The 46,095-nt window shown below is 62.1% G+C and carries 35 protein-coding genes, 1 tRNA gene and 3 pseudogenes (1 of these 39 cut by a window edge); 20 read left to right on the top strand and 19 right to left on the bottom strand.

Annotated elements, in window-relative coordinates; translation table 11 throughout:
* The first annotated feature begins 23 nt into the window (after positions 1–23).
* Positions 24–100, top strand: a tRNA-Met gene (locus OMP43_RS19520).
* 161 nt (positions 101–261) lie between these two features.
* Positions 262–908, top strand: a pseudogene (locus OMP43_RS19515) (efflux RND transporter permease subunit); the annotation flags it as partial.
* Positions 909–942: 34 nt separating this feature from the next.
* Here the strand turns inward: OMP43_RS19515 and OMP43_RS19510 are convergent.
* The 4 genes from OMP43_RS19510 to OMP43_RS19495 form a co-directional block, all read right to left on the bottom strand.
* Complete coding sequence (locus OMP43_RS19510) at positions 943–1,071, bottom strand: hypothetical protein (RefSeq protein WP_280281218.1); 129 nt, start codon at positions 1,069–1,071, stop codon at positions 943–945.
* On the bottom strand, positions 1,068–1,280 hold the full coding sequence (locus OMP43_RS19505; protein WP_280281217.1) for a hypothetical protein: 213 nt from the start codon (positions 1,278–1,280) through the stop codon (positions 1,068–1,070). Before OMP43_RS19505 ends, OMP43_RS19510 begins: the two co-directional genes overlap by 4 nt.
* A 388-nt stretch (positions 1,281–1,668) precedes the next feature.
* Positions 1,669–1,791 (bottom strand): hypothetical protein, encoded by a 123-nt coding sequence (locus tag OMP43_RS19500; RefSeq protein ID WP_280281216.1) that lies wholly within the window; start codon positions 1,789–1,791, stop codon positions 1,669–1,671.
* A gap of 109 nt (positions 1,792–1,900) precedes the next feature.
* Complete coding sequence (locus OMP43_RS19495; protein ID WP_280281215.1) at positions 1,901–2,329, bottom strand: hypothetical protein; 429 nt, start codon at positions 2,327–2,329, stop codon at positions 1,901–1,903.
* A 123-nt stretch (positions 2,330–2,452) separates the two neighbouring features.
* On the opposite strand from OMP43_RS19495, the gene OMP43_RS19490 reads away from it, so the two are divergent.
* The 5 genes from OMP43_RS19490 to OMP43_RS19470 all read left to right on the top strand — a co-directional run bounded on the left by OMP43_RS19490 (position 2,453) and on the right by OMP43_RS19470 (position 6,912).
* The gene (locus OMP43_RS19490) at positions 2,453–3,085 is read left to right on the top strand and encodes a tyrosine-type recombinase/integrase (RefSeq protein WP_280281214.1); all 633 of its coding nucleotides are present in this window, start codon (positions 2,453–2,455) and stop codon (positions 3,083–3,085) included.
* A 186-nt stretch (positions 3,086–3,271) separates the two neighbouring features.
* Positions 3,272–3,433: an excisionase family DNA-binding protein gene (locus OMP43_RS19485; RefSeq protein ID WP_280281213.1), complete on the top strand. Its 162-nt coding sequence runs from the start codon at positions 3,272–3,274 to the stop codon at positions 3,431–3,433.
* Between the two features lie 149 nt (positions 3,434–3,582).
* Positions 3,583–4,590 (top strand): ABC-three component system protein, encoded by a 1,008-nt coding sequence (locus OMP43_RS19480; protein WP_280281212.1) that lies wholly within the window; start codon positions 3,583–3,585, stop codon positions 4,588–4,590.
* On the top strand, positions 4,587–5,075 hold the full coding sequence (locus OMP43_RS19475) for an ABC-three component system middle component 2 (protein WP_280281211.1): 489 nt from the start codon (positions 4,587–4,589) through the stop codon (positions 5,073–5,075). Before OMP43_RS19480 ends, OMP43_RS19475 begins: the two co-directional genes overlap by 4 nt.
* Positions 5,076–5,079: 4 nt before the next feature.
* Complete coding sequence (locus OMP43_RS19470) at positions 5,080–6,912, top strand: hypothetical protein (protein WP_280281210.1); 1,833 nt, start codon at positions 5,080–5,082, stop codon at positions 6,910–6,912.
* A gap of 9 nt (positions 6,913–6,921) precedes the next feature.
* Here the strand turns inward: OMP43_RS19470 and OMP43_RS19465 are convergent, their stop codons facing one another.
* The 3 genes and pseudogenes from OMP43_RS19465 to OMP43_RS19455 form a co-directional block, all read right to left on the bottom strand.
* Positions 6,922–8,184: a hypothetical protein gene (locus tag OMP43_RS19465; RefSeq protein ID WP_280281209.1), complete on the bottom strand. Its 1,263-nt coding sequence runs from the start codon at positions 8,182–8,184 to the stop codon at positions 6,922–6,924.
* A 12-nt stretch (positions 8,185–8,196) separates the two neighbouring features.
* Positions 8,197–8,487, bottom strand: coding sequence for a hypothetical protein (locus OMP43_RS19460; RefSeq protein ID WP_280281208.1), 291 nt, complete (start codon positions 8,485–8,487; stop codon positions 8,197–8,199).
* Positions 8,488–8,718: 231 nt separating this feature from the next.
* Positions 8,719–9,099: pseudogene (locus OMP43_RS19455) on the bottom strand (P-type conjugative transfer ATPase TrbB); the annotation flags it as partial.
* Between the two features lie 704 nt (positions 9,100–9,803).
* On the opposite strand from OMP43_RS19455, the gene OMP43_RS22835 reads away from it, so the two are divergent.
* Both OMP43_RS22835 and OMP43_RS19450 read left to right on the top strand, forming a co-directional pair.
* Positions 9,804–10,445 carry an RHS repeat domain-containing protein gene (locus OMP43_RS22835; RefSeq protein ID WP_348538615.1) on the top strand — a complete coding sequence of 214 codons (642 nt, stop codon included), beginning with the start codon at positions 9,804–9,806 and terminating at the stop codon, positions 10,443–10,445.
* Between the two features lie 199 nt (positions 10,446–10,644).
* Positions 10,645–14,814 carry an RHS repeat-associated core domain-containing protein gene (locus OMP43_RS19450; protein ID WP_280281207.1) on the top strand — a complete coding sequence of 1,390 codons (4,170 nt, stop codon included), beginning with the start codon at positions 10,645–10,647 and terminating at the stop codon, positions 14,812–14,814.
* 992 nt (positions 14,815–15,806) lie between these two features.
* On the opposite strand, the gene OMP43_RS19445 is transcribed toward OMP43_RS19450, so the two are convergent.
* The 3 genes and pseudogenes from OMP43_RS19445 to OMP43_RS19435 all read right to left on the bottom strand — a co-directional run bounded on the left by OMP43_RS19445 (position 15,807) and on the right by OMP43_RS19435 (position 19,968).
* A complete protein-coding gene (locus OMP43_RS19445) occupies positions 15,807–17,006 on the bottom strand; it encodes a site-specific integrase (RefSeq protein WP_280281206.1) in 1,200 nt (399 codons plus the stop codon).
* Between the two features lie 546 nt (positions 17,007–17,552).
* Positions 17,553–17,876: pseudogene (locus tag OMP43_RS19440) on the bottom strand (2-dehydro-3-deoxy-6-phosphogalactonate aldolase); the annotation flags it as partial.
* A 7-nt stretch (positions 17,877–17,883) separates the two neighbouring features.
* Positions 17,884–19,968, bottom strand: coding sequence for a TonB-dependent receptor (locus OMP43_RS19435; RefSeq protein WP_280281205.1), 2,085 nt, complete (start codon positions 19,966–19,968; stop codon positions 17,884–17,886).
* A gap of 247 nt (positions 19,969–20,215) precedes the next feature.
* Between OMP43_RS19435 and OMP43_RS19430 the strand changes: the two genes are divergently transcribed.
* Positions 20,216–21,022 (top strand): AraC family transcriptional regulator, encoded by an 807-nt coding sequence (locus OMP43_RS19430; RefSeq protein WP_280281221.1) that lies wholly within the window; start codon positions 20,216–20,218, stop codon positions 21,020–21,022.
* Positions 21,023–21,144: 122 nt separating this feature from the next.
* Here OMP43_RS19430 and OMP43_RS19425 read toward each other — a convergent pair whose 3' ends face one another.
* Positions 21,145–22,233, bottom strand: coding sequence for an ABC transporter substrate-binding protein (locus OMP43_RS19425; RefSeq protein ID WP_280281204.1), 1,089 nt, complete (start codon positions 22,231–22,233; stop codon positions 21,145–21,147).
* Positions 22,234–22,286: 53 nt separating this feature from the next.
* Between OMP43_RS19425 and OMP43_RS19420 the strand changes: the two genes are divergently transcribed.
* The 9 genes from OMP43_RS19420 to OMP43_RS19380 all read left to right on the top strand — a co-directional run bounded on the left by OMP43_RS19420 (position 22,287) and on the right by OMP43_RS19380 (position 34,348).
* Complete coding sequence (locus tag OMP43_RS19420; RefSeq protein ID WP_280281203.1) at positions 22,287–22,955, top strand: response regulator transcription factor; 669 nt, start codon at positions 22,287–22,289, stop codon at positions 22,953–22,955.
* Positions 22,952–24,331: a sensor histidine kinase gene (locus OMP43_RS19415; protein WP_280281202.1), complete on the top strand. Its 1,380-nt coding sequence runs from the start codon at positions 22,952–22,954 to the stop codon at positions 24,329–24,331. The genes OMP43_RS19420 and OMP43_RS19415 overlap by 4 nt, the downstream gene beginning before the upstream one ends.
* A gap of 133 nt (positions 24,332–24,464) precedes the next feature.
* Entirely contained in the window at positions 24,465–25,805 is a 1,341-nt protein-coding gene (locus tag OMP43_RS19410) for a citrate:proton symporter (protein ID WP_280281201.1), read from the top strand.
* Positions 25,806–25,824: 19 nt separating this feature from the next.
* Positions 25,825–26,877, top strand: a complete 1,053-nt coding sequence (locus OMP43_RS19405; RefSeq protein WP_280281200.1) for an AbrB family transcriptional regulator — start codon at positions 25,825–25,827, stop codon at positions 26,875–26,877.
* A 107-nt stretch (positions 26,878–26,984) separates the two neighbouring features.
* Positions 26,985–30,062: a TonB-dependent receptor gene (locus tag OMP43_RS19400; RefSeq protein WP_280281199.1), complete on the top strand. Its 3,078-nt coding sequence runs from the start codon at positions 26,985–26,987 to the stop codon at positions 30,060–30,062.
* Between the two features lie 46 nt (positions 30,063–30,108).
* Entirely contained in the window at positions 30,109–31,173 is a 1,065-nt protein-coding gene (locus OMP43_RS19395) for an isocitrate/isopropylmalate family dehydrogenase (RefSeq protein WP_280281198.1), read from the top strand.
* A 389-nt stretch (positions 31,174–31,562) separates the two neighbouring features.
* Positions 31,563–32,309 (top strand): hypothetical protein, encoded by a 747-nt coding sequence (locus tag OMP43_RS19390; protein ID WP_280281197.1) that lies wholly within the window; start codon positions 31,563–31,565, stop codon positions 32,307–32,309.
* Positions 32,310–32,374: 65 nt separating this feature from the next.
* Complete coding sequence (locus OMP43_RS19385; protein WP_280281196.1) at positions 32,375–34,048, top strand: hypothetical protein; 1,674 nt, start codon at positions 32,375–32,377, stop codon at positions 34,046–34,048.
* A gap of 135 nt (positions 34,049–34,183) precedes the next feature.
* A complete protein-coding gene (locus OMP43_RS19380; RefSeq protein WP_179188076.1) occupies positions 34,184–34,348 on the top strand; it encodes a hypothetical protein in 165 nt (54 codons plus the stop codon).
* A gap of 9 nt (positions 34,349–34,357) precedes the next feature.
* On the opposite strand, the gene OMP43_RS19375 is transcribed toward OMP43_RS19380, so the two are convergent.
* The 8 genes from OMP43_RS19375 to OMP43_RS19340 all read right to left on the bottom strand — a co-directional run bounded on the left by OMP43_RS19375 (position 34,358) and on the right by OMP43_RS19340 (position 44,794).
* On the bottom strand, positions 34,358–36,304 hold the full coding sequence (locus OMP43_RS19375; RefSeq protein WP_280281194.1) for a hypothetical protein: 1,947 nt from the start codon (positions 36,302–36,304) through the stop codon (positions 34,358–34,360).
* 447 nt (positions 36,305–36,751) lie between these two features.
* The gene (locus tag OMP43_RS19370; RefSeq protein WP_280281193.1) at positions 36,752–37,729 is read right to left on the bottom strand and encodes an alpha/beta fold hydrolase; all 978 of its coding nucleotides are present in this window, start codon (positions 37,727–37,729) and stop codon (positions 36,752–36,754) included.
* A gap of 63 nt (positions 37,730–37,792) precedes the next feature.
* Positions 37,793–38,380, bottom strand: a complete 588-nt coding sequence (locus OMP43_RS19365) for a hypothetical protein (RefSeq protein ID WP_280281192.1) — start codon at positions 38,378–38,380, stop codon at positions 37,793–37,795.
* 205 nt (positions 38,381–38,585) lie between these two features.
* On the bottom strand, positions 38,586–38,780 hold the full coding sequence (locus OMP43_RS19360; RefSeq protein ID WP_280281191.1) for a hypothetical protein: 195 nt from the start codon (positions 38,778–38,780) through the stop codon (positions 38,586–38,588).
* A 72-nt stretch (positions 38,781–38,852) separates the two neighbouring features.
* Positions 38,853–40,745, bottom strand: a complete 1,893-nt coding sequence (locus tag OMP43_RS19355; protein WP_280281190.1) for a hypothetical protein — start codon at positions 40,743–40,745, stop codon at positions 38,853–38,855.
* A gap of 17 nt (positions 40,746–40,762) precedes the next feature.
* Entirely contained in the window at positions 40,763–41,302 is a 540-nt protein-coding gene (locus OMP43_RS19350) for a hypothetical protein (RefSeq protein WP_280281188.1), read from the bottom strand.
* Positions 41,303–41,507: 205 nt separating this feature from the next.
* Positions 41,508–43,655 carry a peptidase domain-containing ABC transporter gene (locus OMP43_RS19345; RefSeq protein ID WP_280281187.1) on the bottom strand — a complete coding sequence of 716 codons (2,148 nt, stop codon included), beginning with the start codon at positions 43,653–43,655 and terminating at the stop codon, positions 41,508–41,510.
* A complete protein-coding gene (locus OMP43_RS19340) occupies positions 43,652–44,794 on the bottom strand; it encodes an HlyD family efflux transporter periplasmic adaptor subunit (protein WP_280281186.1) in 1,143 nt (380 codons plus the stop codon). The genes OMP43_RS19345 and OMP43_RS19340 overlap by 4 nt, the downstream gene beginning before the upstream one ends.
* A 609-nt stretch (positions 44,795–45,403) precedes the next feature.
* Between OMP43_RS19340 and OMP43_RS19335 the strand changes: the two genes are divergently transcribed.
* Positions 45,404–46,095: the 5' portion of a Fic family protein gene (locus OMP43_RS19335; RefSeq protein WP_280281185.1), read on the top strand. The gene runs 220 nt beyond the window's last position; 692 of the gene's 912 nt are visible here — the first part of the coding sequence; its start codon is at positions 45,404–45,406; the stop codon falls past the right edge of the window.

The raw sequence follows: 46,095 nt of genomic DNA, 5'->3' as shown, positions 1-46,095 counted from the left end.
CCTGACCCACAAACCCTAGGTGGCGCGGGATGGAGCAGCCCGGTAGCTCGTCAGGCTCATAACCTGAAGGTCGTAGGTTCAAATCCTACTCCCGCAACCAAGAATTCTCCCGTCAAGTCAACGACTTGGCGGGATTTTGCGTTTCTGGGCCACGCCGCTCCGGAATCGCTCCGGAAGCATATCGGAATCAATCGGGCGGGTATTCCCGCGCGGAATCTCGCGGAATCGCCGGTCGCATTTCCGGGCCGATCCCAGACCGGAGATGTCGGTTCGTTCGTCGACGAGGCGATGGCCAAGGTGGGGCAGGTCAAGCTGCCGTCCGGCTATTATCCGGAGTGGAGTGGACAGTTCCGTAACCTCCAGGCTGCCTTGCGGCGACTGTCCTTCGTCGCGCCAAGCTACTTCGCGATCATCTTCGGGCTGCTCTACATGGCGCTGAGCGCACGGGGCCGCGCGGCTGCGGTATTCCTCGCCGTGCCGCTCGGCCTCGCAGGCGGCGTTTTCACCCTGGCGCTGACGGGCATCGCTGTTTCGGTCTCGGCCGCGGCGGGCTTCATCTGCCTGGCCGGCGTGGTGGTGCTCAACGGCCTCATCGTGATGACGGCGATCCGCGAGCGGCTAGAGGCCGGCTTGGCGCGCACCGAGGCGATCCGCGAAGGCGTGGCCGAAAAAGATGCGGGCGGTGATCATGACGGATTTCGTCCCCGCGATCGGCTTCGTGCCGATGGTACTCGCCACAGGCACCGGCGCCGAGGTCCAGAAGCCGCTCGCCACCATCGTCATCGGCGGCCGATCGTCGCAACCATCCTCAAGCTGGCGGAGTTCCTGGTCATCGCCAAGGTTGTCTTGGCATGACCGAGGGGCGCAAGCCGAAGCGCGAGGAAGGGCATCAGAGTTATCAGACGTGAAGTTGCTCCGTATCCACACGGACGAGGCGGCCTATCACGGTGACCGCAAGGTCTTCGAGGAGACAGCCAGCTGGGCGCGTGACGCCCGGTTGGCCGGCGCCACCATGCGGCAGACGCCGATCAGCTTGAGATTCTGGGCGGTGGTCGCAAGAAACAGCTTCACATTGGTTTGGACGAATCCGCACTCCGGGCTTTCTTTTCGGATTCTAGATATTCCCGTGCGGCTTTCCTTGCGAGCAAGCGCACAAGTTCGACGAGGCGAGGATCGGGATTCCCACGGGATGTAAGAGTTAGTTCTGGCTGTGGATATTTTTCGCGAAACTCTTCCAAATATTTTTCGAAGAGTAGGCGCTCCTTTTCGTAGTCGGTCATTTCAATTCCTTCCAGACAATATTTGGATATGGAACAAAATACAGATTCGCCCGTCAGTAGGTGCCTGAGGCCGTTCGGTGATAAGCTGAAGAAGGTCTACGGGTAGTTAGGCAACCCTTCGGTTCCTGGGTTCTACGCTACGCATATTTCGAGCAACGATCCGGATCGACGATCGACGAGCGTTTCTGCCTGAGAGAAGGCGCCTCCTCTCGGTGCTCGTCTGCCTTCTGAGTGAGATACCAGTTCGGCGCGCGAAACGCGATGTTGCAACCGTAGGTTCAAATCCTACTCCTGCAACCAATTCCCACGCTATGCCGCGCTACGCTGGTAGAAAATACGATCCTCTACGCTTCGGCACTACGCCAGGTGGGGCAGACACGAGGCAGTATCAGGGCGAGACCAGTATACGCGCAGCCGTGAGCAATTGCTGGGTTGGAACGGGCGCGCGGCGATAGAGGATGTCGCCGAACTCGGGGCAGCGCCCGACTTCGGAAGCGATCAGCCGGTGCAACGGCAGCCCGTCGGTCGATGAGATCCTGACGATGAAGCTCGGCTCGTCTGCGCGAAGATCGGCCGCTCCGATGACGGGCGGCTATGCGCCTTAGTCGTCGCCGTTCGGCCTAGCCGTTGCGCGCCCCGAAATCAGCTTGCTCCAGCACGAAAGCGGAGAAACGGCGGTCAGGAAATTCGCGGTTCAGCTTAGTCGCGAGCATGTCAGCCATGATGGTAGCAAGACGGGTGAGTTGAACGCTCTTCAGGCTCGCTTCGGTTTCATCGTCCGGGAACATGTGGTCAAAAAGGAAAGCGTTCATGGCTGTCTCAACCTGCTGCCGCGAATGCGCGGCTCGCTCCCAATCTCTCAGCCGTTCCAAATCGAGCGGAGCGCGTAGAACGTAGCCGTCGAACTCGATGAACTCCGGCCAAAACAGCGAGCAGAACCCGAGGGCGTGATCGGCTCGCCCTTCGATGTAAATCCAGTCGTTCGGCGAGATACCAGCTCCCGCATTCCATTTCTGGAGGTCGGGCAGGACGTCAGTGACTTCGGCCATGAGGCGACCTTAGCGCTCTGGCGAATGACTGCAAATGGGGCGCAAGCTGCCGCATCGTGCTGCGAGGCCAATTTCGGTCAGCGCGTTCACTCAACGGCCAATTTGCGGCCGTGGAGACGAACAATGGGACACTCACATTATGATCCAGCCTCGCAGTGCCGGCCTGCGTGGAACGCGGGCAAGACCGTCGGCACCAAGCGACCGCTGACGCAGAAGCAAATCTGGGCCGTTCGCTTCTTCCTGGATCGCGAAGGCCGCGTTCGCGACAGGGCGCTGTTCGACTTGGCGATCGACAGCAAGCTGCGCGGCTGCGACTTGGTGAAAATCAAGATTGGCGATCTCGTATCTGGAGCCGACATCAAGACCAGGGCGATCGTCATCCAGCAGAAGACCGGAAAACTCGTGCAGTTCGAGCTAACAGCTGATGTCAGAGCGAGCTTGCTCGCTTGGTTGGAACGCCGCGGCGGCACGGTCCACGACTACGCTTTTCCGAGCCGTGTCGACCATACCGGCCACCTCAGCGCGCGCCAATACGCTCGACTTGTCGATGAGTGGGTTGAGGCAGTCGGACTTCGCCGTGCCGAGTATGGCACGCACTCACTACGGCGCACGAAGGCATCGATGATCTACAAGGCCACCGGCAACCTTCGCGCAATCCAGATTCTGCTGGGACACACTAAGATCGAGAACACGGTCCGATATCTCGGCGTCGACATTGAAGATGCTCTGACCCTTGCTGAACGAACGGAGATCTGAGGCTGGCGCGGTCCATCCGCGCGCCGGATGGACCGCGCCGATGCCGGACGGCTATGCGCCCCACAATCAGCCATTCCCGGCGGGCGCTTTGAATCCTGAAAGCAGCCAGTCGGTTTCAAGCGCCTAACATCGGCTCGGGGACGAAAAGCGAGCGATACGGTTAGAAGTGTAAGTCGCAGCGCCGTCATGTGCGTCACGGTCGACGAAGCAGCCGAGCTGCTGTTGATCGGTCGCTCGAAGATGTGCGCGCTGATAGCGGATGGCAGTGTCGAGACGATCAAGCTCGGCAAGTCGACCCGGGTGGTGGTCTTAAGCCTCGACCTTCTGCTCGCCAGAAATTCCGGCTAGGGCTTCGAACTGTAATCGACGGCCTTGATGGCGTCGCATATTACCAAAGTGGTTATTAATGGCTGGCCCGTGCCGTTGCGCCTACTTCACCAGCGCGATAGCATTCCCGTGCCAGGGGGAGGGGAACGGCTCATGCGTCCGATCGCTGCTTGAAGGTCAAGCTGGATCGTCTGATCCTGCAAATGGACGATACCGAGCTTGAGCAATTCTGCCGGCAATGGGTCGAGCACCGCTCGGCGGACTATGTCGAGGTCAAGCGGTTCGGGGGAGCGGGCGACAAGGGGCGCGACGTTGTCGGCTTCTGTACGGACCAGCGCCATGATGACAACTGGGACAATTACCAGTGCAAGCAATACCGCTCCAAGCTGGGCAAGGCCGAAGGCCTTCTGGCTGTCGGCAAGATCCTTTACTGGGCGTCGCAAGGCGAGTTCACGTCGCCACGCCGCTTCGTTTTTGTCGCACCCAAAGGCTTGAACTCGGCCCTTCTGAAGCTCATCAACAAGCCGGCGAGCTTCAAGGTCGAACTGATTGCGGGTTGGGATACCGCCTGCGCCACGAAGATTGTCCAGAACAAGACGATAGCGCTTGAGAAGGAGGTTCTGGCCGCCGTCGAGGCGTTCGACTATTCCACGATCTCGTTTGTTGATGTCGATGAAATGATCGCCGACCCGGCCGCCAAACCGCTCCTGTTCGCGCTATTCGGCAATGATCCCGGGGACTATCCCAAGGGTACGGTGCCACTCGACGTGCAGGCGCACGAGATGGTCTATATGGATGCGCTGCTCGGCGCATATAATGATCGTGAGAAGGGCAAGTTCGGCACCCACCAGGATGTCTTCGACGATGCCGGGCATGGCGAAGACCTGAAGATCCACCGGCTGCGCTTTTACGAAGCCGAGGGCTTCCAGAAATTTTATCGCGACAACACTTCGCCGGAGACGATCGCCCAGTTTCGGCTCGGTATTCGCCTCGGCATCCACGATACCCTGAAACAGGCCGCCGCGGATGAACTCGCGCGCGTGGAAGCGACCATGTCGCGCGCCGGCGGGTTGGAGCCGGCGGGGCCGCTTGCCAGCTATGCCTATATCCCGGTCAAGCAGGGCATCTGCCATCATCTGGTCAACGACGGCGAAATCAGCTGGAAGGCGCCGAAATGACCACGGCTGTACCGGAACAGTTGTTCAACAGCCCGCTCGAAACGGGCGTGCGCAGCGTCCTGCTGCTCGGCGTCGCGCAACCGCGTGCGTTCGACCTGACCCATCTCACCTGGCTCGATCATCTCGTTGTGCACACCGCCGACATCGGCGGACCTGAGAGCCTCCATCCCGATATCCCGCAGCGTGATGGCGAGCTGGTCGTGCGCCGACGCAACGTGGAGGATGGTTTGAGGCTCATGCGCCGACTGCATCTCGTGGCCACGAGCTACACGACATCCGGCATTATGTTCTGCGTGACCGAGGAGGGCGCCCAGTTCGCGCAGCTCGTGCGGTCCGATTATGGCCGGCGGTTGAAGGAGAGGGCGGTCTGGCTCATCGATTACGTCGGCCGGGTCGACACGACCGAGTTCGTGCAATTGATCAGCGACAAGATCGGGCGCTGGAGCATCGAGTTCCAGGCTGAAGGTGGACGGGCGCATGGGTGAGCCATTGATCCTGCTGAACCGGCTCATATTCACCAATGCGACCGGCGACACGCGCGCCGAACTGAAATTCTCGGACAGTTTCTCGTTCGTGTTCGGCGCGTCGAACACGGGCAAGTCGTTTGCCGTCAAATCGCTCGACTTCATGCTGGGTGGCAATCGCGAACTTCCCGATATCCAGGAACGACGACCCTATGACCGGGTGCAGCTGGAGCTGACACTGCAGCCCGATCAAAGGCTGGTTCTTGAACGTGCCCTCGCCGGTGGCGAATTCCTGGTGTCCGTCAACGGTGCGGAACCTGTGGTGTGGGGCGCACGGCACAACAGAAACAACGACGACAATCTGTCGAACAATCTGCTCGGCCGCCTAGGTATGGCCGGCAAGGAGATCGCGCAGGACAAGTCGGCGACCAAAAAGCCACTCAGCTTTCGCGACATCGTTCGTTTGTGCATCGTCGATGAAACATCGATCCAGTCGGAGACGTCGCCCGCGCAGACCGGCGAGGTCCAGTTCGCGGCGCTCGAGCGCAACATCTTCAAATACATGCTGACCGGCGAAGACGATTCAGCGCTCATCACCCAATTGAAACCCAAGGAATATAGCGCCGGGCGGTCGGCCCAGGTGAGCCTGCTCGAACAGATGCTGATCGAGGTCGACGCCGAAATCGCGGACAGCTTCCCCGATCTCGATAATTTGACCGATGAGCTGGAAAAAGTGCGCGGCGAGCTGGCCAATCTCGAGCGGCAGATCGCGTTCGCGCGCGAGTCGGCGCGCACAAAGCTCGAAAACAAGGCGAATCTCGTCAAGCTCATCAATCGCGATCAGCAGCGGGTCACCGACATCGTCCTCGCGCTTGAAAATTTCTCGCAGCTGAAGCGGGTCTACGACAGCGACGTTGCCCGGCTAGAATCGATCGAGGAAGCGGGATTTCTTCTGGGCCTCACGGCCGACGACAGCTGTCCGGTCTGCGGTGCCCCACCCGAAGCGCAAAAGCACAAGCACGCGCTTGCAGAGATCGAGGCGGCGCGCGCCGCCGCCGAAATCGAAATCGCCAAGGTCAAGGCCCATGGCGTCGAACTGACCGCGACGGTCGGCGATACATCCGCCGAGCTTCAACGCACTGGCGGCCGCCTCCTCGACAATCAGAAAAGCCTGGCATCCATCGAAGCCGAGATCGCCGCCGGACTTCCCACCGCCGACGATAATTTGCGCCGCCTGTCGGAGATCATCCCGCGCCGCGACCGCATCAATCGCGGCCTGGAGCTCTCGAAGCGAAAGCTCGAACTCGAAAAGCAGATCGCTGAGCTCAAGAAGAGACGGCAAAAGCGACTGCCGTCAAATGCCCAGGCCGGACTGTCCGTGCACACGGCCAACCAGTTTGCGATGGAAGTCGGTTCAATCCTGAAAGAGTGGGGCTTCCCCGGCGAATGCCGGACTTTCTTCGAGATCGAAAAAAACTTCGACCTCATCATTGATGGCAAGCAGCGGAAGGACAACGGCAAGGGCGTGCGGGCCATTACCCATGCGGCATTCAAGGTCGGGCTAATGACCTATTGCCGGAAGCGCGACTTGCCGCATCCGGGCTTCGTCGTGCTCGACAGCCCGCTCATCACCTATCGCGATCCGATCCGGTCACGGGACGGCGCGCTCTCGGCCGAGGAAGTGGCTATCAAGAGTTCCGATCTCGCAGAGCGGATGCTCGCGCATCTGGGATCGCTAGGCGCGCTGGGGCAGGTTATCATCTTCGACAACATCGATCCGCCGGCCAACGCTGCGACCTATGCCGACATCGAGATCTTCACCAACAACCCGGCGGAAGGCCGACAGGGCCTGCTCTAGCCGACGCGGCTAGAAGAGGTCGCCTGGCAAAAGATCGGGTTTGAAGCCAGGCCTCCACTCCAGACGGGCATCGACACGAACCCATGTACCGAGGAGACGTTCGGGCTTCTCATTCCCCAATGTGATGATGCTGAACTGTCCGTCTTCGCTCACGGACACGGTTTCCCAACGCTGGAGATGAGAATCTTCCATCGCGAGCCTGGCGTGTTCCTGAGCCGCTTCATCGTCCGCGAAGTTCCTCATGTCGCCTGCGCTGCACCCACCGCGACCGAAGATGCCCTGTCGGAAGTCGAGCCGATACCGAATGCTTTCATTCGGATCGCCCAGTTCAAACCGCGACTTGAACAGATAGGGCGAGTCCTGATCCTGAAGGCAGACTAGGCACTGGCCCTCAAATATCACGTCGGCAGGGCACTTCGTGTTCGCACATTGCAGACGTTGCACGAGGCTGGTCTGGTCGCAGACAATGCAATGAAGTTCGGTCGCTGCCTTCGAGCGGGGAGGAAATTGGGCGAGCGCAGGCACGCCGTCGTGCCATTCCCGGTCGGACTCGGCGCAACACGACGGACAGCGATAGGCACGTGCATCCTTGTCGAACCGAAGAAACAGCTTGGCTTCCTTGGGGGCCAGATAGCCAATCGCGTTTGCGATCTGACGCATCACCACGTTGCGCGTGCTGTCACCAGCACCATAGTAGTCGTACCTGCCGTTGACCTCCATCTCCAGGAGCCGGTGGTGCCAGGGGATGTCGGCAAACAGGGCTTTGCCGGCCCTCAATATGGTTCGGATCAATACCGCCGGCTCGAACGACCTGAACGTGACGGAATGCATGATCTTGTTCCGCTCGCGCCGAACATCGTCCCAAAACTCCTGGAACGTGTCATCAAACGGTACCGTGGCGACGCTGTTGTGCACCCTGATCAGATCGGCGGCGTCCAGCGTTCTGAACTCGCTGAACGGCGTCGGTTTGGTATCAACTGCCTTAGGCCAGTCCTTGGGATCGCGCGCGACAAGCAGGTAGGGCGATACTGCCGCGATGCGCCCTTTGAGCGCCATTTCAATTGCCTGCTGGATAAGGCCGTAGGCATTGGCCAGGGCCGGCTGGGTTCTCTGCCAGTAATCATTGGTTGCATCAGCATAATCGTCGTCGTCGACATGGGCGGTCACGGCCCTGTAATCATCAACCGCCCGCATGCATAAATGCCAGGCGAGGTGCAGCTGGTTGATGCCAGCGGTGTAGAAGTCCTCGGCAGTCGGAATTTCGGTGATCATGCAATACCGAAGCTATGCCATCGCGGCTCTGTGGCCAACCTTAGGCTCAGCTGGCTGTTGCGCTGGTGAATGTTCCAGGAAGCTGGCCCGTTCGTCCATGACCAGCCTGCGTTTCATGAAAAAGTCGGTGCGCTGATACGCCGCCTCGACGCGATCGGGAATCTTGTGTGCCAGCGCCTTGTCGGCAACCTCCTTCGGGAAATTGGTCTTTTTCGCTGCCCGGTCGGTGGAGTGCTGGGAAAGCCATGCACGGTGCATTTTCCCGGGTTCATCCGCCGTGGCGTCTTGCTCAGCGTCATGCACCACAGGGGCTTCGCGACCGGTATCGAGAACACTTGTCGGCCATGAAAGACCTACTGGCTTGAACGGCAGCTATCTCGTCTTGGATGTCCGAAAACCGCCCGTCGGCAACCGGCCCATCTGCCGCCATTTGCAGCTATCGCGGAAATGTAGCGCGCAATTCGGTCAGCCAGGTGCCAACTGACTGCGTCGTCTCCGGTGTAAGGCTGAGATAGAACCGGCGGCGCCCCCGACGCGCAGCGCCTCGGCCTGACTGGCCGACATGATGCCGGAGGCGACATAGTCGTCGAGGGTGAAGACCGCGACGGCGGGCTTGCGGATCGCGAAAGCGAGCGCGGTGACTACGGGCGGCAGCAACCCCTCGAACCGCTCTCCCGTTTCGGGCAGTTGGGCCGAGACGCGCGGGCCCCCGGCATGAACCTCCGCGCCGACATGGTGGGCGACCGGGCGGACGATGCGCTCGCCGTCCGCAGGGGAGAGGGTTTCGTCCGTCTCGGCGAGGCCGCCCGACAGCCGGTCGATCCAGAGCCGCCCGTCGGGATTGAGCATGACTTCGACGATCGCGGGATCTTCGAGAAAACCGGCGATGGCGGGGCCGAGCGCGGCGCGTAGCATGCGCGCGCCGCGAAGGGTCGCCTCAGATGCCCATGTCTTGATCCCCGTTCTGCTGCGGGGCCGCGATTGGCGGCGCCGCGTCGGGGATGATTAGAAGAGGCAGGAATCAGGGCATTTCAACAACCGAAATACGTTATCGTACTCTAGCGTGAAATGGCAGGAAAAGGGTGGAGTTGCGCCTTACCTCGCGTGTTTGCTGAATGCGCTGGAGAGCGCTTGCCGTCGCCGGAACAAGGTCGGATCAACCGCGTCACGGTTGCTACCAACCTCCTGTAGAATTTGATCCAAAACGGGGCGAACATTCGTGGAGTGCCATCGCTTTGTAAACAAGGCCCGATAGTTTCGTTGGCGAAACAGAATTTTCTGGCAAGTGCGGGGGCTTGATCCTGCCGCATGCGTGGCGGGGTAACCGGAAGGTGTTTGGTGATCGGGGATGTGATGCGAATTCGATTGCTCGCTTGCCCAATGGCACTGAATTTCATTCTGGCATCGCGTGTATAGACTGAAAGTCTATCGATATTGCGGGGAATAATACTATTACTGCAAGCAAGTTGTATTTAAATTAACTGTTGCTCCGAAATTTCGTCATATTACGAGAAATTGAGTATATGGCGAACCGCCTCGACTGCCTTCCGTAATTTTTGGAAATTCCGTGAAGGTTGCGGACTCTCGGCTTGATACATCTGCGGGTCTAGAAATGTTCGATGCGTTCGTGGTGGGACTGTAAGCCTGATTGCGCAAGTACTCTGTTTGGGGCGTACGCAACGCGGCGTGACGCCGCCTTCAGGCTGCGGCGAATATCTGGAGATGATATGCAAAAAAAGGTTTTCGCGGTCGCTTTTGCCTCCGCCATGTTGTGCGCTCCGAGCTTGGCAAAGGCCCAGGAAACAACGGCGTACACCTATGATGCCCTGGGTCGGCTTACCAACATAGCGGTGTCGGGCGGCGCTGCTTCAGGCGTAACGCAGTCCTATACATTTGATGCGGCCGGTAACAGGACCAATGTCACTGTTGTGGGTGCTCCCAACGGCGGGGGGCAGTCAAGTTGCTCGTTCCGTATCCACGATGCCGCAGGTAACGACGAATTCACTCTGCAAATTTCCATTGAGAAAGTGGGAGTCTGCTCAGGTGCTGTACAAATATCGTACACGACAAATCACCATCGGAATCCATCGGGTATTGTCACCTTCTCGGCAAATCAAGTATGGGGATCGATAGATATCCCGCCAGAGTGTTGCAGATCTGATGGTCTCACCATTCCATATACTGCTAATATTAGCATATATAGTGGCAACGCCAGCATAACCAGGTCTCAGGCCAGATTTACCATTGCCGGAAACGGCTAAGGTGATCGCTCTACGAAATGGAAGTTGGGCAAGGCGGGCGTGCACGGCTACACCGCGATGCGTGCGGCGCAAACGGCAATGGGCTGCCCGAATGTTCAGGTCATAGGGGCTCCAGCGATCTGCGACAGAAGGCTGGGTCCATGGCGGCTTCGCTGTAGCGCTTCCGAAATTCATGAATTCTATATCGGGATTTATTTGTATGAAGAAGATTCTTCTTGCAACTACTGCGCTTGTCGCCCTTGGGGTGACGAGCGCGAAGGCGCAGATTGCCGTGGAGGGCACGCTTCCTAACGTAACCTTCTCGGATGAGAACGCGGTCGATCTGCGATCCGGGCAGCTGACAAAATCGAGTACCAGGCTCACCATTGGTCCCGCCGACGCGCCCCTATTGTCGTACGATGTCTTCAATACGTTCATGGATGCGCTCAATGCGGCGCCGCCGCTGAGTGTCCGCTTGAAGATTACGCAGTGCGCAAATGGTGTAACCTCTGTCCCAGCCGGGTGTTATGTCCAGATAATTGCCGAAGTTGGGGCGAAAGCGCATGATTTTGGCTGGAGCGGCGGCTTCCCGCGCACGAGCCCGGATGGGTCAAGGCTCGAGGAAACATCCTCGGGCTATGTGTTAACCGACGGGGGCGGCGCGAAGTATATTTTTGATAGGCGCTCCTTCACGACGGCAGGTTCCGCCTATGACTTGATGGGGACGCTTCGTGACGTCGTTCAACCCAATGGCGACCGCCTCACATATGCCTTCGGCGGAAGCGGACCGAATGGTCTTCGTTCGATAACCTCGAACGCCGGATATCAGCTCCGCTTCGAGGGAAGCGGCGACGATCAAACGGTACGACTCATCAATCTCGCGGTGGATTACTGCGATCCGGCAGCGGCCTCCTGCTCGACCACCCGAAACTGGCCCAAGGTTCGTATCACCCACTCGATTTCGGGAGGGGTCGATCAGTGGTCTGCGGTGGATCAGTCTTCGCGATCCTATGGCGCTACGACTATTATCCCGGATGGGACCACGACGGTCACCAGCCCTAATGGCGGCCTGAACTACAAGTTCAAACGCGAGTCATTTGGCCAACGAGGGGTAGCGGGTAACCCTGCTCCACGGAACATCATCGCCACGGCTTGGTACGAGGATGCGGATGGGCGGACCAGTTACTCGTATGACGTCGATCGCTTCGCACGCGTAAACAGCGCGGTCGCGACGAGTCCGGATCAGGCCACGCGGCGGTTCTATATCGATCGCGACACGCCCTATCGGGAGGGGGATGTTTCGCCGGGTACGTACAGGTTCGGCCTCACGGATGAGAATGGCCGGACCACCAAGGTCGATGTCAAGAAGGCGGTCAGCCCCACGGGCAGCTATTGGCCGCAGGAGTTCGATGTATCCCTGGTCTCGTATCCCGAGGGAAACTCGGTCTCGATCGGCCGCGAAGCAGTACGCAATCGTCTCTTGTCGGTCACGGGCAATCCGAAGCCCGGCAATTCCGGATCCATAAGCTCAACGGCGAGCTACACCGATTGCGCCGACTGGAGCCTGTGCCTGCGGCCGGACTATACGCTGGACGCGAAGGGCAATCGAACCGATTACGGCTACGACCCGCAGACGGGCCTCGTGACCGTGAAGACGCTTCCCGCCGACAATAGCGGCGTTCGTCCGCGGACCCGATATTATTATCGCCAGGTGCAGGCAGTCTACAAGAATGCCGCTGGGCTGCTCGTGGGTTCCGGCAGCCCGGTCTGGAAGCTCGACTACACCACCACCTGTCGAATAGCCACCGAGTGTCCGGGATCTTCCGGCGAGCTGCGCGTAACCTATGGTTACGACGGCAATCTCCTGCCGACTATCGAGGCGACCAGCACCGGGGATGGCGGGCTGGCCAGCATCGTCACCCGTGCCTATGACGCCGTTGGCAATGTGATCTCCGTCGACGGTCCCCGGCCAGGCCCGGATGACACGACATTCTTTTTCTATGATGATGCCCGCCAGCTGGTTGGCGAAATCGGCCCGGATCCGGATGGCGCCGGACCCTTGCCGCGCGCGGCTTCCCGATATGGCTATGATGCGGATGGGTTTCGCACGTCGGTAGAGTTGGGAACCGCGTCCGGGGCCTCGGCCTCCGATCTGCAGGGCATGGCTGTCCGCGAGCGTATGGTTTCCCTGTACGACCAGGGTCGAAAGGTCGGAGAGCGGCGATATGTTGGCGGCGGCATCGAGGCCGCGACCGACTTCTCCTACGACTCCCGTGGCCGGCTTCTCTGTACCGCGGTTCGAATGAACAAGGCTGCCTTCACCCCGAACAGGGCCGACGCCTGCAGTCTCGGCGCCGAGGGCGCGCAGGGTCCGGACCGCGTGACCCGAAACTATTACGACGCCGCGGGGCAGCTCCTTCAGGTGCGCAAGGCGATCGGCACATCATTTGAGCAGCCATACGTCACCTATTCCTACACGCCGAACGGCAAACAGGGGGACGTCATCGATGCGAACGGAAACCGGGCCTCCTACGCCTATGATGGGCACGACCGCCTTTCGCGCTGGATGTTCCCCTCTGCCGCACGGTCCGTGAGCTTCAATCCGCAGAGCTTTTCCACGGTCCTGAGTTCGGCCGGCGCCGCCAATTCCTGGGATTATGAGGAATATCAGTACGATAACAACTGGAATCGGACCCAGTTGCGCAAGCGTGACGGGCAGGTTTTGACATATGGCTATGATGCGCTGAACCGCGTTACCTCCAAGAGGGGCGCGACCACTCCGGGCGTCGATTTTACCTATGACCTGCTTGGGCTGCAGCTTGCCGCGAAATTCAGCGCAACGGGGCGTGGCATCACGAATGGCTATGATGGGCTGGGACGGCAGACCTTCACCGTCAACGACATGGATGGAACGGCGCGGACGCTCGGCTTCCAGTATGACGTTGCCGGCAACCGGACCCGGATCACGTTCCCCGATGGGCAGTATTTCAGCTATGACTATGACACGCTGAATCGCGCGGTCGCAATTCGCGAGAACGGCGGCCTGGGCGTCGCGGCGATGGCCTGGGATGCCCAGGGACGCCGGGCCGGCGAAACCCGTGGGGTCGTGAACTCCACCTATCAGTATGACGGGGTGTCGCGTCTCGCCCAGCTTGCGGACGATCTGGCCGGAACCGCGCAGGATGTGGTCACGACCTTTGGATATAATCCTGCGGGCCAGATAATCAGCCGCGCGCGTTCGACTGACGCGTATCGCTTCACCAGATATGAGAACGTCAATCGTACCTACATCGCCAATGGCCTGAATCAGTATAGCGGCTTCCAGTATGGCGGCGTCCCGGGCCCGACCTATGGCTATGACGGCAATGGGAATCTGACCAGCGATGGCGAGAAGACCTATGCCTATGACTCCGAGAACCGCTTGACTTCGACCTCGGCCGGCGTCGGCTTGGTCTATGATCCGCTTGGGCGTCTCTATCAGGTCTCGAGCGCAAGCGGGGCGGTGACGCGCTTTCTCCACGACGGCGACCAGCTTGTCGCGGAATATGGAAGCGACGGCATGCTTCTGAACCGCTATGTTCACGGCACCGGCGAGGACGATCCGCTCCTCTGGTACAAGGGCGCCTGGCTCGGCAGCCGCCATAGCCTGCAAATCGATCATCAGGGTTCCATCGTGTCCGTCGCGGATGCAAGCGGCACAGGGAAGATCTATAGCTATGATGACTATGGAATCCCTGGCGCCGGTCAGGATGGGCGCTTCCAATATACCGGCCAGGCGTGGATCCCTGAGCTGGGAATGTACTATTACAAGGCGCGTATCTACTCGCCGACGCTGGGCCGGTTCATGCAGACCGATCCGATTGGGTACAAGGACCAGGTCAACCTGTACGCCTATGTGGGCAATGATCCGGTCAACGCTAGAGACCCCTCGGGAGAAGCCGCGTGCTGCTCCGAGAATCCAGATCCGAAGAAGGACCAGGTTACTCGCATGGGCGACGCTCATCGTGAGTTCTCGGAAAAGCACCCGACGGCAGCCGCGGTAATTGGAGTAGCGGCGGCCACCGTTGCAACAGCTGGGACGGCCGTCGTGGCTGCTCCCGAGGTCACGGCTGCCGTAGTCGTAACCGGCGTTAGAAGTGCGCCCAGGGTCGCTGCCAAGCCGATTGTGAGAACGGCTCCACGTGTTATCAGGGAAGTACCGAAACCCATCACAGGGGTCGCGCGAACTGTTCAGGCGGAGCGTATACCTGCAGAATATCGCGCGGCTGACATGGCAAGAAGGGCAGCGGAGCGAGGAAGCATAGATACCATGGCGAAGAAAACTACCGGCGCTTCGGGAGATTTTCTCGGAGCACTTTGGGATGGATTTAAGATGCTGATTGGAAATTAAATGAAGAGCTTTGCGTGCCCTTTCATTTTATCGTTTGCATTTAAAGCATACAGGGATGGGGATATCGCTCGATCAAGAGCGCTCCTCGATAAGTATTATCGATGGGGCGGTAAGAGAAATGCCCTGGCTGTGGCGTTCTCGGCGACACTATATATACTTGAAAATAAGACGCAGTCTGCGGTGAGTGAATTCAAAGAGGCGCTATTATCTGGGTATAATAATGAGAATGATGCAAGTTATATTTATGGATACTGCAACTATTATTTATGCTTAATTAATAAAGATGATAATTGCGAATTAATTAGATTGGCATGCCTAAGTAGTATCTCATCGGGAGATGTAAAGAGGTGGCTGCCTATTCCACAAGGTGCCGTCGATTAGATGGGTTTATATTTGTGGGTACATCAGGAAAATATAAGAATTATTGCAGAACAAATAAATATAAGCACAATAGTTAGAATAATTTTAATTCTGTGCTGACGTGTCCCTCCTTCGGAAATGGGAAGGCCCATCAATGCTCCGATTCCTTCTAATATAGTTCTCATTTTGACGGTGCCCGGTGAGAGTGATTGTTGATTGATGCTTGCTCAAGGTGCGTTGGTTTTTGAATAATCCGTCGCAAGTTTCGATTCAGTCTCCCATTCGTTTGAATGGCTCAACAGGATGGTGCAATCGAACGCCGTCGTCTGCAATACTGAAAGTATGAAATCTACCTGGCGATGAGCGATAAGTTCGCGCGTATCAGTCGCCCGTTCTAGCCGGCGAAGCACCAGTCATGCGCTTTGCTCCTGGGCGGGAAAGCGCACCGAGTGGGAATGCGCCCTAATACTAGCCGTTCAGCCGGCCCTGGTAATCTCCGGGCCGGGCCAGCTCGTACAGGATAGCGGTGGCTGCCCCTGACGAGCAGATTCAGATTATGAGCCGGAGATCTAGCGTGCGAAGCTGGACCCGATCTCCGACCTCTGTCCGGCGTGAGCAATTGGGCAGCTTTATCAGGCTGCGATACCCAGATCGTCTAGTTCGTGTTCTTCCGCCTTCGCCTGAACGGGAAGGGTGAGGGCGAGCGCGATCGCCTCTGACACCTTGTTGGCGGCGGCCTTGATAGGATCGGTCTTAAGGTGGGCGTAGCGCGCGGTAGTTTGGACCTGAGTATGGCCAAGCAGCTTGCCGATCATAGGCAGATCCTCACCGAGGAAAAGGGCGTCCGAGGCGAAGGAGTGGCGGAGGTCATGGATACGAAGATCGTCCAGTCCCGCCCGCTTGCGAAGCCGCTGCCAGGGCTTCTGCATGTCGGTTAGGTGCCGGCCTTCCACCAAACCGGTGATGACATAGGGGTTCTTCTTGACCTTGGGGATGGTCTTGAAGACTTCTACAGCCGCGTGACCAATTGCCACGAGCTTCGCGCCACTTTTGGAGTCTGGGAGTCGTAGGAGACCGGCGTCAAGATCGACGTATTCCCACTTGAGTTTCTGGATTTCGCTTAGGCGGCAGCCAGTGAGAAGGAGAAGCTGGATGCAGGACGCCGCCTCGTGTTCGGAATTGGTTTCGCGCAGGACCTTGCCGAGACGGGCAAGCTCGTCAGGTGTAAGATAGCGCTCGCGCTTGGTCTCCTTGTAGCGTTTGACTTTCCAGCAGGGGTTTATGCCATCGGTGCGCACGCCCCAGGTGTGGGCGACGGTGAACATGATCGAGAGGACGCCCAGCGTTCGGTTGGCCTGATAGGGGGTCTCTTTCATGGATTGGTGCAGCTCGACGACATCTGTGCGGGTGATGTCGATGATGCGGTGCGAGCCCAGCTTCGGGTTGATGAAGAGCTCGATCGACCTCCTGTATTCCGCCTCGGTCGTAGGCTTGCAGTGCACTGCGACGTGTTCTCGGAGGAAGCGCTCGCCGAATTCCTTCATGGTGGGGGAGACCTTACGGCGATCTCGTTCGCCCGCTGGGTCAGCGCCGAGGCGGACCTGCGAAAGATGCTTCATGGCTTCTGTCCGAGCGAGGTCAGGCGTCAGCGCGCCATGCAGACCTATGTTGACCCGGCGCAGACGTCCGCTCGCTCGGAACTGGGCAAGGTACATCTTCCGGCCAGACGGATAAACGCGAAGGCCGAAACCCTTCAGCTCCTCGTCCCAAAGGAAGAATTCCTTGTCGGCCGGTGCTGCCGCATCGACGGAACGCTTTGTGATCTTGGTCATGCCCGCCCCTTACACCGGAATCAAATCGGAATCATTTGGGAGCGTATAGATGCGTCCCAACGTCGTAAAATAAGGTAGGGCATAGTCGTAAATAAATCAATAGTAACAGTGCGTTATTCGTAGATCGGCGGAGATTTCGTAGTTTCGGATAAAGAAGAAAAAGAGGGCGAAACTAACTCATAACCTGAAGGTCGTAGGTTCAAATCCTACTCCCGCAACCAAACCAACACCAACCGCACACCCGCCAGGCCAACAGCTTGGCGGGCTTTTCGCGTTCACCGCACAGCAGCGCCCACACCCCTCCGGAACCCAGCGGACCAATCCGGCCGGATACTCCGGCGCCCCATCGCCAGGCGCTTCTCCGTGACGATTGTCCCGGAAGGACGGCGGTGATCAATCAGCCGCCGCTCTTGTCGTGCTGGCCAAGTTCAAGGGCATTGCGCCCATATCGGACATTCAGTGCCGGCAACGCGAAGCCCGAAAGCAGCCGACCAGGATCCGGAAAGCATCGCTCGACCGAATTCCCTGACGGCCATGCTTTTGTTTTCAGGCACTCCACTGGCGATATGCGGACCCCAGGCGCAACGCATTGTCTGCGACTTGTCGGGGAGGAGTGCCAAGCTTGTAGAGTGCGCCACCCAGGCCGAAACCTCTGGCGCCGGCCGCCAGCCAAAAGGGCATTGTGCCAGCGGTAATGCCTCCGACGGGAAGTACGATCACATCACGCGGAAGGACTTGCAGCATCGCGCTGAGTATAGCGGGTGAGGCGGCCTCCGCAGGGAAAAGTTTGAGCGCCGCGGCGCCGGCATCGATCGCGGCAAAGGCTTCGGTTGGCGTCGCTACCCCCGGCAATGCGGTGAGCCCGACCGATCGCCCCTCACAGTTTCCACGCGAGTTCGATCCCCGCCTGTCGGCCTCGGCTGACGGGCGCATACCAGTTGCCGTCATTGCCGAAGGCAAGGTTGCGGAACGCAAGACCGCTCGCGCGACGCACGTCGGTGAGGTTGTCGACGAAGGCGCGCGCGGACCAGCGCGGTCCATCATATCCCAGCTGGAGCCCGACCGTCTGCGTCGCCGGCTGCACCGGCGCGCCACCACTGTTGAGCAACTCCTTGCCCTTCAGCGACAGCTCGGCCCGGCCGAACAGGCCGTCCGGCCGCTGGTATCGTACGGCGAGGTAGCCGTCATAGGCCGGTACGAGCTTGACGCGCCGGCCGCGTGCGTTGGTGGTCGCATCGATCTGGAGGTCGCGGTAGCGCGCGTCGGCATAGCCGATATTGGCGATGAAGCTCAGACCCCGCACCGGTTCTGCCGAGGCCTCGAGCTCGAAGCCCTTGCTGTCGATTGACGCACTGGCGCCGATATAGTCGGAAGAGATGATCCGCCCCGTCGCATCGGTGGCGACCTGGATCTCCTGCCAATTGTTCGAACGGATATAGAAGCCTGCGCCTGCGAGGCGCAGCCGGCCGTCCGCGGAACGCCATTTGAACCCGCCCTCATGGCTCCACATCGTCTCCGAGGCGTAGCGCAGGACGCTGTTCGGCAGGTTGGCCTGCGCCGCCGTCAGATTGAAGCCGCCGGGAATATAGCCTTTGGAAGAACTGGCGTAGAAGGTCAGCCGCGACGACGGTGCATAGCGCACCGAGAAGCGCGGCAGGGCGGCGTGGAAGTCGCCGGCGAGTTCGGCGTCGCGATAGATGAAGAAGTTGCCGCCACCCAGGTCGAGTTGGCCCGCATTCTGTTTCGCGGCGCGATGCGCGTGATCATAGCGTATGCCCCCGCTGAGCGTGACCTTGGGCAGGAACAGGGGCGACCAGTTGGCCGACGCGAAGACACCCCAATCGCGAGCGTGCGAGTATTGGTGCGGCGCCGGTTTGTAGCTGTCGAGGGTGCCGGGCCCCGCGAAGGTCGTCTGGAAGCGGTCGTTGTCGTCGCGATAATGCGTGACGCCGATGATGTAGTTGAACGGCTTGCTCGCGGGCGAGGAAAAGCGCAGCTCGGCGTTATAGAAGTCGCGCGCCTTTCGGTCCTCGCCCGCTGCAGTGGGGAGTGCCGTGAAGTCGAAGTCGAGCCCCTTGGCGTCGCTGTAATAGTGTCGGTACGAGACCGCAGCATCGAGCGCGCCGTAGCCAAGATCATAGCGGGCGGAAACACCCGCGACGATCTCGCGCTGGTTCGTCAGCTTGGGCGCGTCCTCGATGGAGGAGAATTTTCCGATCCGCCGGCCGCCGTTGAAGCGGTCGGCATAGGTGCGATTGTAGAGATCGACATCGAGCGGCACATATTGCTGGTCGAAGATGCCGGGTGCATGTTTGTCGAGAATATAGGCGGTGCCGTTGAGGGTGAGCCGATCGGTCGGCCGCCACCGGAGCCGACCCTGCAGAAACAGGGTGCGCAGCGACCCGGCGGGCGCGCCGGGCCGACGGTTGGCCAGGAAGCTGTCGCCCTGCTCGGCCTTCCAGGCGAGCGAGCCGGCAAGCCTGTCTCCGGCCAGCGGTCCGCCAAGGAATCCGTCGATCGCGCCGTTGACGCCACCGCGATAGGCAGCGCCGGTCGCCCGCGCCTCGGCCACGACATGGTCGGTCGGTGCGCGGGTGTTGATGACGATCAAGCCGGATTCGCTATTGGCGCCGTAGAGGGTCGCCTGCGGTCCGCGCAGCACCTCGATCGTCTCGACCTGATTGAGGACGGCATTCGACAATTCGCGGAACGGGATGCCGTCGATATAGACGGCTGCGCGGTTGATGATGAACGGATTGGACTCGATTCCGCGGATCGAAATGAAGGTGCTGCCCAATTGTCCACTCTCGTTGAACTGGACGTTGGGCACCACGGCGTCGAGTTGGCGGACATCGCGGATACGCGCCGCATCGAGCGTCTTGCGGTCGAGAACGGTGACCGAGACGTCTGTGTCCTGAAGCCGCGTTTCCCGCCGCGTGCCGGTGACGACGATATCGCTCACGCCGTTGGGCGCTGCCGGGGCGTCTTGTTCCTGAGCGAAGGCAGGTTGGGTGAGCACGCAGGCGAAAGCAGCCGCCGAAGCGGCGTGAAAGAGTGTAGCGCGCATAATCCCCGTAAAGCAGTTGTTGCGAATAATTCTCATGGTATAATGTCTCATGCAGTCGCCGCAGCTCCGATCCGGGACCGGATGCTCCGATCCGGGAAATATTCGACGGGCCGCCTCCGATCGGGAGGCGATCTTGCGGCATGTGCCGACGACCGAGCAGGCGGCGCACCTGGATGCGGGCGCCGGCCTTCTCATTCGCGCGCATTACCCCGCCTTCGAGGGCGAGATCGCCAATGGGCCGCATCTGCGCCTCGGCCTGTGCACGGGACGCGGTACCCGGCTGGTCCAGCATCGAGGCGGCGCGCGACTTGAAGGCGTTTGGCGTCCCGGTACGCTGGCGATCAGTCCACCCGGTTGTGTCGGAACCGTTTCGAGCGGGCCGACCGCGATGGTGGGGCTGGCGCTGCTGCCAGAGGCATTCCCATCCATGCCGGCCTGGGATCTCGATCATCTCGATCATCTCTCCGGCAGGTTCGTCGATGATGCGCTCATCGCTTCGGTGATGGTCGCTTTGGGGCACGAAGCGGCGCTGCACGGACCGTCCGGCGCCTTTTTCGAGCATGGCGTCCTGCTGGTGCTGCGGCGGCTGGCGGAATTGAGGGGGGCTCCGGTCCCAAAGGTGCCATCGCATCCGCTTTGCGAAAGGCGGTACGCCCTTCTGCTCGACTATGTGGAATGGCGCCTGGATGGCCAGGTGACCGTCACGGCGATGGCGGCGGCCGTAGGGCTTGATCCGAGCGGTTTTTCGCGCGCTTTGAAGGCCCGTACGGGGGTTGCTCCATATGCATGGCTCACGCGATATCGCATGCAAAAGGCAGCGGAGCTTCTGGTCGCGGGGCATTCGGTCATGCAGGTCGCGATCAGGGTGGGCTATGCCAATCCGGGAAAATTCGCGGCTGCTTTTCGGCGGGTTCAGGGATGTGCGCCTTCGCGCTTCGCCAGGGACTGATCGGTCGCCATCCTGTGCTATCGCTCGTCTGACATTCTGGTAACGCCGCCGACCCGCCGCTCCGTTGCCGAACGCCTCGACGCTCGGATGCGGACGCATCAGGAACGATTGGCGCGCGCCTGCTAGCGCGCGGAATCTTCGCCGGGCGCCGGATGGTCAAGGTGGATCAGCCTGTTCCACTCCGCCAGGAAGCGCCGGCGCATCAACCGGTCCTGCACCACGAGCAGTGCCGGGCTCACCGGGATCGCCCGGCGCAGCTGTTCCGGCGTGCGCAGCGCGGCTGGAACCGCCATGTCGCGTCGTACGGACGGCATGGCCTTCGCCACCAGATGGGCCTGGCCACGCTTTGACAGCAGATAGTCGAGGAAGAGCCGGGCGACATTGGGGTGCGCGGCCTTGGCCGGTATCACCGCGATGCGTGAGGTCAGCAGGGTATAGTCGCTCGGCAATACCACGGCGAGATTGGGGTTTCGCTGCATTTCCGCGATCGCATAGGACCCAAGCACATTGTATCCGATGACCGAGCGACCCGCGGAGACGTCCGAAATGATCGCCTCGCTCGTCGTGAACAGCCGCACGCCGTTGACGCCGAGCGCGCGGACCAGCGGCCAGGCGAGCCTGCTGGCCGCTTCGTCCTGCGATAGATAGAGATAGCCCACTGCCGAGTTCGCCACATCGTAGGTCGCGACCCGGCCACGTAGATCCGGCGCGCCCGATTCGAGCAGGCGCAGCAGGTCCGCATGACTCGTCGGCGCGCGGCGCGCACCCAGCAGCTTGCGGTTATAGACCATCACGATGGGTTCGGCGGTGACGCCCCACGCTTCATTCTTCCAGTTGGCCCATTCCGGCAGGGCTGCGTGCTCGGGCGATGCATAGCGGAGCGCATGGCCGTCATTGACGAGCTTGATCTGCAGATCCATCGCCGAACTCCACAGGAAGTCGGGCATCTCGCCGCCGTTGCGGGCGCGTTCTTCCGCCAGATGGTGGACCGGGAGCGCCGGCATCTCGCGATAGTCGATATGAATGTCGGGGTGCTGGCGCTGGAAGTCGGCGAGCAGCTGGGCGACGGCGGGGCGGTCGGTCGCCGACCAGATGACGAGCCGGCCCTCTCGGGCAGCCGCTCGGGCGATCGCCGCGCGCTCGTCGTGCCATGGATTGAGCGTGCCGCAACCGGAGAGCAGCAGGCAGCCGAGAAGAACGAGCGCGCGCATCGCGCAAATGATCCTCTGGACTTCCGACAAGTCAATGTCTCACATTGGCAGTCATGGCACGCATTCTTCTTGTCGAGGACGATCCCGCCCTGGCCAGGGGCGTGTCGGCCATGCTGCGCAGCAAGAACTACACGGTCGACGTGGCGGAATATGGCGAGGACGCGCTCGAAGCGGCACTTGGCGAACCCTATGCGCTGATCGCGCTCGACCTGGGCCTTCCCGATATCGATGGAATCGAAGTGCTGCGTCGATTGCGCCGCAGCGGGAGCAAGATCCCGGTACTGGTATTGAGCGCCCGCGACGCGGTCGAGGACCGGGTCACCGGGCTCGACCATGGCGCGGACGACTATATGCTGAAGCCGTTCGATCCGAGCGAGATGGAGGCACGGATCCGCGCGCTGCTGCGCCGGTCGGCGGGAGAAGCCTCGCCGCTGGTCACTATCGGCGACCTGGTCATCGATCCGGCGCGGGCAACGGCAACGCTCGGCGGGACCGTGCTCGCCTTGCGCCGCCGCGAATGGGCCGTGCTCGAACGCCTCGCGGCGCGACCCGGCAAGCTGGTGTCGAAGGAACGCCTCGCCGCCGAGATATTCGGGTATGACGAGCCGGTCGCGCCCAATGCGGTGGAGGTATATGTGGCGCGCCTGCGCCGCAAGCTCGAGCCGGACGGGCCCGAGATTCGAACGGTGCGCGGTCTCGGCTATCTCATCGATCCGGCATGAAGCCGCTCGCGGGCAGCACCCGCTCGCTCACCGCGCGCCTGCTGATCGGCGTCGGCCTGCCGATGATCATCCTCGCGGTCGCCCTTGGCCTGGGCGGTGGCCTGATGATCCGGGCCACCGTCACAGCGGTCAACGACCGCATCCTCGAAGCCGCCGCCCGCGGCATCGCCGATTCGCTGACGATCGAGGAGGGCGAGATCGCGCTCGACCTGTCGCCGGCGATCTTCGGGATGCTGGAGAACACTGCGCGCGACAATGTCTATTACACGATCCGCTATCGCGGTCGCGCGCTGACCGGCTATGGCGATCTGCCGCAGATCGCGCCTGCGCCCGGCGAGGATGACGCCGCGTTCGGCGACGCCCGCTATCTCGACCGCGACATCCGCATCGTCGCCAGGGCGCGGCGCTTGCCGGGGCTCGATGCTCCGGTGGTGATCGAAGTCGCCGAGACGCTCGATGCGCGCAAGGCCGATACCGACCGCTTGCTCAGCGGCCTGCTCTTCCTCGAAAGCGTGCTGATCCTGGTGGCGGTGCTGCTGCTGCCCTTCGCGGTGCGCTGGGGATTGCGACCGGTCGCGCGGATCCAGGCCGAGCTCGATCACCGCGTCGCAGCGAATCTCGCCCCGCTGTCCCTCGATGCGGTGCCCGCCGAATTGCGGAACCTGGTCAAGGCGTTCAACGCCATGCTCGGGCGCCTCGGGGACGCGATGATCGCGATGCGGCGTTTCACGGGCGACGCATCGCACCAGATCCGCACGCCGCTGTCGATTCTGCGGACGCATGTCGCCGTGCTGCGCAGCGCGGCGCCGGGAAGTGCCGAGGCAGCGCAATCGCTCGACGACATCGATCGGGGGACGGTGCGGCTCAGCCATCTTGTCGGGCAGCTCCTCGCCCTGGCGCGGGCGGACAATGCGGCACGCAACGAGACGCCGCTCGAGGCCGTCGATCTGCGCGACATCGTGACGGCGGTAGTCGCCGAACGGCGCGAAGCCACCGCGCGGGCGGGGGTGACGCTTGTGGTCGTGCCGGCACCTGCCATCATTGTGCGCACCGCGCCGGTGCTGGCGCTCGAGCTGCTCGCGAACCTGATCGACAATGCCGTCCGTCATGGCGGGTCGGGCGGGATCGTCCGAGTGACGGTCAACGAGGATCCGGCGGTCGTCATCGACGACGACGGCCCCGGCATCCCGACGACCGAGCGTGAGCGCGTGTTCATTCGCTTCGCGCAGCTGCCGCGCGATGCCCGCAACGAGGGTAGCGGCCTCGGCCTGTCGATCGCGCGATCGCTGGCACAGGCGATCGGGGCCGACCTCCGGCTCGAGGACGGCCCCGATGGACGGGGCCTCCGCGCCATCGTGCGCTTCCCGCACCCCTGAAAGCTTCATGACAGGTTGCCGCGGCTAACGCTCGGGCAGGAGAGCCGGTCGCGCAAGGCGGCAGGCAGGGATGGTCCGCGCCGGAGAGAGGGGAGAACTCCCCCGTCACGGCGCTGAAAGGAAGCGAACGGGCATGCTATCGATTCTGGCTTTCGCGATGGTCGCCACCTTCATGGTGCTGATCATGACGAAGCGCTTGTCGGCGATCGTGGCGCTGATCCTGGTGCCCGTGCTGTTCGCGTTGCTCGCCGCCATGCTGCATGGCGGGTTCGACGCCGGGCTCGGCAAGATGATGATGGCCGGCGTAGCGGACCTGGCGCCAACCGGCGTGATGCTGGTCTTCGCCATCCTGTTCTTCGGGCTGATGATCGACGTCGGCGTGTTCGATCCGATGATCCGCGCCATCGTCCACGCGGTGCACGGCGATCCCGTGCGCATCCTGGTCGGCACGGCGCTGCTTGCGCTGATCGTCTCGCTCGATGGCGACGGCGCCACCACCTACATGATCACCACCGCGGCGATGCTCCCGCTCTACCGCCATATGAAGATGGACGTGCGCATGCTTGCCTGCATCGTCATCATGGCCGGCGGGGTGATGAATGTCCTGCCCTGGGGCGGCCCTACCGCGCGGGTGGTGAGCGCCCTCAAGCTCGATGCGGCGACGGTGTTCGTGCCGCTGATCCCGGCGATGCTCGCGACGGCGGCCTGGGTCGTCTTCGTCGCCTATCGCTTCGGCCTGAAGGAGCGCGCCCGGCTGGCGGCGCTGGGGGCCGATGCGGTGGATGAGGATGCGGATGCGGACGAAATGCTGGAGCAGGACCGCCACAGCCATGTCGAGGCGCGGCGCCCGCGCCTGTTCTGGTTCAATCTTCTGCTCACCATCGGCCTGCTCGTCGCGCTGATCGCGGCGGTGATGCCGCTGCCGGTGCTGTTCATGCTCGCCTTCGCAGTGGCGATGAGCGTCAACTATCCGAATCTGTCGCAGCAGCGCGAGCGCCTCGCCGCGCATGCCCCGAATGCGCTGGCGGTAGGCGGGCTGGTGTTCGGGGCGGGCATCTTCACCGGGATACTGTCCGGTACGAAGATGGTCGATGCGATGGCGGCCACCGTCACCCATGCGATCCCGCCCGCCCTTGGCGCCTATCTCGCGCCGATCACGGCGGTGATCAGCGCGCCCTTCACCTTTTTCATCTCGAACGACGCTTTCTATTACGGCATGCTGCCGATCCTTGCCGAGACCGGCCATGCCTATGGCCTGTCGGATGCCGAGATCGGCCGCGCCGCCCTGGTCGGCCAGCAGGTCCATCTGCTGAGCCCGCTGGTCGCCTCGACCTATCTTCTGGTCGGCTTCGTCGGCATCGAGTTCGGCGAGCATCAGCGCTTCACGCTCAAATGGGCGCTCGGATCCTGCCTGGTCTTCGGAGCGATCGCAGCGCTTACCGGCGCCTTCCCGGTCGTCGCGACCGCCGGCTGAAGTGCCGGGCGGCGCGGGCTTGGCCGAGCACTTCCGGCAATGGGCCGGGCTTCTCCTGCTTTCCCTGGTCGTTACCGCTGTCCTGGCGTGGCTGGGGGTGCCTGCCGCCCTGCTGCTCGGGCCGATGTTCGCCGGGATCGCGGCTGCCGCGCGGGGCTGGGATATCGGGGTGTCGCGCTGGCTCGCCATCGCGGCCCAGGCAGTGATCGGCTGCCTGATCGCGGGCAATATGGCGGGCGCGCTCGGACCGACGATCGCCGCGCACTGGCTGCTCTTCGTCCTGCTGACCCTGGCGACCGTCGGCGCCAGCGGCTTGCTCGGCTATCTGCTCAGCCGGTGGGGCATGGTGCCCGGCACGGTCGCGATCTGGGGATCGATGCCTGGCGGCGCGACGGCGATGGTGCTGCTCGCCGAAGCGAATGGCGCCGATGCGCGGCTGGTGGCGGTGATGGTCTATACGCGCGTCGTCGCCGTCACGCTCATGGCGAGCGCGCTCTCGGTGCTGCTCGGCGCCCAACCGCTGCCGCCGCCCGGCCCGGCGGCGGTTGCGGACGGGCCGTTCTGGCTGATGCCCGCGGTGGCGATTTCCGGCATCGCGGCGGCGGCGCTCCTGCGCTGGCGCTCCGGAACCTTGATCATCACCATGGCGCTGGGCGCTGCCGCCATGCTTGCGGGCGCGCCTCCGGTTCGGGTTCCCATGCCGCTGCTCATGGTCGCCTTCGCCACCACCGGCTGGCGGATCGGGCTGAGCTTTACCGGTGAGGCGCGCGCTACGGCAGCGCGCATGCTTCCGCGCATCCTCCTTGCCGCGCTGCTGCTCATCGGCTTCTGTGGCGGACTGGCGGCGCTGCTGCATTTTGCGCTGGGGATCGACCCGCTTACCGCATGGCTCGCGGCCAGCCCGGGCGGCCTCGAATCGGTGGCGGTGATCGCCAGTACCCTGCCGGTCGATTCGCCTTTCATCATGGCGGCGCAAACCGCGCGCTTCGCGCTGGTGATGCTGATCGGGCCCCCGCTCGCCACGGCACTGGTTCGCCGCAGCCGGCGTACCGCGCACCATCCCGAGCGATGACAGGTTGGTGAAAGCAAAGCCGTGACACTCCTTTGATCGGGGGACCTTCGACGTCCCGAAGATAAGGTTCGGACGCGCAAAGCGGACCGACATACAGGAGGGGATAAATGGGCAGCCTTGATCGGCGCGGTACCCGCGCTTGTTCCGGATTCACCAGCCTCGGCACGATCGCGCTGCTGGGGGTGCTGGCGGCGACGCCGGCATGGGCGCAGGATGCGACGGCGGACAGCGCCGCGCCCGCCATGGCCGAGCCCGCGCCGCAGGAAACCACGCCCGCGGAGCAGGGGCAGATCATCGTCACCGGCTCGCGCATCGCGCGGCGCGACTATCAATCGAACACACCGATCGTGACGATCGGCTCGGAAACCCTGGCCGGCGCCGGCCAGCCGACGCTCGACCGGGCGATCGGCCAGATGCCGCAGTTCGCCGCGGCACAGGGCCTCGCACAGGTTGGCGACGTGCAGGCGCGGACCGGCTTCCAGGGCGGCCAGGCCTATAGCGATCTGCGCGGCCTCGGGCCCAACCGCTCGCTGATCCTGGTCGACGGCCGCCGCCTGATCGCCTCGAACCCGAACGGATCGATCGATCTCAACACGATCCCGATGGCGATGATCGAGAATGTCGAGGTCATCACCGGCGGCGCATCGGCCACCTATGGCTCGGACGCGATCGCGGGCGTGGTCAACTTCAAGCTGCGGCGCCATTTCAACGGAATCGAGCTGGGCGCGCGCCGTGGCGGCACCTTGGAGGGCGACGGCGCGAACACCCAGTTCACGCTGCTCGCCGGCAGCGATTTCGCCGATGGCCGGGGGAGCGCGATCGTGGCGTTCGAATATGCCGAGCGCGATCGCATCGCCGGCGCGGACCGGCCTTTCTTCCGCAATATCCGCCTGCTCGCGCGTCCGCCGGAAGGGCTGGTCGAAAATGGCCTGTTCGGCTCGCAGCCGACGGTCGCGGCGGTCAACGCGCTGCTCGCCACCTATCCGGGCACCACGCCGATCAGCGGCACCGGCCAGTATAATGGGGCGATCGGCTTCAATACCGACGGTACCATCTTCACCACCAGCGCCGGCAGCAATTGCGTTCAGAACTATCGTGGCCTGCCCACCGCGCCGCTGGGGCTCGGCATCACCAGCAATTGCCGCCAGGTGGCGGTCGCGCTCGGCAACTATTTCTCGATCCAGGTGCCGCTGAAGAAATACAACGTCCTCACCAAGCTCGATTACGAACTGGCCGGCGGCATCACGGCCTATGGCACCTTCAACTTCATGCATTCGAGTGCGCTCGACAGCACCTCGGCCGGCTCGACCGGCCCCGGCAAATATCTGGTCGTGCCGCTCAACAGCCCCTGGGTGACAGGCAACCCGGCGCTGCAGGCGCTGCTTGCCTCGCGACCGGCGGTGCCGGGCGATCCGACCGCGCTCACCCGGGCATTGTCGGTGACCAAGCTGCTCACCGCTTCGGGGCCGCGCTCGCAGACCTTCGAATATGACGTCTATCAGGGCGTGATCGGGCTGCGCGGCACGATACCGGGCACGGCGCTGAACTTCGACGTCTATGGCTCGATCGGCCAGACGCACTTCACCAACATGCAGTATAACGACACCAGCCGCGCCAATATCGCGGCGGTGCTGAACGGCACGGCCAACTTCACCGGCTCGGCGGGCAGCTGCATCGGCTATGCTTGGAATCCATTCGGCAACAACCCGTTCAGCCCGGGCTGCGAGCAGTTCATCACGCGCGACAACACCAATATCAACACGACGCGCCAGCAGGTGATCGAAGCCACGGTCACTGGTCCGATCTTCAAGCTTCCCGGCGGCGATCTCAGCTTTGCGCTCGGCGCCGCCTATCGGAACAACAGCTTCGCCTTCCGGCCCGACAATGCGCTGATCCTCGGAGACACGCCCTCGTTCGACAACATCGTGGCGACCGGCGGCAGCCAGAAGGTCAAGGAAGTGTTCGGCGAACTCGAGGTGCCGCTGCTCAAGGACGTGTTCCTGTTCAACAGCCTGAGCCTCAATCTCGGCTATCGCCGCGCCAATTATTCGGGCTTCGGTTCGGTCGATGCCTATAAGGCGGATGCCAGTTGGCGGCCATTCGAGCAGTTGCTGATCCGCGGCGGCTATCAGCGCTCGATCCGCGCGCCGAGCCTGGGCGAGTTGTTCGCGCCGACCGCGACCGGCAGCATCAACATCGGTGCGGTTCCCGGTGCCGGCGACCCGTGCGACAGCCGGAGCGCCTTCCGCTCGGGTGCCAACGCTGCCCAGATCCAGGCGCTCTGCATCGCCCAGGGCGTACCGGCGGCGATCTATCCCACTTTCACCTATATCAACGACACCGCCTTTGGCAGCACGGGCGGCAACCCCAACCTGACGCCGGAAAAGGCCGACAGCTTCACGATCGGCACGGTATGGAGCCCGCGCTTCGGCAGTCCGATGTTCCGGATGTTCAACCTCTCGGTCGACTATTACAATATCAAGCTCCGCGACGCGATCGGCACGGTCGCGCTGACCCAGATCCTGCCGCGCTGCTTCAACTTCGACGGGCTCAGCAACCCCGGCTATTCGCTCAACAACGTCTTCTGCCAGCAGATCACCCGCGATACCCGTTCGGGCGCGATTTCGTTCGGCCGGGAAGGCGCGCTCAACCTCGCCACCTACAAGACCGACGGTATCGACGTGCAGTTCGACTGGGGCTTCGATCTCGCCGGCATGGGCCTGGGCGAGGGGGCCGGCACGATGCGGCTCAATAGCGTCGTGACCTATACGCGATCGTTCAAGGTATCATCGCTGCCGGGCTCGCCGGTGCTCGACTATGTGGGCAGCATCGGCAACAATGCGGTGAGTCCGCAGATCGCGCATCCGCGCTGGAAGACCAATACGTCGCTCGGCTATACCAGTGGTGCCTTCACCATCACCGGCCGCTGGCGCTTCATCGACAAGATGATCCACCAGGACAAGGTGGTGAACCCCGCTGCGATCACGCCCGGCGTGCCCGCCTACAGCTATTTCGACGCCGATTTCACGGTCAATGTCAGCGATCGGTTCCAGTTCACCGGCGGGATCACCAATATCGGCAACAAGGCGCCGCCCTTTGTCAGCGGCCAGCCGCTGACCACCGATTCGGCAACGTACGACATCATCGGCCGCTCGTTCTTCGTCGGTGCGAAGGTGAAGTTCTGATGCCGACCGGCGCCTCGGTGACCCTCTTCCCTCGCCGGGGCGCCGCATGAAGCTGCTGGCATTGCCGGGGGACGGCATCGGGCCCGAGATCATGGCCGCGACGCTGGCGGTGCTGCAGGCCGCCGACGCTGCCCATGGGCTCGGGCTCGAGGTCGAGACGATGGAAATCGGTCTCGCCGCGCTGGAAAATCAGGGCACGACTCTGCCGGACGCGGTGCTCGAGCGGATTTCGCAGGTGGACGGTGTGATCCTCGGCCCCGTCTCGCACTATGACTATCCCACGCGCGCGTCGGGCGGGATCAACCCCTCGGGCGAGTTGCGTGCGCGTTTCAGGCTGGGTGCCAATATCCGCCCGGCCCGGAGCCGCCCCGGCCTGAGCCTGCTCGGCGACCGGATGGACCTGGTGATCGTGCGGGAAGCGACCGAGGGTTTCTACGCCGATCGCAGCATGCATGCCGGCGCGGGCGAATTCATGCCGGATCCGGACATGGCGCTGAGCGTGCGCAAGATCACCGCAGCCGCTTCACGCCGCGTGGCCGAGGTGGCGTTCGACCTTGCACGCGAGCGCCGGCGCAAGGTGACGGCGGTCCACAAGGCCAATGTGCTGAAGCTCGGCGACGGCTTGTTCCTGCGCGAAGTCCGCGAGGTTGCCCGAGGCTATCCTGACGTGGCGCTCGACGAAGTGATCGTCGATGCAGCGGCGGCATTGCTGATCCGCAGGCCCGAGCAATTCGATGTGATCGTCACCACCAACATGTTCGGCGACATCCTGTCCGACGAAGCTTCCGAGCTTTCGGGAGGCCTGGGCCTGGGCGGATCGATCAGCCTGGGCGAGGGCATCTGCGTCGCCCAGGCCCAGCATGGCTCGGCACCAGATATCCAGGGGCAGGGGATCGCCAACCCCGTTTCGCTGATCCTGTCGGCGGCGATGCTGCTGGATTGGCGCGGGCGCCGTTGCGGGAACGCTCGCCTGGCCGCTGCCGGCATGGCGATTTCAGCCGCGACAGACCGGGTGCTGGCCAACTCGGCCGCGCGGACGCGGGACCTTGGCGGGCCGCTGGGAACCATGGCGTTCGCCGACCGGCTGATCGCGGCGATTCCTCCCGTCTGATCAATGGCTGCTTCCGGCGCTTCTCATGCTTTGCGTGGCGCCGAAGCGACGTGGCAGTGGCGGCTCGGCTCGACAATATCGGTGTCCTTGCCCGGTCGGTATCCGGATGCCGTTCGGCGACGCGCCGCCTCCAGGTTCCAGAATGGAAAGCTTCCCCCGGCAACAACACCATATGCGCCCCAAGCACCGATCGGGAACATGCGCGCCGGGGACGGTTGGTTCGCCACAGGCACCGCGAAGCGTGAAGCCACGGTGCTGGTACGGCGGTTGCCGGCAAATGCATGACGATGATGTCGCCAAATTGTAACGGCTACGTATCATTCGCGGCAGAATAGAGTTTCGGCTGGTTTCATAAGAACCGGCCGAAACTTAATCATGGGGATCCTATCGTGAGAGTGCTGAGTGCATATGAGATCAATTTGGTGGCCGGCGGTTGGGGCACCGGCAGGGAAGACGAGCGTCAGAAAGAGAATGAAATCGTGGTAACCGGTCATCGGGACGGTTTCGACTTCGGAGAACGATACGACCCCATCGGTGACACTTGGGAAACCTTCTTCCCCGAGAACGACAGCGGCGAGTATTTCGGTGGCGGGGGCGGCCAGTCGGCGGCCAGCGGCAATGGGCTTACCGACGAACAGCGGGATGACGCCCTCACGGTGATCGAATCCGCCCGCGCGCTGCTGCAGCAGGCGATCGAGAAATATGGCGCCGGGACAATGGCCGATATCAACGGCAGGATCCTGCCCGCCTGGGAGCTTCTCGAGCATCTCGGTACCTTGATGAACGTGCTTCAGGCCGGAAATCTGATCTGGAGCCTGGAGAACGGAACCAAGGGCCTGGCGGACGCGATCGGCTTCATCGCGGCGATTGCCGCGGTCGGCGTGGCAGGTGAGCTCGGCATAGGCGTTGGTGCCGCGGCGCTTTTGGGCGTTGCGGTCGAGAAGCTCGTCGTGAGCGGTTCGATGCAAGTGAATGCCGTCACGGGCACGGTAACGGAAATAGTCCGCGAAGAGATTGACGAGGTTGTCCAGAACAACCCGGGGCCCGACTTCAATCCCATGGACCCCGATGCCTGGTTCGATGGCCTCTTTGGGATACCGCATCAGGACCGCCCGGTGCTCGCCCCTCTCCCCTGATGGAATAGCGCAGCCGAGCGAACGCGAGTTCGCTCGGCCTGTGATTGTGTGGATGCGATATAGCCATGCCTGACAAGTTTACGGCACTCGCGGGTTTGGTTGCGGGGCTATTGCCATTTTCCGGCGGTCAGGACGTTGACGCGGGGCGGTCGGGTACGTGGCTTTCCGGCGATGTCGTGACGGTGCGCATGGATACCGATGGGCCGGCGGACATGAGCTCGCTTCGTCTGATATTGCCGACGGGCAAGCTCTACGAAGATGTCGGATCCTGTGGCAGCTCGCACCTCTTCGAGCATCTCGTGGGGCGCAGCATTGCGCTGAGAGATGCGGAGCTGGCGAAGTTCGGCTACCGCGTGGACGGGTTTACGGGCCCCGGCAGGATAGTGATCTCGATCGATGTCGGTGGCGGCCTCGAGGGCGTACGCGCCGCGGCAATGGCGCTTTCGGAAGCGGTCGCCCGTCCCCTCGCCACGCCGGCGGATGTTGCGGCCGAGCGGCGCGCAATAGCGAGCGAGGGGGTCGCGTCCGCGGCCGCGGGGCCGATGGCTGCCCTGGCTTCCTTCGTGCCGATTGAGCGGCGAGAGGTGCTGCTTGGCCATTGTGGAGCGAAGGCGGGGCAGGCCGGCCTGCCAAAGCTGCCTCCCTTCGCCGGCGCGCCGCAGCTGTTTGTCTGGAGCAAGTTTCCCGAGGCTGCGCTTCGAACTGCCATGATACCCATCAGAATTCCTGGCGCCGCCCGAAAGGACGCGCCTCTCGGCTGGACGGGGACACGCGCCGAGGACGCAGCTGCTCGAAGCGACCTGGCGGCCGCCAGCGCCATCACATTGTTCGCGACCTCCGCGCACCGTGTCACACCGGAGATCTACCGGGGATATTTGCTGCTCCTGGCCTATGCCGCCGATGGACATCGCGGAATGCGCGTTGCCGTCACGAGCCTCGACGAGAATAGCTTGCTCGGCAGCCTGGAAACACCGGAGGCGACTCCCCTGGCGTCGCGCATCCTGGAAAGCGCAAGGGCGCTCGCCGACGGCCGCGCCGATCCTCGGAGGGTCGCAAGGGTCGATACGAGCGTGCGCGACGGCCTCTGTCGGCGCGTGGCGGCCGCAAGGCAGATGCCGCCGCCGCTCATCGCTCGGCGGATGGCGCTTGCTCCGTCGGCGAGACTGGAGGACGAGTTGGCGAGGATGCAATGCAGCGGGAGCCAGTCGCCCGGCGATGCGGAGCAGGTCGCCAAAGCCGGAGCGACGCATTTCCTGAACTATGCGTTGTTGCGTGGCGGCCTGTCCGCGGCGCCGCCCATGAGCCCGACTCCGCCATATGTCGTCCGCACCGTTCGCCTGTGCACATCGGCGGACGCTGGCATGGCGGCCGCGGCGATCGGGCCCGCCGCGCTGATCGTGCAGCGGCAACTTGGATATGCGTTGCGCTTCAACTACGGGAGCGTCAGGCGGCTGACGGTCGCTCCGCAGCCTGAGGCCGGCAGGGCGTGCCTTGGACTGACCTTCGAGGGAGAGACTCTGGCGCCAGCTCTCACCGATGCCGCAGTGGAGCAATGGGTTCGCGGGACCGGGAGGAAGGATTTCAGCACGCAATTTTGCTTCGACGTGCGGAGCGGTGCCGGCGGCGATCGCCCGACGCAATTGGAGAAGTTCGCTCAAATGACGTCGTCCGAGTGCATCGACGCGATCAAGCGGATAAATCCGGAGCGCATGCTCGCTGCCATGAAGCTGGAGAAATAGCAGGTGTTCCGCCGCCCTCGCTGCCCGAACTGTCGCCGCCCGCTTTCGCTCCTGGAGAGCTACCGGGCGCGCGTATCCCGATTTCCCTGCCCCGGCTGCGGAGCCTCGATAAAGATCCCCGCTGCAAGGCAGTTCGTGCTCGCCGTACCGCTTTTCCTGGTCTTTCGAACGATCTCGAATGCCGATTGGGATCTGTTCGCCAGGGTGGGCGTCATCCTTGCCCTGGCGGCGCTCGTCATCGTCATCGAATATCTTACGGTTTCGATGATCACCTATCGACGCGGAGACCTGGGATCGTGATCAGATTCTTCATTGTGAGCGCTCATCGATCCATTTTTCGAGAACCTCATCGGCCATGGGGTGGAGCAGCGCCAACTTGTGCGTCGCCTTTATGATCCGGCGCTGGCTATTCGGTCGTAGCGGCAGCGGAATGTCATCGGGGATGGACGACCTGTCCCAGCTTCCGAAAATGAACAGAGCCGGCCTTCTGGAATTCCGCTGGTTCGCCAGGGTCGCGATTGCTCGATTGAACTGGTTTCGGTTGGCATCGGTCACGCCGATAGTCGCTGCCTCCCATTGGCGCTGATAGGCAATGTTCACGGTGTCGAAGGGCGAATCATTGTCCACCCATTGTTCGGGCGGCCGCGATCGCAGATATGGAACGCCGGCCAGGAAGCCGCCGCGTCGCGCTCCGACGACAGCCTCGAGCGCCATTGCCGGCAAGGCTCCGAAGCTTTCGCCATGGACGATCAGGGGGCGACCGGGGAAGGCTCGATCGAGATAGCGGCGGAGCGTCGCGGCGTCGCGCGCAAAGGCGTGGACACCGTCGCGGCGTAGCCGTGTCGCGGTATCGACGCCGGATCCGGCGGAGCCGCTATAGTTGGGAAGGATAACGGACCAGCCGTGCGTCAGATAGCTCCGGGTGGCGGAGAGGCGGATCGCGTCCGTGGCGATGTTCGATGGGCCGCCCTGGAAGACGACCGCAACGCCCCGGGGCGTCGGCGGATCAATGCGCACGAACGCAAGGGGGCGATCGGTGGCGCCGATCGTTCCAACGGCAAGGCGCGTGGGGGAAGACTGCGCGCGATCGCACCGATATTCGATCGGACGGCCACCCGCGCGGCCAGTGAGCCGATACCCCCGAAATGCCGTGCGGAGCAGCGCGACATGGTCTCCGGCAGGATCCGCCGCGGCGGCCACGAGTTCCAGGCCCGGATCCTCCGAGCGTGCCCGAGAGACAGCGGCCGCGAGGGGAGCGAGGTCATGCCCGTTGGCCGATGTGACCCGGGTTGGAGAAAAATAGCCGAGGAGCCGATCATCCCGGGCGCTCGCCACCGGTTGCGCGAATGGGCGGGACCGCCTTTCTCGCCATCCTTTTGGGGCTTCGGCCGCAGTCCACCCGAGATCCGATAGAACCGCTGCGCCCGATTGTGTGCGCGATAGCGTGGCGCGCTTCAGGAAGGCACGCGACAAGGGGATGAAGCGCCGTCCGCGGGCACTGAATGCGCTGGCGTCGAGCGTGTCCGGATCAAAGCTGACAGCCGTGACGGTCCCATCGGCCCCAAGGGCTGTCTTGAGTATCAGGGACCGGGGTGCATCCTTTGCGTTGGCGCTGAAATAGGCGCTGGCCAGCCGGATCGCCTCGATATCGGCGGTGCGCGAATTGGTCGTGCCGGATGCCGTCAGCGTGATTGCCGCGCCGCGCGAGAGTTCGGCGCGCCCGGCGAAGCGTGCCGTCGTGCCATCGTTCCCGAAATCCAGCGCGACCAGCGTCTTGCGGTTCTCGGCGACGAACAGCGTCGCATCGCGCTCACCCCAGGAGACGGGGCGAGCGCCATCGAAACCTTCGCCCGAGAAAAAGCAGCGGTCCGCCAGGCCATGGTCGCGCACGCACCTGGTATCCAGCGTGAGAAAGCTCCGTGATCTTGGCACGAGCGAGTAGGGCAGAAGCTCGCTGTCGGTAAAAACCAGAAAGCGGCCGGTCGGGGAGAATGCTACCGCATCCCTGCCACATAACTGCTCGACTCCCCCTGAATAGGTGCCGATGGTCGTGGCGCTCAACTTCATGAAGGGAGTAGTGTCCACGCCGGTTTGTGATCCGGCGTGGTCACCGACAAATGTCCCGCCGAACATGCAGCCGATGGCAATGGCTCGGAAGTGCCTGGCTCGTAAGTGCATCGGATGGGACCGCTGTTCGTCAAGGGGTGGCTGATACAGTGCAGGGAGCGGAGGATTCAGAATCTCGTTAAGCTTCATGCCGGGGCTGCAACTCAGTCCAGGCCGGTCCAGCCGCTCAGACCGTTGAGTATGCTGATGGGCAATGCTCACGGTGTCGAAGGGCGGTTCATTGTCCACCCATTGTTCGGGTGGCCGCGATCGCAGATATGGAAAGCTGGCCAGGAAGCCGCCGCGCCGCGCTCTGTCGACAGCCTCGAGCGCCTTTCGCCATGAACGACCAGCGAGTGACATGTTATGTGTCGGTGATCAATGTAATAGCATGTGGAGGTCATGGTGAAAAAATTAATGATCAATATATTGATGATAGTCGTAGGAGTTTCGATGTTTGTCGGAATAGATATTGCTAGAAATAATCTTCATTTTCCAGATTTAAGATATATTTTTATATGCATTATTATTGTGTCAATAATATTAATAGTTAGTGGTCGCACAAAGTGAGATTTTTGTAGTAAATTTATATACAAACTACTGAATTTGTGTATGTTTAATTCTGGGATTTTTAAGTATGTAGGATGATATTATTCTCGGTATTTCGTCGGGAATATCTTTTGCTCTGTCGAGGCTGGCGGCTATGTTTTCTAGCCTGTCATCGGCCTTCACCGATCGTAATTGGTGGCCGATGTTGGGGAGTATGACCAATGTTGATGCGCGATTTGCCTTGTGTAGGGCCACGGCGTCGCTGCTAAAGACTTGGAGGTCTTGCTTGCCCTGCAGAATCATCACCGGCCGCTGGATGCCCGCGAGGAGCGTGCGTGGATCGGAGTGGGACTCCTCAATTAGATAGCGCTGACGTGCGTGCGAGAATGCTGTCCGGATGGCGGGAGGAGCTGTTCCAACATCCACCAGTTGCCCTTTGGCATTGCGTGTCAACAGGCTGTCGACGAATGCCTTGCTAGGCGTATCGAGCCAGGATTTCTTAATCTGCTCGCGAAGCAAGGCGAGCATGGGCCGACCCGGGCTCGCCAATAATATCAAGCCGCAAACATCTTTGCGCCGTGTGGCGACTAAAAGAGACACTAGGCCGCCTTCACTGTGTCCGATGAGCCATAGGCATTGTGCGCCTGTCTTGGCCCGAACGAGGTTGATCTCTCGCTCGGCATCGTCAACCAGCATTGAGAATGGGCAGGTTTGGCTCGCGCAATGGTCGCCGGGGCGGGGGTCGAGTAACCGGCGTTTGTCGAATCGGGCTACGGAAACTCCCTTTCGGACGAGTGCTTCTGCCAGAAACCTGTAGGTGCTCGCGCCAATATGGGGGCCTCGATTGCCGTCTCGATCGAGGTCTCCCATGCCGCCAACGATCAAGGCCACCGGCGCGGAAGCGGCGGCGGCGGTGTTGAGTATGCCACTGATCTGTTGATCCGGGACCGCAAGGAGTGTCCCCGGAGCGGATTGCTCGGCATTCGGGAGAGCTGCCATGAGAAGCAGGGGAAGCGTGAACTTCATCGGAGCCCCTAATCAGTAGAAATGGGCGCGCGGTTTGGATGGGCGCGCCCACAATATACGAGTTTAGTCGTGGTTACGCATTTCCTCGGGTGTCGGCCACTTCGAGGGATGGCTGACGAACGAATGGCCGTTCTCGATATATTGCTTGGCGATGGATTCGAAGACTGCCTCCTCGATTGCATTTTCATACGCGTCGGTTAGCGACTTCCCCGCCACCCCGGCGACGAGTCCGGCCACTCGGGGGTCCGTTATGACGCGAGCAATAAGCGCATCAGCTGCTGCCAGTTCGGGCGCAAGCAGGCCGGCGCCAATAGTGATCGCCCACTTGATCGCCTCGGTCGTTTGGCCGGCTACGTGACGTAGAACTTTGAGCTCGCTGTGGGTTAGCTTCGAGGTTACGACGATCTCATTTGGATCTTGGGTAGCTGCGCCTGCGCCTGCGCCCGCTGCTAGGTCTGCCGGGTCGCCGGGATAGTAGTTGTTCCCTTGGCCGAAATCGGGGAATGCATGCCCCAAGGAGATAGGCGCGGTAACGACAATAGCGTTCCCGCGATCGCTGGAACCGTTTTCCTTGTAGAACCCGAATATGTCTTGGGATGAGCCCCATCCTCCGGCGATAAGCTCGATCTCATGGCTAGTAAGCATCCGCATCTGTAATTGCCCTATGAAATATGTACGAAACGATTCGTACTATTGATATAGCCATCTGGAATGTTTCATGAGCATGACTCGGGTAGAATCATTATTCAATGCCTCAGACTATTCAGTATAATTGTGGTTTGAATCGCTATTTTTATGCGATTTATCGCGGTATATTCTTCAATAATGGTTTAGCTATTGGATTTTTGCTTCAGCGTCACTCGCTCGCGACGGCCTGCAGCGCAGGTTGCTCACCGTCGCCGGCCATGAGCAGAACCCGGCCATCGGCCACCATGCAGACACGATGCGCCGCCGCGATCGATTGGGTCCGGTGCGCGATCATCACCCGGGTGATGTTGAGCGCGGAAAGCGAGGCAGCACCTTTGCTTCCGTCTTTCGGGTCGAGATGCACGCCGCCTCCGTCGATGGGCGATATCTTCGGCCGCCCATGGGGTGCGCGCATTCCGCATCTGCGCCCATCGCATTATGGTGTAGGGCAGGGCGAGCCTCCATCCGTGACCTGTGGCGGTTGCTTGCTCCCTTCGAGCGAGGCCATCCAGCGATCGACCTCCCCGTTCAACTCGTCGCTTTCGGCGAACCTATGCGTGGCCTGGACAGTGAGGATGCGGGTGTTCGCGCAATAGGCATGCGGAAGATCGCCGGGCCGCGATGCGCGATCGAGGGATCCGAACAGGAAGAAGGCCGGGCGGCTGGGATCGCGTCCCTTGGCCAGTTCCGAAAGGGCTGCGTTGAACGCGGCGCGGTTTCCGTCGGATACGCCGATGGTTGCGCGCTCGAAGACGGGCTGGCGATTGAGGTCCCCAGCGAAGAGTTCCTCCGTCTGGAGCCACTCCGTTGCCGGACGGGACTTGAGATAGGGTACCATGCCGACGAGGCCGCCCGCCCGTCCCCGCATCAGGCCGTCGAGCGCGATCGCGGAGCCGGCGCCGAAGCTCTCGCCATGCGCGATGACGGGAAGGCGGGGATAGGTGGCATCGATGTACCGGGCGATCGCCTGCGCATCCTGTCGCAAGGCGTCCGGGCCCTTCGCCTTCAAGCGCGTCGAGACCTCCACTCCCGAGCCCACCGTCCCGCTATACCCGGCCAGCAGCACCGCCCAGCCGCGCGCGAGATACTGGCGAACCAACTTATTGTCCGTCTCGTTGGCCGGGTCGCCGGTCGGGCCGCCTCGGAAGAATGCGACGACGCCCCTCGGCGCGGAGGGGCTCAGTTCGATCAGCCCTAGCGGCCATTGCGGAGAACCCGCCTGGACGATGCGAATGGCGGCTGGCGATGCCGATTCCGCCTTGCCGCATTCATGCCGCAGCGCGTGGCCGCGGATGGAGGCATGAAACGACGCCGAGCCGTCGAGATTTTTGAGAACGAGCGCATAGTTGCCGCGCTCGTCGGCGGACAAGCGCCACAGCATTGCGCTAGGCCGATCCCGCAGCAGTTGCATGATCGCGGATTGCGCCCGGCGAGATTTGTCGCCGCCGACGGAGAATCGAACATTTCGTAGCGCATAGGAGCCGAGCAGTTGCCCGGACCGGCTCGAGATCAACGCCCTGGAGAAGAGCGGCATGTCGACTGCGCGCCATGCCTTTCCGTGTCGCATGAACTGGACGCCCAGGCCCGACACGTGCCACGTGCCGCCCGGGCCGTGGGAGAAGGCGCCGAATTTGAGGAATGGTGCCGGCATCGGGAGCGCCGCCGTTTCTCCATCGATCCGGACCATGCCGCCCAATGTCGGATTGTCGTGACGGATCGATGCGAAATGTCTTCCGTCGACAAGCAGTTGTATCGTCGTCTCGGGCGTTGCCTTGTCCCAGATCGTCCTGCCTGCGGCCCGTCTGGCCGCCTCCAGCAGCGCAGGATCGCGAAGGAGCGGCGTCGCGGGATCGAAGCCGCTCAGCACGGCGCCCAGGGCCTTTCCCATTGGGACACGGCGCATGAAGGGCATCCACAGCGGGTTGGCGTTGCGGGCGACGCGTAGCTCGACGAGATTCTCCAGATTTTCGGCAAGAACCAGGCTTTCGTCGCCGAGCCCCCAGGAGACCGGGCGAGGCGGTCGCAGCCCTTCGATTGTTGTCATGCAACCATCCGTCATGCCGTGCGCCGCAATGCAGGGCGTGCTTGCAATGACGAGTCGCTGCGAGTTTGGGACAAGCGTCGTTGCGCTGAACTCTGCCCGACTGAACACAAGATAAGACGCTGTCGGCGATAAGCCGACAGCGTCCATATCGCAGAGATTCTTCACACCGCCGGGATAGGTGCCCAAGGTCTTTCCGGTGAGCGTCATATAATCGGATTGTGGAGCGCTCTCCTGATGCGTGCCTGAGTAGAAAGACACCAAGGAAGCTAATGTGAAGAATATCATTGGGTCGCCATGGAGTACTATGAGGAGAGTCTGTAGTCTACTTGACCATCGGTAACCCACCAGTGCCCCTGATTGTCTTTGAAAAACTCTGTATCTGCTGCGCGGTTTCCGTTGGTATCTGCGAATATCCTGCCATCATGTGTCTTCCAGATGATCCAATCGTGATCAAAGCCGAGGGCCTTGTTGAAATTGCTCGCCTTGTGATCTATGGTGATCGCAATCTTCTGCTTATCGAATGAAGCGTCCACTGCCGCTTCGCGTGCGTGCCAGTCCTTCTTGGCTTCCAGCGCCTTGTCGATCAGCCATCTTGCGTTTTCTGCTCCGAGCTCCAGAATTTGACTGATGTCCCTCCCGCCGCCGGCACGAAGATCCGCCGGATCGCCCGGATAGTAATTCCCCGTATCGGGGCCGGCATGCCCGCCGGGAATGGGTGCCGTAACGGTGATGCGGCCATAATCTTTGGAAGAGCCGTCTTCCTTATAGAAACCGAATATGTCCTGGGATGAACCCCATCCTCCGGCGATCAGCTCGATCTCATGGCTGGTAAGCATCCGCATTGGTGAGTGTCCTATGATTTATGCACGAGGAGATTCGTGTTATTGATATAGTAATTAGGAATGTTTCTTGAACATTACTTTGATAGAATCATTATTCAATATTTATGACTCGCCAGTATGAGCGTGGCTTAGATTGCTATTTAAATGCAATTTATCGCAGTAGATTATTCCATAAGGATTTGGCTATTGGTTCTTTGCTTCAGCGTCACTCGCCCGCAACGGCTTGCAGCGCAGGTTGCTCACCGTCGCCGGCCATGAGCAGAACCCTGCCATCGGCCACCATGTAGACACGATGCGCCGCCGCGATCGATTGGGTCCGGTGCGCGATCATCACCCGCGTGATGTTGAGCGCGGAAAGCGAGGCCAGCACCTTCGCCTCCGTCTCCGGATCGAGATGCGCCGTGCCCTCGTCGATGAACAATATCTTCGGCTGCCCATAGAGCGCGCGCGCCAGCAGGACCCGCTGCTTCTGCCCGCCCGACAACACCGATCCCATGTCGCCCACCAGCGTGTCGTAGCCCAGCGGCATTCGCTTGATGTCGTCATGGATGCAGGCGCGCCGCGCGGCGTCCTCCACCCGCTCCATGTCGATATCATTGTCGAAGAAGGCGATGTTCTGCGCGAGCGAGCCGGCATAGAGCGCGTCGTCCTGGGCGACGGAACCGATGCTCTGGCGATAGGCCTGCTTGCCGAACGTCGTGATGGACCGCCCGCCGACCTGGATGGTGCCATGATTGGCGTCGAACAGGCCCATCAGGATCTTCATCAAGGTGGTCTTGCCGCCGCCCGACGGGCCGACAATGGCGATCATCTCGCCCGGATCGATCTGGATCGAAGCGCCTTTCAGCACGTCCGGCTCGCCCATGCCGTATCGGTACCAGATATTATGCGCCGCGATCGGCCGCGAGAAATCGGGGGCATCGCCGATCCGGTCATCCTCCTTCGGCGTCAGGGCGATGTCGGCGATGCGGGCAAGGTGGACCTGGACGATCTTGAGGTTCAGCCCCTGCTCGACCAGGCGCATGCCGGCGCCGAGGAACTGCTGCTTATAGGCGCTGAACGCGAAGATCATGCCGAGCGTCAGCTTCGCGTCCAGGGCGAGCGTGATCGCGACGAGGACGAAGAGCACGCCCTCGAGGTCGAGGACCAGCTTGCCGATCGCGTCGAACCCGGCGGTCAGGCGGCCGAGCCGGATCTGCGCGTTGACCGCGTCCGCCTTGCTCTGCTGCCAGAGGCGCTGGCGCTCGCCCTCGCGGCCGAATGCCTTGATCGCGGCGATGCCGCGCACGGACTCGATGAAGACGCTGTTCTCGCGCGCGGCAGTCGAGATGGCGTCGATGTTGCGCAGCTGCATCGCTTTCAGGAACAGCAGCCGGACCACGACATAGAGGCCGAGCGCCACGATCGCGATGGCGCCGAGGATGGGCGAATACACGAACATCAGGATCAGCGTCAGCAGGCCCATCACGCCGTCGACCAGGCCCGCGATCAGGCCCTGGCTCAGCAGGCTGGTGATCGGCGCGGTCGAGCTGAAGCGCTGGATGACATCGCCGACATGGCGCTTCTCGAACCAGGGCAGCGGCAGCCGCATCAGGTGGCGGAAGAGATTGATCACGACCTGATAGGACAGGGCGTTGCCGAGATTGACCAGAATGACCGCGCGAAGCCAGCTCGCGAGGAAGCTGACGATGGCGACGCCCGCGAAGCCGAGCGCGAGCACGCCGAGCAGATCGCGATCGGAAGCGGGAAAGACCGTGTCGATCGATACCTGCAGGAAGAACGGGCTGGCGAGCACGGCGAGCTGAAGCACGAGCGACAACAGGATCACGTTGCGCATCGCCTGCCAGAAGCCGGTCATCGAGGACCAGAGCTGTCCGATCCGCAGGGGCGGGGCGCTCTGCTTCGGCTTGAAGGACTCGGCCTGGAGCAGTTCGATGGCGACGCCGGTGAAGCTGCGCGACATCTCCTCGCGGCCAAGCGTCAATGCGCCGCGGGCCGGGTCATGGACATGGTATCGCCGCCCGCCGACGCCGTCGCTGATGCGGGTGAGGACCACGAAATGGTTCAGGTTCCAGTGGAGTATCGCCGGGAGCTTCAGCTGCCCCAGTTCCTCGATCTCGCCGCGGAGCGGCCGGGCGTTGAAGCCGATGGCTTCCGCGACGAGCATGAGCTGCTTGAGGGTAGCCCCCTTCAGCGATAGCGCGAAGCGCTGGCGGAGCTCGATGAGGTCGGTCTTGAAACCATGATGGCCGGCGATCATCGCCAGGCAGGCAAGCGCGCACTCGCTGGCCTCGCTTTGCGCGATCAGGGGCGTGCGCCGCGCGCCGCCCAGTTGCAGCAGCTCGATGCTCATGCGGTCCTGCGCGAAATGGCGTGGAGCGGCTTGAGCAGCCAGTCGAGGAAGCTCTGGCGCTCGAGGATGATGGTCGCCTCCAGGGCCATGCCCGGCTGGAGGGGGATGTTCTCGCCAAAGGCATTGATGGCCTGGCGATCCAATCCGACGGTGACGCGATAGACGGGTTCCTCGAGCTTGACCGGCAGGTCGACTTCCCGGGGATCGATTACGATCCGCGAGATTGCCTGGATCTTGCCGGCAAAGGATCCGAACCGCTGATAGGGAAAGGCATCGTAGAGGATGCGCGTTTCCTGGCCGGCGTGCACGAAGCCGATGGCGCGCGTCGGGGCGAAGAGTTCCGCCTTGAGCGCCGTGTCGGTGGGTATGATGGTCAGCAATGGCGCCTGGGCGGGGGCCAGTTTCCCAACTCCGGCCTGGATGGCGGTTACTCTGCCGCTGATCGGCGCCGTGATGACATAGGCGCGCTCGCCTTCCATCTGCGCGCGCTGTTGCGACAGGGACTGGAGCGCTGCGCGGATTTCCGATTCTCCCCGCGCGGAATCCGCCGCGATGCCCGCAAGCTGGGTGCGCGCCGTACCCGCGTCGGCCCGTTTCTGGGCCAGCTGCTGTCGAAGGCCGGCCAGGTTCTGCTGCGAGACGATGAGATTCTGGCGGCGGCGCTCCATCTCCACCTTGCTGACGAAGCCGCGCTCGACGACCTTGGCGATCTGGTCGAACATCGACTGGTTCGATCGGACCACTTCCTCCTGCAGCTGGATCTGGCCCTCGATGTCGCGCGCCTGCAGCGACGCCGTGGACATCGCCGCCGCGAGCCGCTCGCGGTCCGCGGCTCCGCGGCGGGCGTTGAGGGCGATCTGCTCGCGTGCAAGGGACTGGCGGATGTCCAGGCTGGCTATGCCATCCGCCATGACGGCGCCGCCCGCGGCCGCATGCCGGTCCAGGGCGATCACCGCCAGTCGGTCGCCCTTGCGAACCACGGTGCCTTCCCGCACCGCGAGCTCGGCGACAATGCCCGGGGCCGGCGCGGCGACCTTGGCGGAGGGGCTCTCGGTAACCAATATCCCGCGCACGGTTTCGGTGCGGGCATAGGAGCCGAGCGTCACCCAGGCGATCGCGGCGGCTGCGATCGCAACCATGGTTGTCGCCAGGAGCGAGACCGAAACCGATTGGTTGAGGATGACTTCGCCTTGCAGTCCCTGGCGGCGATGCTCGGAAACTTCCGGTCTGAACAGGGCGGGCTCTGTCGGCATGTTCTGCTCGCGCAACTCCACGGCGTGCGGCCGAGGTCAGGCGCACGGCGATAAATAGATTTTCAAGGATAAAAACAGTTTCCTCGGAAGGGGCGGATAGTGTAGGGCGAGATTGGATGTCAACACGAAGCTAATGGTTTCCGGGGTGATGGATGGAGATAATCAATCGCTCCAATTCGGAGTAATATGTAACAATAACTACACAAATAATTTGTCGCATATTTGAAATGTGCAAGGCGATCTCGCAGTTTATGAACATAATACTGTAATATATCGTCGATCGGCGTGGGCTATATTTTCAACCCGCGGATATGATTGCGGAGTGTCGGCGGAGCGCTCGTCATCAGGGGCCGGAGCCCCGTCGTTTCAGGAAATCCGGATATTGTTTCGCTGGGTCCGCCGGGTCTGCGCCGATAGTGGTTCCGGATGTCGCGCCATGGGTGTGGAAGTGGAAAATTCTAACAATGAAATCCTGGCCATGTCGTCGGCCGAGCCGTGCGTTTCAGCGCCAATGCCGTGCTTGAATCCGTCGCGCACCTTGGTGCCCGCGGTTCTGAAATGACTGCGCGGCTGAAGGGCCGGGCGACGGTCATGCCCGATAGGTTGTTCGTGCCGGATCCGGTTGCTTCGATCCATCTGCAGATTGCGAATTTCCGTGTCACCGAAATCGGCGCGGGGCTCTGCACCTCCGACGCGCAATCCATAACGAGAGCGGTGCTGGCCGAGCAGGGGAACATGAATCTCACGCAGCAACGCTATCCGGGCATGTTCGACGAGTTGGGCGTCTATGTGCGTGGAGCGGAGCGTGCGGATCCCCAGTCCCTGCTCTCGAAGAGCCTGCTGGAGTGGGAGGCGGTCGAACGGGCCGAGCGCCGCGGCATTGCGGGCGGCCTGGCGGATGCCGATGCCTTTCTTGATCTCCTGCGTTCCATTCACCGCTCGGTCAAAGGGGGCGCGACTGCGTTCCGCACCGGGCCGGTCTTCATCCGGCCCGATGCCGATGGGAACGTGATCGAGTTTCCATCCTGGCAATTGTGCGAGCCGTTGCTGCGGGCGCTTGCGGCTTTCACCGCCCGGCATATCGGGCGATATCCGGCGCTCTGCGCCATGGTTGGCTATGCCGGCGTCATACATGCGCACCCGTTCCGCGACGGAAACGGGCGCACGGCGCGGATCCTGTTCAACCT

Source organism: Sphingomonas sp. CBMAI 2297 (genome assembly GCF_029870595.1).
Taxonomy (GTDB): Bacteria; Pseudomonadota; Alphaproteobacteria; order Sphingomonadales; family Sphingomonadaceae; genus Sphingomonas.
Note: the sequence above shows the minus strand (reverse complement) of the source record. Positions and strands in the feature narration are given on the sequence as shown.

Excerpts from the sequence above, each read along its gene's own strand:
- OMP43_RS19415 (WP_280281202.1), top strand. The coding sequence starts at position 22,952 with ATGAAGCCGCTCGCGGGCAGCACCCGCTCGCTCACCGCGCGCCTGCTG.
- OMP43_RS19370 (WP_280281193.1), bottom strand. The coding sequence starts at position 37,729 with ATGAAGTTCACGCTTCCCCTGCTTCTCATGGCAGCTCTCCCGAATGCC.
- OMP43_RS19450 (WP_280281207.1), top strand. The coding sequence starts at position 10,645 with ATGAAGAAGATTCTTCTTGCAACTACTGCGCTTGTCGCCCTTGGGGTG.
- OMP43_RS19490 (WP_280281214.1), top strand. The coding sequence starts at position 2,453 with ATGGGACACTCACATTATGATCCAGCCTCGCAGTGCCGGCCTGCGTGG.
- OMP43_RS19400 (WP_280281199.1), top strand. The coding sequence starts at position 26,985 with ATGGGCAGCCTTGATCGGCGCGGTACCCGCGCTTGTTCCGGATTCACC.
- OMP43_RS22835 (WP_348538615.1), top strand. The coding sequence starts at position 9,804 with ATGCGTTCGTGGTGGGACTGTAAGCCTGATTGCGCAAGTACTCTGTTT.
- OMP43_RS19395 (WP_280281198.1), top strand. The coding sequence starts at position 30,109 with ATGAAGCTGCTGGCATTGCCGGGGGACGGCATCGGGCCCGAGATCATG.
- OMP43_RS19340 (WP_280281186.1), bottom strand. The coding sequence starts at position 44,794 with ATGGTTGCGATCGCAGCCGCCGCGATCGCCTGGGTGACGCTCGGCTCC.
- OMP43_RS19495 (WP_280281215.1), bottom strand. The coding sequence starts at position 2,329 with ATGGCCGAAGTCACTGACGTCCTGCCCGACCTCCAGAAATGGAATGCG.
- OMP43_RS19425 (WP_280281204.1), bottom strand. The coding sequence starts at position 22,233 with ATGCGCGCGCTCGTTCTTCTCGGCTGCCTGCTGCTCTCCGGTTGCGGC.
- OMP43_RS19420 (WP_280281203.1), top strand. The coding sequence starts at position 22,287 with ATGGCACGCATTCTTCTTGTCGAGGACGATCCCGCCCTGGCCAGGGGC.
- OMP43_RS19350 (WP_280281188.1), bottom strand. The coding sequence starts at position 41,302 with ATGCGGATGCTTACCAGCCATGAGATCGAGCTGATCGCCGGAGGATGG.
- OMP43_RS19345 (WP_280281187.1), bottom strand. The coding sequence starts at position 43,655 with ATGAGCATCGAGCTGCTGCAACTGGGCGGCGCGCGGCGCACGCCCCTG.
- OMP43_RS19475 (WP_280281211.1), top strand. The coding sequence starts at position 4,587 with ATGACCACGGCTGTACCGGAACAGTTGTTCAACAGCCCGCTCGAAACG.
- OMP43_RS19410 (WP_280281201.1), top strand. The coding sequence starts at position 24,465 with ATGCTATCGATTCTGGCTTTCGCGATGGTCGCCACCTTCATGGTGCTG.
- OMP43_RS19465 (WP_280281209.1), bottom strand. The coding sequence starts at position 8,184 with ATGATCACCGAAATTCCGACTGCCGAGGACTTCTACACCGCTGGCATC.
- OMP43_RS19375 (WP_280281194.1), bottom strand. The coding sequence starts at position 36,304 with ATGAAGCTTAACGAGATTCTGAATCCTCCGCTCCCTGCACTGTATCAG.
- OMP43_RS19505 (WP_280281217.1), bottom strand. The coding sequence starts at position 1,280 with ATGACCGACTACGAAAAGGAGCGCCTACTCTTCGAAAAATATTTGGAA.
- OMP43_RS19385 (WP_280281196.1), top strand. The coding sequence starts at position 32,375 with ATGCCTGACAAGTTTACGGCACTCGCGGGTTTGGTTGCGGGGCTATTG.
- OMP43_RS19445 (WP_280281206.1), bottom strand. The coding sequence starts at position 17,006 with ATGACCAAGATCACAAAGCGTTCCGTCGATGCGGCAGCACCGGCCGAC.
- OMP43_RS19485 (WP_280281213.1), top strand. The coding sequence starts at position 3,272 with ATGTGCGTCACGGTCGACGAAGCAGCCGAGCTGCTGTTGATCGGTCGC.
- OMP43_RS19355 (WP_280281190.1), bottom strand. The coding sequence starts at position 40,745 with ATGATATTCTTCACATTAGCTTCCTTGGTGTCTTTCTACTCAGGCACG.
- OMP43_RS19365 (WP_280281192.1), bottom strand. The coding sequence starts at position 38,380 with ATGCGGATGCTTACTAGCCATGAGATCGAGCTTATCGCCGGAGGATGG.